53 protein-coding genes (2 of these 53 running past the window's edge) are annotated in these 57,671 nt (G+C 61.4%); 27 read left to right on the top strand and 26 right to left on the bottom strand.

The annotated features are described in order from the left end of the window. Positions 1-506, top strand: partial view of a glycosyltransferase gene (locus EL234_RS03480; protein WP_126416164.1) — the 3' portion only. It extends 706 nt beyond the left edge of the window; only the last 506 of its 1,212 coding nucleotides appear in the window; the start codon falls outside the window, past its left edge; it ends in the stop codon at positions 504-506. Here EL234_RS03480 and EL234_RS03475 read toward each other — a convergent pair. Further along, positions 503-1,300 (bottom strand): hypothetical protein, encoded by a 798-nt coding sequence (locus EL234_RS03475; RefSeq protein WP_126416163.1) that lies wholly within the window; start codon positions 1,298-1,300, stop codon positions 503-505. The genes EL234_RS03480 and EL234_RS03475 overlap by 4 nt on opposite strands. A gap of 9 nt (positions 1,301-1,309) precedes the next feature. Further along, positions 1,310-2,284 carry an ABC transporter ATP-binding protein gene (locus EL234_RS03470; RefSeq protein ID WP_126416162.1) on the bottom strand — a complete coding sequence of 325 codons (975 nt, stop codon included), beginning with the start codon at positions 2,282-2,284 and terminating at the stop codon, positions 1,310-1,312. Between the two features lie 257 nt (positions 2,285-2,541). Between EL234_RS03470 and EL234_RS03465 the strand changes: the two genes are divergently transcribed. Then, on the top strand, positions 2,542-3,498 hold the full coding sequence (locus EL234_RS03465) for a Bax inhibitor-1/YccA family protein (RefSeq protein WP_126416161.1): 957 nt from the start codon (positions 2,542-2,544) through the stop codon (positions 3,496-3,498). Positions 3,499-3,573: 75 nt separating this feature from the next. Here the strand turns inward: EL234_RS03465 and EL234_RS03460 are convergent, their stop codons facing one another. Then, positions 3,574-7,050 carry a proline dehydrogenase family protein gene (locus EL234_RS03460; protein WP_126416160.1) on the bottom strand — a complete coding sequence of 1,159 codons (3,477 nt, stop codon included), beginning with the start codon at positions 7,048-7,050 and terminating at the stop codon, positions 3,574-3,576. Between the two features lie 1,187 nt (positions 7,051-8,237). Here EL234_RS03460 and putP point away from each other — a divergent pair. Then, positions 8,238-9,836 (top strand): sodium/proline symporter PutP, encoded by a 1,599-nt coding sequence (gene putP, locus EL234_RS03455; RefSeq protein ID WP_126416159.1) that lies wholly within the window; start codon positions 8,238-8,240, stop codon positions 9,834-9,836. A 232-nt stretch (positions 9,837-10,068) separates the two neighbouring features. Here the strand turns inward: putP and EL234_RS03450 are convergent, their stop codons facing one another. The 3 genes from EL234_RS03450 to greA all read right to left on the bottom strand — a co-directional run bounded on the left by EL234_RS03450 (position 10,069) and on the right by greA (position 11,768). Beyond that, a complete protein-coding gene (locus tag EL234_RS03450; protein WP_126416158.1) occupies positions 10,069-10,512 on the bottom strand; it encodes an FKBP-type peptidyl-prolyl cis-trans isomerase in 444 nt (147 codons plus the stop codon). A gap of 138 nt (positions 10,513-10,650) precedes the next feature. After that, on the bottom strand, positions 10,651-11,295 hold the full coding sequence (gene msrA / locus EL234_RS03445; protein WP_126416157.1) for a peptide-methionine (S)-S-oxide reductase MsrA: 645 nt from the start codon (positions 11,293-11,295) through the stop codon (positions 10,651-10,653). Next, positions 11,292-11,768, bottom strand: coding sequence for a transcription elongation factor GreA (greA, locus tag EL234_RS03440; protein ID WP_126416156.1), 477 nt, complete (start codon positions 11,766-11,768; stop codon positions 11,292-11,294). The genes msrA and greA overlap by 4 nt, the downstream gene beginning before the upstream one ends. 196 nt (positions 11,769-11,964) lie before the next feature. Between greA and mca the strand changes: the two genes are divergently transcribed. Continuing rightward, positions 11,965-12,843, top strand: a complete 879-nt coding sequence (mca, locus tag EL234_RS03435) for a mycothiol conjugate amidase Mca (protein WP_126416155.1) — start codon at positions 11,965-11,967, stop codon at positions 12,841-12,843. Between the two features lie 16 nt (positions 12,844-12,859). Here mca and EL234_RS03430 read toward each other — a convergent pair whose 3' ends face one another. Both EL234_RS03430 and trhA read right to left on the bottom strand, forming a co-directional pair. Then, complete coding sequence (locus EL234_RS03430) at positions 12,860-13,768, bottom strand: PPK2 family polyphosphate kinase (protein ID WP_126416154.1); 909 nt, start codon at positions 13,766-13,768, stop codon at positions 12,860-12,862. Positions 13,769-13,780: 12 nt separating this feature from the next. Continuing rightward, a complete protein-coding gene (gene trhA / locus EL234_RS03425; protein ID WP_126416153.1) occupies positions 13,781-14,455 on the bottom strand; it encodes a PAQR family membrane homeostasis protein TrhA in 675 nt (224 codons plus the stop codon). Positions 14,456-14,580: 125 nt separating this feature from the next. On the opposite strand from trhA, the gene EL234_RS03420 reads away from it, so the two are divergent. Then, positions 14,581-15,360 carry an isoprenyl transferase gene (locus tag EL234_RS03420; protein WP_126416152.1) on the top strand — a complete coding sequence of 260 codons (780 nt, stop codon included), beginning with the start codon at positions 14,581-14,583 and terminating at the stop codon, positions 15,358-15,360. A 33-nt stretch (positions 15,361-15,393) separates the two neighbouring features. Here EL234_RS03420 and EL234_RS03415 read toward each other — a convergent pair whose 3' ends face one another. The 3 genes from EL234_RS03415 to xseA are packed head-to-tail and all read right to left on the bottom strand — an operon-like array spanning position 15,394 to position 17,883. Next, the gene (locus EL234_RS03415; RefSeq protein ID WP_126416151.1) at positions 15,394-16,350 is read right to left on the bottom strand and encodes a carbohydrate kinase family protein; all 957 of its coding nucleotides are present in this window, start codon (positions 16,348-16,350) and stop codon (positions 15,394-15,396) included. Continuing rightward, positions 16,347-16,607 (bottom strand): exodeoxyribonuclease VII small subunit, encoded by a 261-nt coding sequence (locus EL234_RS03410; protein ID WP_126416150.1) that lies wholly within the window; start codon positions 16,605-16,607, stop codon positions 16,347-16,349. The genes EL234_RS03415 and EL234_RS03410 overlap by 4 nt, the downstream gene beginning before the upstream one ends. Positions 16,608-16,632: 25 nt before the next feature. Next, positions 16,633-17,883 (bottom strand): exodeoxyribonuclease VII large subunit, encoded by a 1,251-nt coding sequence (gene xseA, locus EL234_RS03405; RefSeq protein ID WP_241969073.1) that lies wholly within the window; start codon positions 17,881-17,883, stop codon positions 16,633-16,635. Positions 17,884-17,992: 109 nt separating this feature from the next. On the opposite strand from xseA, the gene EL234_RS03400 reads away from it, so the two are divergent. Next, positions 17,993-19,135: a 4-hydroxy-3-methylbut-2-enyl diphosphate reductase gene (locus EL234_RS03400; RefSeq protein WP_126417233.1), complete on the top strand. Its 1,143-nt coding sequence runs from the start codon at positions 17,993-17,995 to the stop codon at positions 19,133-19,135. Positions 19,136-19,240: 105 nt separating this feature from the next. Here the strand turns inward: EL234_RS03400 and EL234_RS03395 are convergent, their stop codons facing one another. Both EL234_RS03395 and EL234_RS03390 read right to left on the bottom strand, forming a co-directional pair. Next, positions 19,241-20,470 carry a DNA recombination protein RmuC gene (locus EL234_RS03395; RefSeq protein WP_126416149.1) on the bottom strand — a complete coding sequence of 410 codons (1,230 nt, stop codon included), beginning with the start codon at positions 20,468-20,470 and terminating at the stop codon, positions 19,241-19,243. Between the two features lie 76 nt (positions 20,471-20,546). After that, positions 20,547-21,212 carry a YczE/YyaS/YitT family protein gene (locus EL234_RS03390; protein WP_126416148.1) on the bottom strand — a complete coding sequence of 222 codons (666 nt, stop codon included), beginning with the start codon at positions 21,210-21,212 and terminating at the stop codon, positions 20,547-20,549. A gap of 158 nt (positions 21,213-21,370) precedes the next feature. Here EL234_RS03390 and ychF point away from each other — a divergent pair, with 158 nt between their 5' ends. Together ychF and EL234_RS03380 are read left to right on the top strand one after the other, a co-directional pair. Continuing rightward, entirely contained in the window at positions 21,371-22,450 is a 1,080-nt protein-coding gene (gene ychF / locus EL234_RS03385; protein ID WP_126416147.1) for a redox-regulated ATPase YchF, read from the top strand. Positions 22,451-22,766: 316 nt separating this feature from the next. After that, positions 22,767-23,066: a HigA family addiction module antitoxin gene (locus EL234_RS03380; protein WP_126416146.1), complete on the top strand. Its 300-nt coding sequence runs from the start codon at positions 22,767-22,769 to the stop codon at positions 23,064-23,066. A gap of 309 nt (positions 23,067-23,375) precedes the next feature. On the opposite strand, the gene EL234_RS03375 is transcribed toward EL234_RS03380, so the two are convergent. Continuing rightward, positions 23,376-24,626: a Glu/Leu/Phe/Val family dehydrogenase gene (locus EL234_RS03375; RefSeq protein ID WP_241969072.1), complete on the bottom strand. Its 1,251-nt coding sequence runs from the start codon at positions 24,624-24,626 to the stop codon at positions 23,376-23,378. A gap of 80 nt (positions 24,627-24,706) precedes the next feature. Further along, a complete protein-coding gene (locus tag EL234_RS03370) occupies positions 24,707-25,288 on the bottom strand; it encodes a nitroreductase family protein (protein ID WP_126416144.1) in 582 nt (193 codons plus the stop codon). A 125-nt stretch (positions 25,289-25,413) separates the two neighbouring features. On the opposite strand from EL234_RS03370, the gene EL234_RS03365 reads away from it, so the two are divergent. Both EL234_RS03365 and EL234_RS03360 read left to right on the top strand, forming a co-directional pair. Beyond that, positions 25,414-25,866: a carboxymuconolactone decarboxylase family protein gene (locus EL234_RS03365; protein ID WP_126416143.1), complete on the top strand. Its 453-nt coding sequence runs from the start codon at positions 25,414-25,416 to the stop codon at positions 25,864-25,866. Beyond that, positions 25,797-26,360 (top strand): GNAT family N-acetyltransferase, encoded by a 564-nt coding sequence (locus EL234_RS03360; protein WP_164712327.1) that lies wholly within the window; start codon positions 25,797-25,799, stop codon positions 26,358-26,360. The genes EL234_RS03365 and EL234_RS03360 overlap by 70 nt, the downstream gene beginning before the upstream one ends. 45 nt (positions 26,361-26,405) lie before the next feature. Here the strand turns inward: EL234_RS03360 and EL234_RS03355 are convergent, their stop codons facing one another. The 4 genes from EL234_RS03355 to EL234_RS03340 form a co-directional block, all read right to left on the bottom strand. Continuing rightward, positions 26,406-28,160 carry an HNH endonuclease signature motif containing protein gene (locus EL234_RS03355; RefSeq protein WP_126416141.1) on the bottom strand — a complete coding sequence of 585 codons (1,755 nt, stop codon included), beginning with the start codon at positions 28,158-28,160 and terminating at the stop codon, positions 26,406-26,408. A gap of 269 nt (positions 28,161-28,429) precedes the next feature. Beyond that, positions 28,430-29,224, bottom strand: coding sequence for an ABC transporter ATP-binding protein (locus tag EL234_RS03350; protein ID WP_126416140.1), 795 nt, complete (start codon positions 29,222-29,224; stop codon positions 28,430-28,432). Further along, positions 29,202-30,281, bottom strand: a complete 1,080-nt coding sequence (locus tag EL234_RS03345) for an ABC transporter permease (RefSeq protein ID WP_126416139.1) — start codon at positions 30,279-30,281, stop codon at positions 29,202-29,204. Before EL234_RS03345 ends, EL234_RS03350 begins: the two co-directional genes overlap by 23 nt. Before the next feature lie 162 nt (positions 30,282-30,443). Further along, on the bottom strand, positions 30,444-31,427 hold the full coding sequence (locus EL234_RS03340; RefSeq protein WP_241969071.1) for an ABC transporter substrate-binding protein: 984 nt from the start codon (positions 31,425-31,427) through the stop codon (positions 30,444-30,446). Between the two features lie 310 nt (positions 31,428-31,737). On the opposite strand from EL234_RS03340, the gene EL234_RS03335 reads away from it, so the two are divergent. The 4 genes from EL234_RS03335 to EL234_RS03320 are packed head-to-tail and all read left to right on the top strand — an operon-like array spanning position 31,738 to position 35,329. Next, complete coding sequence (locus tag EL234_RS03335; protein WP_126416138.1) at positions 31,738-32,436, top strand: ZinT/AdcA family metal-binding protein; 699 nt, start codon at positions 31,738-31,740, stop codon at positions 32,434-32,436. 29 nt (positions 32,437-32,465) lie between these two features. Further along, positions 32,466-33,791: a metal ABC transporter solute-binding protein, Zn/Mn family gene (locus EL234_RS03330; protein WP_126416137.1), complete on the top strand. Its 1,326-nt coding sequence runs from the start codon at positions 32,466-32,468 to the stop codon at positions 33,789-33,791. Positions 33,792-33,804: 13 nt separating this feature from the next. Next, on the top strand, positions 33,805-34,485 hold the full coding sequence (locus EL234_RS03325) for a metal ABC transporter ATP-binding protein (RefSeq protein WP_164712325.1): 681 nt from the start codon (positions 33,805-33,807) through the stop codon (positions 34,483-34,485). Then, entirely contained in the window at positions 34,478-35,329 is an 852-nt protein-coding gene (locus EL234_RS03320) for a metal ABC transporter permease (protein WP_126416135.1), read from the top strand. Before EL234_RS03325 ends, EL234_RS03320 begins: the two co-directional genes overlap by 8 nt. A 38-nt stretch (positions 35,330-35,367) precedes the next feature. Here EL234_RS03320 and mscL read toward each other — a convergent pair whose 3' ends face one another. Further along, entirely contained in the window at positions 35,368-35,769 is a 402-nt protein-coding gene (mscL, locus tag EL234_RS03315) for a large conductance mechanosensitive channel protein MscL (protein WP_126416134.1), read from the bottom strand. 81 nt (positions 35,770-35,850) lie between these two features. Between mscL and def the strand changes: the two genes are divergently transcribed. Next, positions 35,851-36,411, top strand: coding sequence for a peptide deformylase (def, locus tag EL234_RS03310; RefSeq protein ID WP_126416133.1), 561 nt, complete (start codon positions 35,851-35,853; stop codon positions 36,409-36,411). A gap of 62 nt (positions 36,412-36,473) precedes the next feature. Here def and EL234_RS03305 read toward each other — a convergent pair whose 3' ends face one another. After that, positions 36,474-37,091, bottom strand: a complete 618-nt coding sequence (locus tag EL234_RS03305) for an FMN-dependent NADH-azoreductase (protein ID WP_126416132.1) — start codon at positions 37,089-37,091, stop codon at positions 36,474-36,476. A gap of 175 nt (positions 37,092-37,266) precedes the next feature. Between EL234_RS03305 and EL234_RS03300 the strand changes: the two genes are divergently transcribed. Together EL234_RS03300 and EL234_RS03295 are read left to right on the top strand one after the other, a co-directional pair. Beyond that, the gene (locus EL234_RS03300) at positions 37,267-37,800 is read left to right on the top strand and encodes an O-acetyl-ADP-ribose deacetylase (RefSeq protein WP_126416131.1); all 534 of its coding nucleotides are present in this window, start codon (positions 37,267-37,269) and stop codon (positions 37,798-37,800) included. Then, complete coding sequence (locus tag EL234_RS03295; RefSeq protein ID WP_126416130.1) at positions 37,800-38,681, top strand: formate transporter FocA; 882 nt, start codon at positions 37,800-37,802, stop codon at positions 38,679-38,681. The genes EL234_RS03300 and EL234_RS03295 overlap by 1 nt, the downstream gene beginning before the upstream one ends. Here EL234_RS03295 and EL234_RS03290 read toward each other — a convergent pair. After that, a complete protein-coding gene (locus EL234_RS03290) occupies positions 38,647-39,594 on the bottom strand; it encodes a YdcF family protein (protein ID WP_164712323.1) in 948 nt (315 codons plus the stop codon). The genes EL234_RS03295 and EL234_RS03290 overlap by 35 nt on opposite strands. A gap of 27 nt (positions 39,595-39,621) precedes the next feature. Next, on the bottom strand, positions 39,622-40,581 hold the full coding sequence (locus tag EL234_RS03285) for a patatin-like phospholipase family protein (protein ID WP_164712321.1): 960 nt from the start codon (positions 40,579-40,581) through the stop codon (positions 39,622-39,624). A 229-nt stretch (positions 40,582-40,810) separates the two neighbouring features. On the opposite strand from EL234_RS03285, the gene ftsH reads away from it, so the two are divergent. Next, complete coding sequence (gene ftsH / locus EL234_RS03280) at positions 40,811-42,751, top strand: ATP-dependent zinc metalloprotease FtsH (protein WP_126416127.1); 1,941 nt, start codon at positions 40,811-40,813, stop codon at positions 42,749-42,751. A 190-nt stretch (positions 42,752-42,941) separates the two neighbouring features. Next, positions 42,942-44,417, top strand: a complete 1,476-nt coding sequence (locus tag EL234_RS03275) for a hypothetical protein (RefSeq protein WP_197718456.1) — start codon at positions 42,942-42,944, stop codon at positions 44,415-44,417. Between the two features lie 29 nt (positions 44,418-44,446). Here EL234_RS03275 and EL234_RS03270 read toward each other — a convergent pair whose 3' ends face one another. Then, the gene (locus EL234_RS03270) at positions 44,447-46,657 is read right to left on the bottom strand and encodes an NADP-dependent isocitrate dehydrogenase (RefSeq protein WP_126416125.1); all 2,211 of its coding nucleotides are present in this window, start codon (positions 46,655-46,657) and stop codon (positions 44,447-44,449) included. 189 nt (positions 46,658-46,846) lie between these two features. On the opposite strand from EL234_RS03270, the gene EL234_RS03265 reads away from it, so the two are divergent. Genes EL234_RS03265 through EL234_RS03250 form a run of 4 tightly spaced genes read left to right on the top strand, consistent with a single transcriptional unit; the run spans position 46,847 to position 51,019 of the window. Continuing rightward, positions 46,847-47,356, top strand: a complete 510-nt coding sequence (locus tag EL234_RS03265) for a protein-tyrosine phosphatase family protein (protein ID WP_126416124.1) — start codon at positions 46,847-46,849, stop codon at positions 47,354-47,356. 23 nt (positions 47,357-47,379) lie between these two features. Then, on the top strand, positions 47,380-48,165 hold the full coding sequence (locus EL234_RS03260) for an alpha/beta hydrolase family protein (RefSeq protein WP_126416123.1): 786 nt from the start codon (positions 47,380-47,382) through the stop codon (positions 48,163-48,165). A gap of 9 nt (positions 48,166-48,174) precedes the next feature. Further along, the gene (locus tag EL234_RS03255) at positions 48,175-49,440 is read left to right on the top strand and encodes a M18 family aminopeptidase (RefSeq protein ID WP_126416122.1); all 1,266 of its coding nucleotides are present in this window, start codon (positions 48,175-48,177) and stop codon (positions 49,438-49,440) included. Then, positions 49,433-51,019, top strand: coding sequence for a class I adenylate-forming enzyme family protein (locus EL234_RS03250; protein ID WP_164712319.1), 1,587 nt, complete (start codon positions 49,433-49,435; stop codon positions 51,017-51,019). The genes EL234_RS03255 and EL234_RS03250 overlap by 8 nt, the downstream gene beginning before the upstream one ends. A gap of 35 nt (positions 51,020-51,054) precedes the next feature. Here EL234_RS03250 and lipA read toward each other — a convergent pair whose 3' ends face one another. After that, positions 51,055-52,113 (bottom strand): lipoyl synthase, encoded by a 1,059-nt coding sequence (lipA, locus tag EL234_RS03245; protein ID WP_322787219.1) that lies wholly within the window; start codon positions 52,111-52,113, stop codon positions 51,055-51,057. A 30-nt stretch (positions 52,114-52,143) separates the two neighbouring features. Next, the gene (gene lipB / locus EL234_RS03240; RefSeq protein ID WP_126416119.1) at positions 52,144-52,911 is read right to left on the bottom strand and encodes a lipoyl(octanoyl) transferase LipB; all 768 of its coding nucleotides are present in this window, start codon (positions 52,909-52,911) and stop codon (positions 52,144-52,146) included. A 208-nt stretch (positions 52,912-53,119) separates the two neighbouring features. Between lipB and EL234_RS03235 the strand changes: the two genes are divergently transcribed. The 4 genes from EL234_RS03235 to EL234_RS03220 form a co-directional block, all read left to right on the top strand. Beyond that, positions 53,120-54,127: an ABC transporter permease gene (locus tag EL234_RS03235; protein WP_126416118.1), complete on the top strand. Its 1,008-nt coding sequence runs from the start codon at positions 53,120-53,122 to the stop codon at positions 54,125-54,127. Then, positions 54,128-55,090 carry an ABC transporter permease gene (locus tag EL234_RS03230; protein WP_126416117.1) on the top strand — a complete coding sequence of 321 codons (963 nt, stop codon included), beginning with the start codon at positions 54,128-54,130 and terminating at the stop codon, positions 55,088-55,090. Then, the gene (locus EL234_RS03225; protein WP_126416116.1) at positions 55,087-57,273 is read left to right on the top strand and encodes an ABC transporter ATP-binding protein; all 2,187 of its coding nucleotides are present in this window, start codon (positions 55,087-55,089) and stop codon (positions 57,271-57,273) included. The genes EL234_RS03230 and EL234_RS03225 overlap by 4 nt, the downstream gene beginning before the upstream one ends. Positions 57,274-57,486: 213 nt before the next feature. Further along, on the top strand, positions 57,487-57,671 hold the 5' end (the start) of the coding sequence (locus EL234_RS03220) for an ABC transporter family substrate-binding protein (RefSeq protein ID WP_126416115.1). The gene runs 1,528 nt beyond the window's last position; only the first 185 of its 1,713 coding nucleotides appear in the window; the start codon lies at positions 57,487-57,489; its stop codon lies beyond the right edge, outside the window.

Here is a 57,671-nt window from a genome sequence, read left to right as displayed (position 1 = left end):
TCGCGCCCGACGCCGTCGTGCTCGCCGAAGTGCCAGACAACCTGCGCTCCTTGTGGAAGCAACGCGTGCGGTGGACGCGCGGCCTTATTCAGACCACGCGCCTGCACTGGCGTGAGTTCTTCCGCCCGTCGGCATCAATGTTCCACCTTTACCTGCCGATCAATTTGCTCTTGCAGCTCGTCCAGCCGATTCTGCAGCTTCTTGCACTGATCGGGCTGCCCATCTTAGTGGCCGTGGGAATCGCCGACTTTGGAGACTGGACGGCCACCTTGCCCAGCCTATGGGTGGTGGCCGGTGTGAGCGTCACCCTGGTTAACATCGTGATCGCACTGATCCTCGATCGTGCCTGGGATCGCTTCGCCTTCCTGTGGGTCATTCCGCTACTGTTGCCGTTCTCGATCTTCCTATCCTGCGTCGCCCTTGCGGGCCTGATCGCAGAGATCAGGGGCGTGGAGAGCAAGTGGAACAAGTTCGAACGTACGGGTGTCAGAACGGTGACCGCTTAGATGTCGCGCCTACGGTATGCGAGCCAGCCGAGAACCACGACGACGGTCGTGTAAGCTGCGAAGATCGCGACGGCAATCCACGGTTCGGTAAACAGCCGTAGCTCTTCAGGGATGTCGGTGTAGCGCATAATCCCCATCTGCAGCAGGCCCGAGGGCGTGATCTGCGGGTAGACCTCGCGGAAGAAATCCATAGGGATGACTCTGAACAGGTCGATGACGTAGAGCAAACCCACCATGAGTGAGATCGTGCCCGCGGTCGAACGCAGAATATATCCGAAGGCGGTTGCCATGATCGAAACCATGACGAGGCAGAGGAACATGGCGATGTAGGGGCGCCAGCCTTCGTCGAGCGCGTCGAACCGGGGTGGTGCCAACGTCTGGATGAGCGCGCTGAACACGATAAGTGTGAGTGTGAGCAATGCGCTGACCGTGGCCGAGGCGGACATCTTCGCAAAGAAGGCCCGGGTGCGGTTCGAGTCGGCGAGTGCGGTGGTGCGCATCGTGTTGTGCGAGTACTCGCTGGTGACGGCAAGGCTGCCGATAATGATGACGAAGAGCATGATGAGCGAGGTGCCACCCACGATCGAATCCGATGTGGTGTACGGGACGTTGCCGCGGGTAGCGGACAAGGTTTGGATGCTCAAATACATGACGAGCGCGAGTGCGCACGTGATCGTGATGGCGCGCGTGTTCAGCTTCTTCATTTCGCTCACGAACGAGCGGCCAAACGTGGGGCGGAACGTGCTGGCGCCGAAGCGGCCGGCGAAAGTTGCGAGTGCTTGTTCGGTGGTCATCGTTAACTCCTAGTTGTGCGGTCCGAAGTTGGTGGGGCCGTTGTGCGGTCCGAACTGGGCGGGGCCGCCGGCATTAAACTCGACGGCGCCGGAGGTCAGCTCCATAAAGACGTCCTCGAGCGAGGAATGAATCTCAGTCAGCTCGTGGACTTCCAGGCCCTTGGTGTAGAGGAGGTTGCCGATCTGTTCGCGTTGGGCGCCCGGCACTTCGAAAGCTCCGGTGGGGAAGGAGTTCGACGCCGGAAGGTTGGTCACCTGCCAGTTCGCCTCGGTCAGGGCGGCGTGGAGCGCTGCCATGTCCGGGCCTTGCACCCGGACCCGCACGCCGCGATCCGATTCGGTGAACCGGGTGATCGGGCCGGCGTCGATGAAACGGCCGCGGCCGATAATGATGAGATCATCGGCGGTCTGCGACATCTCGCTCATCAGGTGCGAGGAGACGAGAACCGTGCGCCCTTCGCGAGCTAGCTCGCGCATCATGTGACGTACCCAGCGTACGCCGTCGGGATCAAGGCCGTTGACGGGCTCGTCGAAAATCAAAACTTGGGGATCGCCGAGCAACGCCGTCGCGATGCCAAGGCGCTGGCCCATGCCGAGCGAAAAGCCGCCAATCTTCTTCTTCGCCACGGAGGCTAGGCCGGTCATGGCGATCACTTCGTCCACGCGGCCTTTCGGGAAACCGTGCGTGGCTGCAACGATCTGCAAGTGCTGGCGTGCCGTACGACCGGGGTGGAATGCCTTGCCGTCCAGCAGGGCGCCGACCATGGTCAGCGGAGAACGAAGCTTGCCGTACTCCACTCCGCGGATGAGAACCCGGCCGCTCGTGGGGCGGTCAAGGCCAACGATACAGCGCATCGTGGTGGATTTACCGGAGCCGTTCGGGCCAAGAAAGCCCGTCACGGCTCCCGGGCGCAAAGAAAACGAAAGATTGTCAACGGCGCGTGTTTTGCCATAATCCTTCGTCAGATTTTCGACGGTGATCATGGGAACCTCCCTGTGTAGTGCTTTAATTTCGATCGTAGAAGTCCGCGCAGGTGAGGGCGGTCATACTCGGGCGGGATTTTCTGTTGAAGCCACTCAGCCCCGTAGCCTGAGAACATCACAGTGCGGGCACCCACAAGGCGGAGGCTGGGACTTTTTTCCTAGCGCGGAAAACGTAGCGCGTACTCTTGCCTTAACTTACGGCTCCGTTAGGATGAGACACGAGTAAGTTGTGATCCTAAACAATCCAGGAGGCTCCTATGAGCAATCCGATTATCAGTAACAACCCGTATTTCAAGACGGGTCAGCAGCGCCCCAACCAGGCGCCGCAACAGTACACCGGCCAGCCTTACGGGGAACAACCATATGGCGGCCAGCCGTATGGCGGTCAACAGTATGGTGGCCAACCATACGGCGGTCAACCGTACGGCGGTGATCCGTACGCGGGTCAGCAACACGGCGGTCAGCAGTTCGGCGGCCAGCAGTTCGGTGGCCAACCATACGGCGCTCAGGCCTTCTCCGCGCCCGTAGAGCGCATGACGTACCAGGACGCTCTTAACAAGATTGCTATCTTGCTTGGGCTGACCGTCATCTCTGGTGTGGCCACGGCAGTGCTCTTGCCTCCGACCCTGTGGACCCCGGTGGCCGTGGGCGCCACGGTCGTCGCGTTCGTCGTTGGCCTTATCCTCGCGTTCCAGCGCATGGTCAAACCGGGCCTAGCCATCGCTTACGCCGTGATGGAAGGCGTGGCGCTCGGCGGGATTACCGCGGCTTTCGAGCTCATTTTCCCGGGTATCGCATTCCAGACGATCCTGGCCACCGCGATCATCGTGGGCGTGACCGTGGCCCTGCACTATTCGGGCGCGGTGCGCACGTCATCAAAGGGGCGCAAAATTGTTCTGGCCGTCATGCTCGGCTACCTGGTCTTCTCGCTCGTCAACATCCTCCTCATGGTTCTGGGTGTTTTCGACAACCAAGCCTGGGGCGCACGCGGATACGAGATCGCAGGTATCCCGCTCGGCGTGGTGCTCGGCGCAGTCATGATCCTCGTGGCTGCCTACGTGCTCATCGCCGATTTTGAAGACATCAACACGGCGATCGTCAACGGTGCTCCCAAGGAGTTCGCCTGGACCACCGGTATCGCTATCGTCATGACGATCCTGTGGATCTACGTTGAGGTGCTGCGTATCCTCGCAATTTTCGCGTCGAACGACTAACCTCTCTCATAGTAAAGCCGGGGTATCGACGATACCCCGGCTTTACTATGCGCGGGTGAGATCACCCGCATCCGATTAGATCACCCTGTCAAGCAGCGGCGTGTGGTCGCCGAACCTGTGGTTCGTGGCAGCCACGGCCTGCTCAAGGAAGAACGGACGCAGGTCCACCCGGCCGTTAAACGTAGCCGGATCGGAATAGATCGCCACGTCGACTGAGCCGCCCACAGCCCGCGCGACCTCAGCCGGATCATCACCAAAGTAGCGGATCTTCCGGACGGCGGTCGGATCGGCTTCCAGATCGGCCAACCAGGTGTCGCGGTCTACGGTGTCGACGACGGCGCCGACCCCGCGTAGCGCCTGGGCTACCGTGTCGCGTAGGTCATCGCCGACCGACACGGTCACCTTCGTCCCGCCAGCAGCAGCGCCGGCAATCATCGGGGCCGCCTGCCACCAGTCTTCCGGATCCTCGATGCGCACGAGCACGTCGGTGGGCCGGTAGCGGAACACGTTCTTCTCAACGCCCAGTCCGCTCACGTCAACCTCAGCCAGGTAGATGTCGTCCACGGCTTGCTGCACCGAACGCAGGGCGTGCCGGAAGTCGGCCACCGCCGCGGCGTCGTCGATCTTGCTGTGCAGCTCGTCGAGGGCGGTGAACCCTGGTAGGTGCAGGGCGCCGAGCTGGTCGGGCTGCGTGCGCGGGGCGGGTGCCACGTTAACCAGGCCGATCAGGTGGTTTGGCCCGCCGGCTTTCGACCCTGTACCCACCTGCGAACGCTTCCACCCGCCAAACGGCTGGCGGCGCACGATCGCCCCCGTGATCCCGCGGTTAATGTAAACATTGCCGGCTTCGACCCGTTCGAGCCAGTAAGCAATTTCTTCTGAATCCAGGGAGTGGATTCCGGCGGTCAACCCGAATTCGACGGCGTTCTGCACGGCGAGCGCCTCATCGAGCGTGTCCACCCGCATGATCGCCAGCACCGGGCCGAAGTATTCGGTCATGTGCGCGTCGGCGCCGGGCTTGACGCCGTCGCGAATGCCGGGCGACCACAGCCGGCCCGTGTCATCCAGCTGGCGCGGCTTAAGCAGCCACTTTTCGCCAGGTGCCAACTCTGTGAGCCCGCGCTTAAGCTTGCCAGCCGCCGGTTCGATAATCGGCCCCATTTCCGCGGTCGGATTGGTGGGATAGTCGACCACGAGCGAATTCGCCGCATCCACAATCTGATCCAGCAGCCGCTTCGACTCGCCCATCGGACCAACCAAGATCGCGAGCGACGCCGCCGAACACTTCTGCCCGGCGTGACCGAACGCAGAATTGACCACGTCTTTCGCGGCCAAATCAATGTCGGCCTGCGGGGTGACGACGATCGCGTTCTTACCCGAGGTTTCGGCCGAAATCTTCAGGTCGGGCTGCCAAGAGCGGAACAGCTTCGCCGTATCAATCGAGCCGGTGAGGATCACCTGGTCGGAGCCGGTGACGAGTTCGGTGCCCACCTCGTCCATGTCATCGGGATGCACGTCCACAAGAATGAGCGCCTCGCGCGGCACCCCGGCGTCCCACAGCGCTTCGGCGATAACGGCGCCACAGCGGCGTGCCTGCTCGGCCGGCTTAAACAAGACGACCGACCCGGTGGCCAGCGGCGCGAGCGCCGACCCGGCCGGGATCGCCAGCGGGAAGTTCCACGGCGGAATCGCGGCCGTCAGCTGCTCGGGAGTCACAGCGACGCCGTCGAGCTGATCGAGCTCCTCCGCCAGATCGGCATAGTAGTTCGCGAAATCGATCGCTTCGGAGACCTCGACGTCGGCTTCACCCACAACCTTCCCGCATTCGGACGCAGCCACCTCAATGAGTTGGGCGCGGCGCTCGCCAAGAATCTGCCCGGCACGCCGCAAAATATCGGCTCGCTCCGCCGCAGGCCGATCCGCCCACGCCGTACTGTTCTCGCGCGCCTTCGCAATGATCTCCTTCATCTCCTTGGCGCTACGCACACGAGCCGCATCGGCGGTCTCGGTGCCAAGATCAGAATCGGCCATCTTCGCAAAAATCTCTTTCGCCCACTCGACGTTCGCCGGCAGCGACGGATCCGAATCGGGTGTGTTCGCAAAGCTCTCGAGCTTAGGCACCGAATCGGTCGACCGGTTTTGCGTGCGGTTCGGACCGAAGTGAAGATCGGGGACGTCGTCGTTCGTATTATCGAGCTTCGCATCCGGGAACGCGCCCACAACACCCGTAGCAAAACGATTCCGCTCGCGAGCAAACACCGTGTCGTCGCCCGCAATATCGAAGACGCCGGACATGAAATTCTCCGGGGCGGCCGACTCTTCGAGGCGCCGCACCAAATACGAGATGGCGACGTCGTAATTGTTCGGGTCGACGACGGGCACGTAGTACAGGATCTGGCCGACGTCCTCGCGGATTGCCCGCGCCTGATTCGTGGCCATACCCTTGAGCATTTCGACGTCGAAACCCTCCGTGATCCCACGGGCCTTGGCAAGCTTGAGTCCGAAGGCGAGCGTGAACAGGTTCTGCCCGGCGATACCCAAGTGGACGTTCGCGATGTGTTCGGGGCGCAGAGCATATTCGAGGACGCGCATGTAGTTCGCGTCCGTCGCCGCCTTCGTGGGTTGCACGGCCAGCTTCCAGCCGTGCATCGCGGCGTCGACCCGCTCCATCGGCAGGTTCGCACCCTTGACCAGCCGCACCTTGATCGGGGCGCCGCCACCGGCCACACGCTTGGCTGCCCACTCCTGCAGGCGCTCCATGGCCGGGAGGGCGTCGGGCAGGTAGGCCTGCAACACGATACCGGCCGTCAGATCACGGAACTCGGGCCGATCCAGCAGCTTCGTGAACACGTCGATCGTCAGGTGCAGATCGTGGTATTCCTCCATGTCCAGGTTGACGAACTTGCCGCCGTCCTTCGCCGTGTTAAACAGCGGCAACAGGCCTTCAACAGCCTGGTCGACCGCCTGATCGTACCCCCACGGGTTATGCACACCAAGCACCGACGAGACCTTGATCGACACGTAGTCGACGAAATCGTATTCCAACAGTTCTTTCACGGCGGCAAGCCGGGCGCTGGCTTCCTTCTTGCCCAACACGGCCTCACCGAGCAGGTTCAGGTTGAGCCGCGAGCCATCGGACCGCAGCTTACGGACTGCCGGGCCGAGCTTCTTCGGCGTCGTGTCAAGAACAAGATTGCCCACGAGCATCCGAAACACGCGGAACGCAGCCTCGGTGATGAACGTGGGAGAGACCGGCGCAAGAGTGCCACCAATCTTCGCCGGAGCAGACAGCCACATGGGCAAGAATCCGGTGCCGCGCGTGGTGAGTTTACGCAAATTCTTCGCACGAGTAGCCGGGTCCTCGGGCCGTATCACGCCGTCGACGAACTGAACCGTGAAGTCGAGCCCGCCGTCGTCGGACAACACTTGCGATAAAAGCTTGCCGGAACGATCCTCCGGAAAGTCGGCCGAGCGTTTAGCCCACATGCGAGCCTGCCTGATCGCCTCGTTGGCGATCTGCGCGAAATCGACGTCGTTTTTCACAGCTGACATATATCTCCCTCAACTTAATCGGGTGGCCATTCCAGATCGCTAGCATGCCATCGTTGGCAGCGTGCCGCCCTTGGCACCGCTGGAATGTTTACAGTGTAGTGTATTTCGGGCCTGAGCAATAGGTTCGAAGGGCAAAAGCTTTGGACTGTGATGTCTCGCGACATAGTTCCTGTGTCGCGAGATATTTTTTGTTGTTTTTGGCGCGGGGGTGTCTCGGGACATCGTTCCGGTGTTGGTGGACAAATATGGGGTTAATGGCAGGCTGGTTCGGGTGTTTAATGCGGGGATACTTCACCGAGTCCGCGTAACACATGACCAGGCGTAATCTCATTGCTGAAAAGCAGGAAATTGGCCCTTTTCTCATGTGTTATGCGGAGTGTGCCGAGTATAAGCCCCGCTGCGGGCTCTCTTAGTGGCTTACCACGGGTGGCTTGTTGCGGCGTTTTTGCCAGGGGAGATAGAACGCATGAGCGGGTGCGGGTTGAGGCAAGTGTTGACCGGTCGTGTGGTGGGTTTCTGCTTTAGTAGCAATGAAAACGGATGCGACAGCCTTCGAGTCTGGATTGATTGCTGTGGTAGCAATAGCGCGTGAGAAGGAGCGCCTGCGGCATGACCCATACTCGGTGCACTCCGCGTAGCAGGTGAAAAAACGCTGATTTTCGTGCTTTTTGGCAATGAGATTACGCTAGGTCACCTGTTACGCGGACTCGGTGCGATATCCCCGCACCGAAGAGCCAAGCCCACCATAGGGTTAGAGGACAAACGGGAGCAGTACAACGCATTCCCGGGGTACCTGTTTCGTTCCTGGGGTAGACAAATCGCCGGATTAGGTACCCCAGGAAGTGAACGCGTACCCCCGGAACGATGTCGTGAAATCACACAGCAAAAGCTTTGGACGACGACAGCCTCGGACAGCCTCAGCTGAAACAGGCGGGATCGTAACCGGAAGCCCTCCGTCTGCCCACGGCCGCAGCCGTCGCGGCCTACCCACGAGGCCGAGGCCAGCCCGCCGTCGGGAGCCGCCGCCAGCCGAGGCCAGACCGCCGTCGCGAATTTCAAGTTTTTCTTTAAAAGTCTTGACGTCAAAAGGAAATGTTGTAGTGTTCTACATAACTGGTAAGTCGCTACGCACTGCGGGAACTGGTAATGGCGCCAGTCCGCGCGGCATCTAACGCAAAGGGGATATTATGAGCGATACCACGTGGCAGATCATTACGATGGTGATCTACTTCCTCGTCATGATCGGCATTGGTCTGTGGGCGTACAAGCGCACCACGGACGTCGACGACTACATGCTTGGCGGCCGGCAACTCAACCCGCTGGTGGCCGCACTTTCTGCCGGCGCGTCAGACATGTCCGGCTGGCTCCTCATGGGCCTGCCCGGCGCACTCTACGTATCCGGCCTCGTAGAATTTTGGATTGCGATCGGCCTGACCGCCGGCGCCTGGCTCAACTGGAAGTTCGTGGCGCCGCGCCTGCGCTCCTACACGGAAGTATCGAACAATTCGATCACGGTGCCGTCCTTCCTTGACTCACGTCTGCGCGATTCCACGCACGCGCTACGCATCGTGGCCGGCCTGATCATCCTGTTCTACTTCACCTTCTACGTCTCGTCTGGCATGGTCGCCGGCGGCACCTTCTTCGAGGGCGCGTTCGGCGTGGACTACCGTGCGGGCATGATCCTCATCGCTGCGATCACACTGTTCTATACGCTCGTGGGCGGCTTCCTCGCCGTGTCATACACCGACGTCGTGCAGGGGCTCATGATGATGGCCGCACTGGTCTTGGTGCCGGCCGTGGGCATCGCACATGTTGGCGGTTGGAACTCAATGATCGACAAGGCGCGCGCGGTCGATCCCGACCTGCTCTCACCGTTCGCAGGCCTCACCGCCGTCGGGCTCATCTCGGCACTCGCCTGGGGCTTGGGATACTTCGGCCAGCCGCACATCATCGTGCGCTTCATGGCGCTACGGAATCCGAAGGAAGCCGTCTCGGCCCGGCGTATCGGCATCGGCTGGATGCTGCTCGCCGTGTTCGGCGCGCTCGGCACCGCCTTTGTTGGCATCGCGATCTTCCGGTACGAAAACAACCCGCTCGCCAACCCGGAGCAGGTATTTATCGTGCTCGGCCAGCTGCTGTTCCACCCGTTCATTGCCGGATTCATGCTGGCTGCGATCCTCGCGGCAATCATGTCCACGGTCTCGTCCCAGCTGCTGGTCAGCTCGTCCGCACTTATCGAGGACGTCTACATGACGTTCACGAACCGCAAGCTCGACGCGAAGAAGGGCGTCATGCTCTCCCGCCTCGCCGTGGGTGGCATTGCCGTGTTGGCGGCCGGGCTCGCGTGGACGCCGAACGACACGATCCTCGGACTTGTCGCCTTCGCATGGGCCGGGTTCGGCGCGTCCTTCGGGCCGACGATCCTGCTATCGCTGTTCTGGCGCAAGCTCACCGGCTTCGGTGCGCTATCCGGCATGGCGATGGGCGCGGTGACCGTGGCCGTGTGGGGCAACATCGACGGCGGTATGTTCGACCTATACGAGATCGTGCCGGGCTTCATCGTCAACCTCGTCGTCACGATGGTCGTCTCGCTGGTGACCTACCGTCCGAACGCGATCATCGAGCGCGAGTTCGACATGGCGGCCGAACTGGCCAAGGATTGGTCCAAGCACGCCGAATACGAGGCGCAGATGATCGAGTTCCGCCGCAACAACCCGGACGGATACAAGCCGCGATCAGCGACTCTACGCACCGAGGACGGCGGCGAAATGGAGCTACCGAAGTAACGGGCCCAAAAGTCGCTTGTCGCGTAAAGGTTTCGGGTTGTGGTCAGTGGCCACAACCCGAAACCTTTTGTGGGTCTGTTAAGGCGTCTTGGATGTTGGCCGGATTCGTCACGCACGCCGGGGCGCCTGTGTGCCAGCGCCGTCCCGCCTGCCGTCGCGCCGTCGCTGCCTGGCTGGTCTCCCGGATCATTCTCAACCGGTGTGCTGACTGCTTCCCAGCCGGAGCGCCGGTTTAGTTGTCGTGTAGCGTGTTGAAGTTGAACGCCGAATCTTGGATGCCGGTGATGTCGACGACGAAGACGAGCGTGTCGTCGCCCTTAATACCTGCACGCGGGTTGCCGGCGGCCCCGTAGCCCTTGAACGGGGGTACCGAGATGAGGAGGCGGGTGCCGATCTGGCGGCCAACCAGCGCCTCATCCCACGCTTCGATCACCATGCCCACGCCGATCGGGAACACGGCCTTGCCCTCACGGTAGTAGGACGAGTCGAAAATGGCTCCGCCCCAGATCTGGCCGTGGTACTCGCATTCGATTTCGTCGCCGGCGCGCACCACGCGCCCGTCGCCTTCCTTGAGAACCTTAACGCGCAAACCCTTGGGGGGTTCCACATCCTCCGGGAAAATGATCTCGGGTATCTCGCCGAATTCGCCCTCGACGGTGGGAAGAATGACGTCCATAACCAGCCTTTCGAAAGTGTAGGTTCGTGCCTATCCTACCGGCGCCGCCGGCTCGCTGCCTAGCCTGCGGCCGGGCCAGCGCCTGCCAACCCGGCGCCCGCCGGCTCGCTGCCTAGCTCGTTGCGTCTAGCTCGCTGCCTAGCCTGCGGTCAGCCCAGCGCCCGGCATCGGGCAGGCCAGCCCGGAACGCGCATGACACCGGTACCCGTTCGGCACCTTGATCAAATACTGTTGGTGTTCCACTTCGGCCGGGAAATATCCGGTGGTGTCGGCCGCGTCCACAATCTCGGTGACGATCTCGCCAAGTCCGGCCTCGGTGAGCACGGCCTGGTACGCCTCCCGAGAGGAAAGTGCGAGATCGGCCTGCCCCGGCGTCGTCGGAAAAATAGCGGAACGATACTGGGGGCCGACGTCGTTCCCCTGCCGGTTGAGCGTGGTCGGATCGTGGCACTCCCAAAACGTTTTCAGGATGTGTGCCAGCGTGTTGCCGCCGGCGCGGTAGACCACGCGCACGGTCTCAGTGTGGCCGGTCAGGCCCGTGGTCACCTCGAAGTAGGTGGGGTTCGGGGTGGCTCCTCCCATGAAGCCCACCGAGGTCGTCACCACTCCCGGCAGGGCCCACATAATTTCCTCAACACCCCAATAGCAGCCGGCCGCCAGGAAGATTTCTTCCTCGCCGGGCCCGGCGGGCGCGAGCATGTCCGTGCCAAGCGCAAGATGGGCGTGCGGATTGACGAGCACGGGCGTGGAGCGCCCGGGTAGCCCACCAGCATGTGTGGTCATCGGGCAGGCTCAATCTTGATGATCTCAACCGCGAACTCTTTACCGTTCGGTGCCACGTAGGATGTGTTTTCGCCGACCTTCTTACCCATGACTGCCTCGCCAAGCGGGGCTGATTCGGGGTAGACGTCCACGTCCACCCAGTCGTTCGCTTCGCGCGAGCCGAGCATGAACACTTTCTCTTTGCCATTCACGGTTGCCGTAATGATTAGGCCGGGTGCGACGACGTCCGTGTTCTCGGGGGCGTCGCCCACTTCGGCGTGTTCGAGCAGATAGGTGAGCTCTTGGATGCGGCCTTCCATCTTCGACTGCTCCTCGCGGGCCGCATGGTAGCCGCCGTTTTCTTTCAGGTCGCCTTCGGAGCGGGCGGCCTCGATGCGTTCGGCAATCTCTTGACGCCCGGTGGTCTTCAAGGTGTTGAGCTCGTTGGTTAGCCGGTCGTACGATTCCTGAGAGAGCCACGTGGTGTTTGCCATGAGAATCCTCCTTGTGGGGTGTACGCCGGTGGCACACCCGTCGATAACATGCCACTCCGGCATGGTCTTTGCCAGAGGATAGCACCGAAATTCGCGGCGTTTCAATAAATCTCACGAATGTTAGCTGGCGGCGCATCATCGCAAAGTAGTTGAAAGTGTGCATATAATCGCCGGTGTACCCGTAACGAGGAGAAGCATGACCGACGAACGTAGACTCATGGCCATTCACGCCCACCCGGACGACGAAGCGTCCAAGGGCGCTGGGATGATGGCGAAATATGCCACGGCGGGTCGCGTGAAGGTTGTGACGGCGACGGGCGGAGAGCGCGGCTCTATTTTGAACCCGGCGCTGGCTGGCGACGCCGATATCCTCGCCAACATGGCGCAGGTGCGGCGCGCTGAGATGGCGGCCGCCGTCGCCGCGCTCGGAGTGGAACATTCGTGGCTCGGATTCGTGGACTCGGGCTTGCCCGAAGGCGATCCGTTGCCGCCCTTGCCTGCGGGCTGTTTCGCACTCGAGCCGTTCGACGACGTCGTGCGCGCGCTTGTTCGGGAAATCCGCGAGTTTCGTCCGCAAGTTGTGACGACGTACGACGAGAACGGTGGCTATCCACACCCTGACCATATTCGGGTGCATACGGCCTCCATCGCGGCGGTGACGGCGGCCCGTGACCCGCAGGCGTATCCGGAGGAGGGTGAGCCGTGGATGGTGTCGAAGGTGTACTACGACATCAGTTTCAACGCGGCGCGTATGCAAACCTTCCACGACACGCTTCTTGAACGGGTAGGGCATAGTCCGTTCGCGGATTGGCTGGAGCGGCGTAAGGGCATGCCGGTGACTCGAGCGTCGGCGCGTATTCATGTGGCCGATTTCTTCGCCCAGCGCGATGGTGCCCTGCGTGCTCATGCTACTCAGATCGATCCGAAGGGCTTCTTCTTTGCGATGCCGCGCGATATCGAAGCTGAGGTGTGGCCGTGGGAGGAGTTCCGTTTGGCAATGACGAACGTTGGAACGGCGCGCGGAGTTGAGCAGGACTTGTTCGAGCGAGTGCCCGGAGTTGAACCGTTAGTTTAAGGCCGACGCCGTTGGACTAGAGCTTGCGCTCAGCCGATAGGGCTTCCTGAGCTGCGGCGACGTCGTCGGGATGCATGGTCGCGAGCAGGCGTTCCCGTTCGGCGTCGAGATTCCACGTGGGTGTCGGCCATTCCTGGTTGAGGCCGGCGAGCGTGTGAATGAGCAGCTCGGTGACGGCCAGGCGCGCATACCACTTGCGGTCGGCCAGCACGACGTACCAGGGTGCGTGGTCGGTGGACGTGCGGTCGAACATCGCCTGATAGGCCTCCTGATAGGCGTCCCATTTGAGCCGGGTGTCAACGTCGCTGGGTGAATACTTCCACCATTTGTCACCTCGAGCGAGCCGTTCGGCGAGGCGTAACCCTTGTTCGCGATGCGAGTGCATGAGCGCCACCTTGATGAGGGCGTAGCCTTCGCGGGTGAGTGTTTCTTCGAAGTTGTTGATTTCCTCGTAGCGGGTTTCGAGTTCGGCAGCGCTGACTAGGCCGTCGACTCGGGCGACGAGCACGTCCTCGTAATGCGAACGGTCAAACACGCAGATCTTCCCGGGAGGTGGCAGTTTGCGGATTACGCGCCACAGGAAATGATGGGAGAGCTCTTCTTTCGTAGGAACCCCAAAGTTGGCTACATGGACGCCTTGTGGGTCAACCATGCCGAGCACGTGGCGGACGATCCCGCCCTTGCCCGAGGTGTCGAGCCCTTGCAAGATGAGCAGCACCCGGCGTTTGTCGCCGACCCGTCCGTTTGCGAACAGGCGCTCTTGGAGGTCATCGAGTTGTTCTTCGCGGGCGGCCATGTGAGCGACGCCGTCGGCTTTATCGCCCGGCCAGCCCGGGGTGGCGCGGTGGTCGAGCGTGGAAAGGTCGAAGCCTGCTCCTGCGCGTAGCGCAACTGTTGGGTGTGTGGTCCAGTTCGTCGTCGTCATCGCCTACCTCCGTTACCTGAAGATCGCCAGCCAGACGGACACCGAATGGCAGGCGTAGCCGATGACGGTGCCGACGTGGAAGAATTCGTGGAAGCCAAAATATTTCGGCCACGGATTGGGCCAGCGCATTGCATAGAACAGGGCGCCGATCGTGTAGGCGAGCCCGCCGGCGAGCAGCAGGAAGAAAATGGCTGGCCCGCCGGAGCGCCAAAAGTCGGGCAGGAACCAGACGGCCACCCAGCCCAACGCCACGTAGAGTAAGGTTTGGAACCAGCGCGGGGCGTCGATGTGGAACACATGGATGAACGTTCCCACGAGGGCGCCCGTCCACACGATCCCGAGCACGAGGGCGGCCCGCGCAGGTTCTAACAGCATGATCGACAGCGGCGTATACGTGCCGGCAATGAGCAGGAAAATATTCGCGTGGTCGATCCGGCGCAACACCGCATTCACTCGGGCCGACCAGTTGCCGCGATGGTAGATCCCCGAATTGCCAAACAGCAGCACGGCCGACAGCGCGAAGATGAGCGTGCCGATCCGGGCCGGCACGGTGGGCGCGAAAATGATGAGCAAAATCCCGTTCGCGAGCGCGAGCGGGGCCATGATCGTGTGAATCCAGCCGCGGGCTTTCGGCTTGGGAAGCGAAGCGAAATAGGCTTTGCGTTCGGCGCGTGTCGAAACGACCATTGATTCCCCTTCCGGTCACACGTTGGTTCCATCTTTATCGTAGTAGTCGTTCAGGTGGAGTTCCATGGCCGGTCATGGGGCTAGAATGGTGGCCTAGGCCGCACCTGGTGTAGAAAGGCGGGCAGATGCGCATCCCGGAGTTTCTCTATTCGCTGTATGAACGGCGCCTTATGCGCGAGATTGACGAGGCGCGGATCCCGCGGCACGTGGGCATCATCCTCGATGGCAACCGGCGCTGGGCGCGCGAGCTTGGCTCGTCGGCGGCAGCCGGGCATCGTAAGGGCGCCGATCACGTGCACGAAGTGTTGGGTTGGTGCGAGCAGGCGGGCATCGAAATCGTCACATTGTGGATGCTGTCTACCGACAACCTGAGCCGTAGCGCCGACGAGCTACGCGAACTCATCGGCATTATTGCGGACACCGTCGAAAACCTTGCGAGTACCGGGCGCTGGCAGATCAAGATCATCGGCGATTTGAGTTTGCTTCCCGACGACGCCGGGGAGCGGCTACGAGCAGCGGCGCAGCGAAGCGTCGGTGCACGCAGTAGCGGGGGCGGCGAGGCGATGACAGTGAATATCGCCGTCGGCTATGGTGGCCGCCACGAGATTACGGACGCCGTACGTAAATATTTGCGTGACAAGGCCGCCGACGGGGCGTCGCTCAACGAGGCGGCCGACGGCCTGAACGTGGCCGCGATTACCGCAAACATGTACACGAGCGGGCAACCCGATCCGGATCTCATCATTCGCACGTCGGGCGAACAGCGCATGAGCGGCTTCTTGCTATGGCAGACCGTTCACACCGAACTGTATTTTTGCGAAGCCTACTGGCCGGAGTTCCGCCGTACGGACTTGTTGCGCGCGTTGCGTGATTACAGTGCGCGCGAACGGAGGATGGGGCGTTAGTCGCGAAGCTGCGGCGCAGCCGTCGGCGGCGCGTTACAGCTGGGCGCTCGCGAGTAGTTCGTTGACTTCGTCGCGAGTGGGCGGGTTGGCGCCGCTGCGCGATACTGTGATTGCGGCCGCCGTCACCGCAAACTTGCCAACTGAGGTCAGCAGTGATGGCGAGATCGAGGCGAGCCCGGCGCGTTCGTCGCCAAGCACGGAGATGCGGGCGAGCGAGTCGATAAGCGCGGACATCATGGCATCACCGGCACCCACGGAGTCGACTACCTTGACTTGCAGGGCGGGCAGGGCTACCGATTCGGTCGGGGTGAAGAATTTGACGCCGCGGCTACCCATCGAAATTGCCACGAAGGTGGCTCCTGCCGCGAGAAACTCGTGGGCGGCGGCGTCGGGATCGACGGGGTGCCCGGTCAGTTCTTCGAGGTCTTCGGTGGAGGCTTTGACGATGTCGACGAACGGTAGAATCTGCGTCATGTCGTCAATGACAGACTGGGCTGAGCCGAGGATCGATAGCCGGACGTTCGGATCGTAGGAAATCGTGGCATGCTCGTGGAGGAGTTCAAGCCAGCGGCGCACCGTGTGCGAACCGGGGCGCAAGTGGGCGCCGATCGAACCGATGTGAACATGCGTGGGAAGTTCGCCGATGATGTCGACGAGCTGGTCCACGCTGGCCGGCGGTTCCACGTAGGCGGAGTTGACGTCGAAATGGTAGGCGGGTGAGCCGGCCTCGTTGATGGAGGCGATCGCGATTGAGGTGGCATCGGAATCGACGGTGCCGGGGTAGAGGCTCACTCCTGCTGATTCAATATATTCGCGTAGTTGGCTGCCGTCGGCGTCGTCGCCGAACCGGGTGAGCAGGTGGACGCGGCGGCCGAGGCGTGCAAGCCCGACGGCGACGTTCATAGGTGAGCCACCCGGGTGTCGGCTGGCTGTGCCGTCGGCGCGTTTGACGACGTCGATGAGGGATTCGCCGATGACGAGGCAACTCATTGGGAGGCCTCCTTATCGATGTGCGCCTGCGCGGCACGTAACCGTTCGCGTGCGCCGTCGAGCCAGGCTTCGCAGCGCCGGGCGAGCGCTTCGCCGAGCTCCCACATGGTGAGCGCTTCGTCGAGGGGAAGGTTTCCCTGTTCGAGCCGGGTCACGATTTCTACGAGGCGTGAGCGGGCGTCCTCGTACGACAGGCCTGCGACTTTCTTGTCGAGTTCCGCGGGCGTCGTCGCTGACTGCTGTGTGGTGTCTGCCATGTCGTTCCTCCGTGTCGGCTGTCGGCTACGGGCGTGCCGCGCTGTGGGCGGCGTTGATCGTCAGGTCGAGGTGGCCGTCGTGCAGGATCGCTTGGGCTCCTGTGTTCGCGACGGCGTCGGTAACGCTGCCAATCAGTCCTTCCTCTGTTCTTAACACAGCGTAGCCCCTTTTGAGGGTCTGAAGTGGGGATAAAGTCCGAAGACGCCCAAGATCGCTGGTCAGGGAGGTGGCGTGTGTATCGACGATCCGTTCAATGTGGTGGGTGAGCCAGGAGCGCAGGTTGGTAAGGTCTTCGGCGCGGTCGTCGACGAGTAGGTGTGGGGTTGCCATGACGGGGCGTTCGCGAAGTGCATCGAGTTCGACTTGGGCGCCGTGGAGCAGGTTGTCGACGGCGATCCGGCCGCGGCGCACCGTGGTGGCTAGCCCCTGTTTTTCTTCGCCGACGTCGGGAACGATCGCCTTGGCAGCATCGGTGGGGGTGGAAGCGCGGTAGTCGGCGACGAGGTCGAGCACCGGGGAGTCGGTTTCGTGGCCGATCGCGGAGACGACGGGCGTACGAGCAGCGGCTGCGGCCCGGACGAGCCGCTCGTCGGAAAACGGGAAGAGATCTTCAACGGAGCCGCCGCCGCGGGCGAGGACGATGACGTCGACGTCGTCAATAGTGTCGAGTTCTTCGAGGGCCGGGATCATTTGGTCGACCGCTCCCGCGCCTTGTACTTGTACTTCGCGAATCTCGAAACGGACGGCCGGCCAGCGGCGGGTGGCGTTGTTGACGACGTCGTGCATGGCTTTCGTGTTGCGTCCGCAGATGAGGCCGATTTTGCGGGGCAGGAAGGGGAGGGGTTGTTTGCGTTCGGGGGCGAAGAGGCCTTCGGCGGCGAGTTTGGTTTTGAGGGCTTCGATCCGGGCGAGGAGGTCGCCGACGCCGACGGCACGCACTTCGTCGGCCTGTAGGGTGAGCGAGCCGTTGCCGGTCCAAAAGTCGGGTTTGGCGGCGACGACGACGCGGGAGCCTTCCGTGATCGCCGCCGGCAGGGCGTGCGACCAGATTTTGACGGTGATGGACGCCTTTTCTTCGAGGTCGGCGAGCGTGAAGAACTGGACGCGCGCGTTGGGCCGCCGGACAAGTTGGATGACTTCGCCTTCGACCCAGAGCCGAGACATTTTGGCAACATATTCGGATATTTTGGCGGACAGCAGGCGAAGCGGCCACGGCTGGTCCGGGGTGGTCAAATGGGCCATCTGGGGAAGATCCGGCGGAATTGGTGTGCTCACATCGGATAGCCTACTAGTCGGCGGCCGCCGTGGGGATTAACCTCTCAGTGCGAGGGGCGGGAACTACGGGTACTCTGGAACTGTGACAAAAACAGGTGCTTCTACGATCATGCTTCCAACTCCGAGTGTTGGAGCGCCGGCGACCCTTGCGGGGGCGTCAGCGTTTCCGCAAGACATCCCGTCGGAACCGAACGCTGAGGGTAAGCGGATTTTGGTGGCGACGCCGCGCGGCTATTGTGCCGGTGTTGATCGGGCGGTGGATGCGGTTGAGAAGGCGCTCGAACTGTATGGTCCGCCCGTGTACGTTCGTAAAGAGATCGTGCATAACAAGTTTGTGGTAGAGACGCTGAGTAAGCGGGGCGCGATTTTCGTGGAGGAGACGCACGAGGTGCCCGAGGGGGCGCGCGTGGTGTTTTCGGCGCACGGGGTGTCGCCGGCCGTGCATGCGGAGGCGGCGGCGCGCGGTTTGGACACGATCGATGCGACCTGTCCGCTGGTGACGAAGGTGCATAAGCAGGCGGTTCGGTTTGCGGGTGGCGACTACGACATTTTGCTTATTGGCCACGAGGGGCACGAAGAGGTCGAGGGCACGCAGGGCGAGGCGCCCGACCATATTCAGATCGTGAATGGTCCGGAGGACGTCGATAGTGTGCAGGTGCGCGATCCGGATAAGGTGGCGTGGATTTCGCAGACCACGCTGTCGGTTGATGAGACGATGCAGATCGTGGAGATGCTCCGGGAGCGTTTCCCGAATTTGCAGGATCCGCCGTCGGACAATATTTGTTATGCCACGCAGAACCGCCAGGTGGCGGTGAAGAAGATGGCGCCGGAGTCGGACGTGGTGATTACGGTCGGTTCGGCGAATTCGTCGAATTCGGTGCGGCTTATGGAGGTGGCGCTCGAGGCGGGTGCGGGGGCGTCGTATCGGGTTGATAAGGCTGAGGAGTTGCGGCCCGAGTGGTTTGAGGGTGCGAAGACGATCGGGGTGACGTCGGGGGCGTCGGTGCCCGAAATTTTGGTGCGTGACGTAGTCGAGGCGCTCAAGACGCAAGGTTTTACTGAAGTGGTTCCTGTGGAGACGGTGCAGGAGGACGTCCAGTTCTCGCTGCCGAAGAATCTGCGTGCGGATCTGAAGGCCGTCGGCGTGGAGCCGGACAGGCCGCATCGAGCCCGGCCGGCAGCCGAGAAGGGCCGGGTCTCGAACGCGCGCGGGACGGGCAATATCGCGGGGCGTAAGTCGTCGGCCCGCTGACGCCGCGCCGCCCGTTGCCGGCCCGCTGACGCCGCGCCGCTGTCACGGCCAGCTGACGCCGTGCGGCCACCATCGCTCTGATGCGCGCCGTCGGTCGTTGGCTCGCTAGTTTCCTGACGGTTCGGCCGGGCTCTCGACGCCTGCGACTTCCGGTGCCCTAAACTCGCGTATCTGCCCGGAGTCGCCAGATATGTCCGTGGGTGATTCGAGGCCTTCGGCGGATAGTGATCCGAGCTGGCGCGCCTTTGTGAGGAGCCGGGTTTCGAGTGAACTCACCGCTTTGTTGTAGTGGTTGACGGAGGCGCCGAGGGAACGTCCGAGCCGGTCCATGTGCCCGACGAACACGGAGAGCCTGTCGACGAGTTCTCGCCCGAGCCGCACTACTTCGCGGGCCTCGGCCGAGGTGGCCGACGAGCTCCACACCGAAGCGATCGACCGCAGCAGGGCGAGCAGCGAGGACGGGGCGGCGAGCAGGATTCCGTTGGTCAGGGCGTGGTCGAGTAGCGTGGGATCGGCTTGGACGGCCTCAGCTAAAAGTGATTCCGCCGGGAGGAACATGACGGTTACTTGCGGCGAATCTGGGAAGTCGGCTGGATAGTTGCGTTTGATGAGCGCGTCTACGTGCCCGCGCATCGCACGCGCGTGCCGTGTTAACAAGTCGGCGCGCTGCTTTGCGTGGGCCGAATCCCCAGCGGGTAGTTCCATCGCCTCCAGGTACGAATCCATGGGCACTTTCGCGTCGACTGCAATATGCCCATCGCCAGGCAGGTGGATGATGACGTCGGGGCGTAGGGCCGTTTCCGCCCCGTTTGTAAAGCGCGCCGACCCTACCTGGGTATCGAAGTCGACGTGTTCGACCATGCCCGCCGCTTCGATGAGGCGGCGCAGCTGTACCTCACCCCAACGGCCGCGAGCGCTCGTGGAACGTAGGGCCGCGTTGAGTGACGTCGTGGTATCCGACAGTTCTTTCGTGACTTCCGCTTCTCGCTTCAACTGTGTGACGACCTCCGAATGCCGCGCGGCCGTGGCCGACTCGAGGCGGCGCATGTGAGCATCGACTTGGTCGAGTTGCTTCGTGATGGGGGTCAGGGCGCGGAGGACGTCGGCGTCATCGCGTGCGCGTTTAATAAGCCCTTCGTTTTCGGCGAGCAGCTGGTCGGAGCGGGCTTCGGCGGCAGCGGCCCGTACCTCGGCGCCGGCAAGCTTCGCGGCGGCGTCGTTCGCCCGAGCCTCGGCGTCGCGTGCCCGCCCACGTCCCACGTAGAACCCGGCTGCTGCGCCCACCGCCAGGCAAACCATGATGACGCACATCAAAGCAACAAGAGAAATCGTCATAATCGAAGCCTAAAACAGGCCTCCGACAAAATCGGCCGCCGTGCCAGCCCTGCCGGCTCTCGCCGTCACGCCAGCCTTACCGGCTTTCGGCGTCGCTCGGCGGCGCCCCTACGAACCACGCGTACGCGGCGTCGATGGGCCGTTGAATCCAGCCGACGATCACGCCCGTGAACACGGCGGCAATCACGGTTCCCTCACGCACACCTTCAACGCGCCCGAAAAGTAGGAGCGAGGCGACGATTGCGAATGCGACGAGTGAGACGTCGAAGATTACCTTCACCTTGGGGAACGGCCAGCCGCCCACTTTCGCGATCGCGCTCACGATCCCTTCGCCGGGTAGAAAATATTTCGAGGTCGCAACCTCGAATGCCACGCCAACGGCCACAATAAACACGCCGGCGAATAGGAAGAGCAGGCGAGCTTGGTATTGTTGCGGGACGTATGGGGCGAGCAGGTTCATCGTCAGGTCGAGGATGCCGGAGAAGAACATGGCGATCGGTATTTGAATCCAATACCACAGCGGAAAATCTTTGCGTAGCAGCACCCATTGGAGCACCACGAAGGCCACGTTGAAAATGAAATTCCACATTCCAAAGCTCAACGAGGTGAGCACCGAGAACACCCACATGGGCGAGCCAATCGCCGACGTCCCCAGTCCACTTTGCGTGATGAATGCCAGGCCGATTGCCAACATGGCAACGCCGACGCTGAAGAAAATGAAAGATTTGATTTCTCGCACCACAAAGTTAACAGTACAGGACTACGACGCCATTTCGCCCGGCAGAGCCTTGCCGTATCGCCCGGCTGAGCTCTGGCGGCGCCCAGCGGAGCCTCGCCGCGCACGCCGTCGGCGTGGGGTCCAGTTCGGAAAAGTGCGGACATTGCCCGTACAATGGGCGCGTGTCTTTAACCATTGGAATTGCTGGATTGCCTAACGTTGGCAAGTCGACTTTGTTTAACGCGCTCACCCGCGCGAACGTTTTGGCGGCGAACTATCCGTTTGCCACGATTGAGCCCAACGTGGGCGTGGTGCCGTTACCCGACCCGCGGCTGGAACGGCTGGCGGAGATTTTCGGCTCTGAAAAGATTTTGCCGGCCACCGTGTCTTTCGTTGATATTGCTGGCATTGTGCGTGGGGCCTCGGAGGGGGAGGGGCTGGGTAACCAGTTCTTGGCTAACATTCGCGAGGCGGACGCGATCTGCCAGGTGACGCGCGCGTTCGCGGATCCGGACGTGACCCACGTGGACGGCAAGGTCGATCCGAAGTCGGACATCGACACGATCACCACCGAACTCGTGCTCGCCGACATGCAGACCCTCGAAAAGCAGCTGCCGCGCCTCCAAAAGGAGCTGACGGGCAAGAAGATCAGCGCCGACGTCGTCGACACCGCTAAAGAGGCCCTCGACATCCTCGGTGAGGGCACAACCCTGTATGCGGCCGGGCGGCACCTCGATCAGCAGATTCTCAAGTCGTTCAATCTGATGACCACCAAGCCGTTCATCTACGTGTTCAACACCGACGAGGACGGCCTCGCCAACGAACAGATGCAGGCCGAGCTGCGCGAGCTTGTGGCGCCGGCTGAGGCGATCTTCTTGGATGCGAAGTTCGAGTCGGAGCTTGTCGAGTTGGACGACGACGAGGCCCGCGAGCTACTGGAATCTACCGGCCAAGAGGAGGCGGGGCTCGACAAGCTGGCCCGCGTCGGCTTCGACACGCTCGGCCTGCAAACCTACCTGACGGCCGGCCCGAAGGAAGCCCGCGCTTGGACGATCCACAAGGGGTGGACGGCACCCCAGGCGGCCGGCGTCATTCACACCGATTTCGAGCGCGGCTTCATCAAGGCGCAGGTGGTGTCGTTCGACGAGCTGGACGAATACGGTTCGATCGCCGAAGCCCGTGCGCACGGCCGCGTCCGTATGGAAGGCAAGGATTACGTCATGGCCGACGGCGACGTCGTCGAATTCATGTTCAACGTCTAGGGGACGAATTGCAGGCTAGGCTTCGTTTCATTAGAAAGACGCACCTCTAAGTTTCAGCAGAGACCCACTTGCAACGCGATGTTTATGACTCAATTCGAGTCGTCGAGGGGCCTCGTACTAACTGCGCTACAGGTTCGACGTTGTCAAGTTCGCGTTTAACGTTTAGCGTTATTGACGCGATGCGTTAAGTTTTGCGATACTGGTTGTGTGATCAGATCATTTGGCGACCGTGACACGGAGCTCGTGTGGTGACGTGAGCGTGCACCGAAGCTGGACCCGAAAACGTTAAAATCGAGGACTATCACTGAGGCGAGCGATGACTGAAAAACTTTATGCCCCCATTCATCCGGGTGAGATCTTGATGAAGGATTTTATTGAGGGATTCGAAATCACCCAGCACAAGCTTGCTGTGTCGATCGGCGTGCCGCCTCGCCGGATTAACGAGATCGTCCACGGCAAGCGCGGGATCACGGCGGATACTGCGCTTCGGCTCGGAAAGTACTTTGGGGTCGAGCCACAGTTCTGGCTTAATCTGCAGAGCCGGTACGACCTCGAGGTCGCCGAGGATCGCATCGCGGGAGAGGTGGCCGAAATCAAGCCACTTCAAGTTCCCTGACAGTGGGTGCGAGCCTCGGAAGACTGTGCGTTCAAGTATGAACACAACGGTGAAACGGCCGCAGAGTTCTTGTTGTGGTGGGGCGGACATCATATCGGGTACTTTACGCCTGAGAGATTTAAGTACGCGCGAACCGAGAATTCGCTGCCTTGGCTGTGACCGTGCCCGCCATATCAACGGTTCAGATTTGTGAATCTATCTGGCTTACTTTGCCCTATGTGGCCTTTTCGTGTTCAACGTTTAAAAAGAAGGCGGGGCCTGCCACACCAAGGTGCAACAAGCCCCGCCGACGCTAAGTTAGCGGTCCGATCACGGGAACAGGCCGCGCATATTGTGCGCGTCGAGGACCCGCTTCACGGCCATCGACACGGCGGCTTCGCGCAGGTTGATGTCGTGTTCTTTCGCGAAGGCGACGACGTCGTCCCACACGGCGAGCATGGCCGTTTCTTGCGACTCGCGGACCCGGTCGAGGTCCCAGAAGAAGTTGTCGCGCGACTGTACCCATTCGTAGTAGGAGACGAGCACGCCGCCCGAGTTTGCGAGGATGTCGGGCACGACGAGCACGCCGTTCGCGTTGAGGATCTCGTCACCGGCGGCCGTGGTCGGCCCGTTCGCACCCTCAACCACGATCTTTGCCTTGACCTTGGCCGCGTTGTCGCCGGTGATGACCGCTTCGACGGCGGCCGGGACGACGGCGTCGACATCGAGTAGCAACAGTTCGGCGGGATCCATCGCCTCGGCGCCGGCGAAACCGACGACCTTCCCGGTCTCATCAACGTGATCGGCAAGGGCTGCCGTGTCGATGCCGTCGGCGTTGTAGACCGCGCCGAAGACGTCGGAAACGGCGACGACCTTCATGCCGGCGTCGTCCATGAAGCGGGCCGCGCCACGCCCGACCTTACCGAAGCCCTGTACGGCAACCGTGGCGTCTTTTTCGGCGATGCCCAGCTGTTCGAGGGCGGCACGTGTGGTGATGTAGACGCCGAGTGAGGTTGCTTCCGCGCGGCCGAGCGAGCCGCCAAGCGAGACGGGTTTGCCGGTGACGACGCCGGGGCTCGTGTAGCCCACGGCCTGCGAGTACGTGTCCATGAACCAGGCCATCGTCTGTTCGTTGGTGCCAATATCGGGGGCCGGAATGTCGATTTCGGGGCCGATAACGGGCAGGAGTTCATGGACGTAGCGGCGGGTGATCCGCTCGATCTCGGCCTGCGAATAGTCGGCCGGGTCGAAGGCGATGCCGCCCTTCGCGCCGCCGTAGGGCAGGTTGAGCAGGGCCGCCTTCCAGGTCATGAGCATTGCAAGCGCGCGAACTTCTTCCATGTCCACGTTGGCCGCGTAGCGGATGCCGCCCTTGCCCGGCCCGCGGCTCCAGTTGTGCTGAATCCGGTAGCCCTGCAGCACTTCGACGGTGCCGTCGTCGCGCTGGACGGGTACCGCAACGGTCACCTCGCGGCGCGGGGTTGCTAAAAGGTCATAATCGTCGTCAGAAAATCCGAGGATTTCCTGTGCACGCTTGAGCTGCGCCTTCGCGTCGTCGTAAGGCGTGGGAGTTGTGCTCACGTGTACCTCCTTTGTGAAAATAGGTTCCGGATACACTTTAGCCCGCCGCGGCGCCGCGTGCGCCATTTCGAGACGGTCAGTTAGGCCAGAATCACCCGTTCGTTCGGATCGAGGGCAGGCTTGTCGGCTCCGGGAGTCTCGATGGAGCCGAAGGGCATTTGGGCGAGCATCTCGAAGTCGTCAGGCAGGCCGAGCAGTTCGCGGATGCCCGATTCGTAGCCGACGTTGAAGTGTTGCAGCGAGGTTCCAAGGCCGAGTTCGGTGAGTTGCAGCCAGACGGCGAGGGCTGTGATCGCATGGTTGTTCTCTTTGTAGATTTCGCTGCGAGCGGGGTTGAGGCCCATGTTCTCAACCGCGGTGCGGCTTTCGAAGAGGAGCACGGTACCGAGGCCCTGTTTGGCTTGCGTGAAGCGTGGGGCGAAGCGTTCGTACATGTCGGGGGAGAGGGCTCCTTTTTGGTCGGAGTGGATCGAATCCCACACCTTCGTGTTGTTGTCGCCGCTGACGACGACGAGGCGGGTGGTCTGGCTGTTCATCGCCGAAGGGAGGCGGGTGATGATGCCACGGAGCGCGTCGGCAACGGACTCGGCGGTATGTTCGGTGTTGGTGCCGATGTGGTAGACGGAGCGGCGGGCATGGATGAGGTCGGACAGGGTCGTCATATAAACTCCTACAAACAAAATCGTTGAATCTTTTATTATTGCAGTTACAGTATAGTGTCGTCGAAGATGTTTGTGGGCCGTGGCCGTCGAAGCCATCGGCGTAGAGGAGAAAAGGAATCGCTGTTATGAAGAGGCTGTATATCGACAAGGTGCATCCGGAGGTTTTTAAGGCGCTCGCGGCGGCGTCGCAGGCAGCATCGGATGCGGCCGAGGAGGCGGGGCTGGGGCTCGATCTGGTTGAGCTCGTCAAGGTGCGCGCCTCGCAGATTAACGGGTGTTTGATTTGTTTGTCGATTCATATGGATGTGGCGCGTGAGGCGGGGGTGCCGCAGCGCAAGCTCGATTTGCTCACGTCGTGGCAGGAGAAGAAGTCGCCGTTTACGGACGAGGAGCGGGCGGCGTTGGCGTTGGCCGAAGAGGTGACCCGCGTGGATGACACGTTGGCGATGGATCGTGCGCTCGAGATCGCTGGCGACGCGTTTACGCCCGAGCAGGTGTCAGCGATCGCGTGGAATACGATCATGATCGGTGCGATGAACCGGTTGTCGATCGTGTCGGGCCATCCGCCGCGCCGTTGATGTCGGCCGTGGAAGCCGTGGAAGCCGTGGAAGGAAGGCTCCGCCGGGCCACGCCTGCTGATCTGGAGATGGTGGTCGAGATGCGGGCGGTGATGTTCGCGGCGATGGGCGCAAAGGTTGATGAGTCGTGGCTGGAGCCGGCTCGGGCCTGGTTTGCCGCCAATTTCGATGATCCCGATCTGGGTATTTTCTTCATCGAGTGGAAGGGCCGTGTGGTGTCGTGTGGCGTGGGGCAGATTCGGCGTACGATCCCGTCGGCGGGCAATCCTTCGGGTGTCGATGTCTACGTCAATACGGTGGTGACCCGGGAGGAGGCGCGCGGCCGGGGTTTCGCCCGCGCCGTGACGCAGGCGGTGCTCGACTGGGGGCGCAGCCGGGGCGCGACCCGCGCCGAGTTGTTGGCGACGCCGGCCGGGCGGCCGATCTACGAGGGGCTCAGTTTCGCTGAGTTCGGCAACGTCGCGATGCGGGCGCCGTTGACGGACCGCTCTTAGCGCCGACGACGAACAGCATTCCCGAAGGCTAACCTCGTTTCCGGGCTAACGCCGTTCCCGCCCTCGTTCGGTGTACCAGTATCCGGCGTCGTCACGGAACGACACCCCGTTTTCGTGCCGATAAATCGTGATGTCATTCTGGTGTACGAACTGATGGTGATACCAGCAGAGCATGATGAGGTTGCCGATGTCGGTGGGGCCACCTTGATGCCATGGGATGGCATGGTGGATTTCGGAGGCTTGGTGAGTGTGGTCGCAGCCGGGGAACCGGCAGGTCCCATCGCGGGCGATCACTGCTCTTCGTTGGCCATTTGTGCATAATCGGGTTGCCTGACCGTGATCGAGAACAATTCCATCCGGTGTGAAAATCTGCCGCGATAATCGCGAACCACAAAGTAGGGTGAGGAGTTGACTTGGGACGAGGGGCGTGCCGTCGTCGAGAGTCGCCGGCTCGAGACCCGCAAACAAATCGGGATCAATCCCGGCACGAATCTCGGCAATGACGCAACCTAACGTTTCCGGATCGGGATGCGCGGAGCTGGTGACCTCGCCGCCGGTAAGTTCGCCGGCGCCGCCGTGACGGCCGGCAACCTCGCCACCGATAACCTCGCCACCGATAACCTCGCCACCGACGACCTGAACGCCACTGGCCCGACCGTCACTGGCCCGACCGTCACTGGCCCGACCGCTGCGATCGACAGCACCGTGACCACGGACAACACCGTACCCACCGGTAGCACCGCTTTCGCGGTCTTGCGCCGCGGTACCTTGAACGGAGGCTGACCGGCTGGCGATCTTTGCTCGGGCTTCGGCGGTGACCAGGGTGTCGAAGGGAATCTGTACCGTAATGTGGGCAGCACCGTTGCCAAGGGATGCGACATCCTTATCTTGGGCTACACGCTGGCAGATCTCGACCAGTGCGGCGGCCCGCCTCTCGAGCGGCCCGCGCGGATCGCCGGCGGTGGGCACTCCCATGGCGCTCGTCAAAACATTGTTGACAATCTGGCCGTTAAGCGAATCAAGCTGGCCCTTGATCTTCCAGCCACCCTCAGTCTCGACGAAGGCTAACGTTTGCTCCTCAAACTGCGCCTGGGCTTCACGCTCGGCACGTGAAGGAGCGTGCTTGGTTGCCCAGGCTCGCACACGCTTGGTGAACCGCCCGGCGTCCATCGAGCGTGCCGCGACAAGGAGCTGTGCGGCGCCATCCTCGGGATCGAGAAGCTTCTCCTTAAGCTGGGGATCCTGCGTTGCACGGGTGAGCACATCAATATGACCCGTAGAAATCTTGCCCTGCTGGAGATCGGCATTGAAGTCAGCAAGATGATCATGAAGAGCTTCGGCGCGCTTGACCGTAGTCCGTGAGTTTGCGAGGCTGGTGCGACTAATCTTGCGCTCAAACTCGGCGAGCGTGCGCGATCCGGTAGACCTAAAATCACCGGTATCCTTTACCCTGACCAATGTGGTGGAGTGCAGGGCGTCGGTCCGGGCGCGAACGGACGCGAGCAACTCGGAGAACTGAAGCAGCTCTGCGCCCGAGAGATCGCTGACCTTCTCTTGGCATAACTCATCAAGCAAATCGACGACAGCCTGCAGCTTCCTAAGCGAATCAGCCGCGCCCAAAGAATCGGACCGACGCCCGGACCCCGCGCCGTTTACGGCACTATCACCCGAACCCGCACCCTCTACGGCACGATCACCCGAGCCCGCGCCACCTACAGGACACTTCCCAGACACAGAACGAGGCGCCCCGCCATCCGGCTCTTCCGAAGCCGAAAACAAATCAAGTGCTGCGGCAGCCATAGCGCACCTCCTCCGTGCCAAACACCAGCGCTCCAACGCGGGTAGACGATACTTTTGCCGTCTCTCGAACGGCTTAGCACTATCCTACCAATTTTCGAACGCGCGTTCTGTATGTGTTCGATCACGTGGAGAACTTCCCGCTAAGCACGCTGTGGAAAAGTTTTCGACCACGGCCACCACGGCCACCACCGCCAGCCACCACCAGCCAGCACACCACCACCGGCACGAGCAACACCAGCACCAGCAGCCACCACCGCCAGCACTAGCCCTTACTGCAGCATCGTCCGATCGGACAGCCCGGCGCCACCGCTGAATGATGCGAATCGTTCGAGCAGGTCGGGTACGGTCATGGACTGTTTCTCGGCTCCGGACACGTCCATGATGATCCGTCCTTCGTGCATCATGATGAGGCGGTTGCCGAGGCTGAGTGCTTGTTCCATGTTGTGTGTGACCATGAGGGTCGTCAGATTATTTTGCGCGACGAGTTCCTCCGTCAGCCGTGTGACGAGCTCGCCTCGTTGCGGGTCGAGTGCGGCCGTGTGTTCGTCGAGCAGGAGCACTTGCGGGTGCGTGAACGTGGCCATGAGCAGCGACAGCGATTGCCGCTGCCCGCCCGACAGCAGCCCCACCCAATCGTCGAGCCGATCTTCCAGGCCCTGTTCGAGAATCGCCAGCTGCTCGCGGAAGAATTCGCGACGCTTCTTATTGACCGCCCTACGCAGGCCACGCTTCTTGCCGCGCTCGTAGGCAATCGCCAGGTTTTCCTCGATCGTCATGTGCGGCGCAGTCCCCGCCGACGGGTTCTGAAACACACGCCCCACATAGGCGGCCCGCTGAAAATCGGTCAGCTTCGACACGTCCTTGCCGCCGATCTGCACAGTGCCCGAGTCCGCTGGGTACGACCCCGAGATCAGGTTGAGCAGCGTCGACTTTCCCGCACCGTTCGAGCCGATGATCGTCACGAAATCGCGTTCGGGCAGGTCAAGATTGACGTCGACCACGGCCTTCCGCTCATTCACCGTGCCCGGAAAGAAAGTTTTGTTAATGTTCCGTAGCTTCAGCATGTTTATTCCTTGCCTTTTCGACGACGCCGTCCGCCCGGCTCGTACCATCCGCCCGGCTCGCACCATCAGTCTGGCCGCCGTCACGTCCGCCGCCCACCACGTTTTCGGAACCGCCTGCGACGCTTGCCGCGACGACGTCGTCGGGTAAAATCTCAGGGTTTTGCAACGCGTCCTCGTGCTTGGGGCGGAACGCGCGCGGAACCCGTTTGAGGACCGACCACTGCGGCAACACGAGGGCGAGCACGACGAGAACCGCGGAGATCAGCTTCGTGTCGTTCGGGTTGAGGCCGGCTTCGATGGCGAGGTAGATAACTACCCGGTAGAGGACCGCGCCGAGGACGACGGCGGTGGCGGCCCGTGGCACGGTGAGCCGGCCGATGATGGCCTGCCCAATAATCACAGATGCGAGCCCGGCCACGATGATGCCGATACCCATCGAGACGTCGGCAAAGCCTTGGTATTGCGCGATGAGCGAGCCGGACAGCGCCACCAAGCCGTTGGAGATCGATAGGCCGAGGATCTTTTGCACGTCAGTAGAGACGCCGAAGGATTGGATCATTTCGGGATTGTCGCCGGTAGCGCGCATGGCCAGGCCGAGGCTCGTGTGTAAGAACCAGACAATGATGGCAAGCACAATGACGACGACGGGCAGCAGGATGAGCGTTCCCGTCCACGAGCCGGTGCCGAGGTGGCCGGCGTCGCGCAATCCTGACAGCAGGGAGTCTTCGCGCAGCAGCGAAATGTTGGCTGCGCCCATGATGCGCAGGTTGATCGAGTACAGGCCGATCTGCGTGAGGATGCCGGCAAGAAGCCCGTCGATGTTAGCTTTCGTGTGCAAAATACCGGTGATCGCACCGGCGATCATGCCGGATACGAAGCCGGCGATCGTGGCGAGTATCGGATCCACCCCGTTGACGATCGTGATCGCGGAGACGGCCGCGCCGGTGGCGAAGCTGCCATCCACGGTGAGGTCAGCGAATTCAAGGATGCGAAACGTCAGATAGACGCCGAGCGCCATGATCGCGTAGAGCAAGCCAAGTTCGATGGCAGTTACCATAGTGTTCCTTCTATCTGTTTCAGCAGTGTTTTTCCGCGGTGCGCGGCCGAGTTTCGCGCAGGAGGGCCAGATCGCCCCGCCGAACCGCTCGCACGCGCCAGGCCTGATGACCAGCACGCGCGAGGTCACCGGCACGCACGAGCCGAATCACCCGGGCGCGCCTTATTTGAAGGTGTTTTCCGGTTTGGCGCGCTCGAGCACCGAATCTGGGAAGGTGACGCCCATGCGCTCGGCGGCGGACGTGTTGATGTACAGCACTGGTTCCTTTTGTGCTTCGACTGCCATCGTGGCCGGGTCGGCGCCCTCGGTAAGGATGCGCACGGCCATTTCGCCGGTCTGGTAGCCAAGTTCGTAGTAGGCGATGCCGTAGGTGGCAAGCGCACCGCTCTTGACGGAGTCGCCTTCGCCGACGAAGACGGGGATCTTCTTCGTTTCGCCCACTTGGAGGACGGAGTCGAGTGCGGAGATGACCGTGTTGTCGGTGGGGATGTAGATGGCGTCGACGTCGAGCGAGTCGGCTGCCTGCTGCACTTCGGAGGTGTTGATGACGGTGGCTTCCTTCACCGTGAGGCCGAGGGGGCCAGCGGCTTCGGCGACCCAGTCGGCTTGCACCTGGGAGTTTGCTTCGCCCGAGTGGTAGATGATGCCGACCGTTTTGGCGTCCGGCACGATTTCCTTGACCAGCTCAAGTTGTTCGCGTACCGGGTTGGCGTCCGTCGTGCCCGTAATGTTTGCTCCCGGGGCGTCGGCGTTTGCAACCAGCCCGGCGCCTACCGGATCCGTGACGGCGGTGAAGAGCACCGGCGTCGTGGTGATTGCTTGTGCGAGCCCTTGGGCCATGGGTGTGCCGACGCCGAGCACCAGGTCGTAGTCGCCACCGGCCATTGATCCGGCGATGGACGCGACGACGGTCTGGTCGTTGTTCGCGTTCTGCTCGTTATACGTGACGTCCAAGCCGGCGTCGGAGATCGCGGCCTTAAACCCGTCGACCGCCGCGTCAAGTGCGGCATGGGTGACGATCTGGGTGACGCCAATGTTGTACGAATCTGCGCCTGAGGCGCCGGAGTTATCTTTCGAATCTGAGCCGCACGCTGCCAGCGCAAGTGTGGCAGCCGCCGCCAGAGCAACGAGCTTCTTCTTCATCATGATCCTTCGTGCGAAAATCTGGGGCACGTGGCGCGTGGCCACTTTGCCGCGTGGTTATTGATGATACCAACCATCCACAGCGTGGAACGCCCGTTTCATTTTGTGGACGTCGGCGGTGTGCGCGGTTCGCCCTGTTTTGGTGAGGTAGGTAATTCTTTGGTTTTAACCTTGTTTAATTAGAAAAGGTTAGGCTAACCTAAATACATCGGCGGCTGACTCATCATAAGCCTGCCGGTGTACACGCATGGCGGACTATTCGTTCGCCGGACTGATGGTAACCAACCGGTTACTGATAAAAACGGAGGTATGAATGACTACTCGCCGACCACTACGCGCGGCCGCAGCAGCGTTTTTCGCGGCGGCTCTCGCGCTTGGCATGACCGCCTGCTCGAACGACGACGGCGGTAAGGAAGAGACGACGGCGCCGGAGACCAGCGCGCCGGCAACTGAAGAGACGACCGAGGCCACCGACGGCAACGGCGGTGACAAGGCCGAGGCCACGCTTGCTGATTGGGAAGGCACCTGGGTGTCGCTCGATGCGATTTCCAAGAAGGATTCCATGAAGCCGCACGCAGAAGAAGCTGCGAAGGAGCACGGCGAAACCTACGAAGAGATTATGGAAGAAGTCGGTGAAACGCTCGAAACCGATTTCGCTGGCTTCGTTGTTGACGCCGAGCGCATCAACTTCTTCGACGGACTTGACGACGCCGATGCAACCAAGGCTGCTGACGGTGGCGAATACAAGTTCACCGAGGTCAAGGTTGGTAAGCATGATGACCACGAGTTCTCCTGGTTCATCTTCGAAGGTGGCGAAGGCGCCAAGTACAAGTACGTTGCTCTGATGGAGCTGCACGGTGAGGAATCGCTGGCGCACTTCCACATGCGCTACGGCGATGATCTGGATGCCGTTGTCAACCCGGACAACGACCACTGGTTCCCGACTTTCGTGAACCCGAAGGAAGGCACCGACGAGCAGCTTGCTGAAGTGATCTTCCACCACGATCACTGATAAGCCAAACGGAGGCAGAAGTTACTGAGATGTCTCTTTCACGTAGAGCATTTCTCGGGATCGCCGCGGCGGCACTTGCCGCCGCGGCGGCTTCGTGTTCGCCCGGCGGGGTAGACACGGAGCATGGCCCATCTGATGGCCGCCCGGTCGTTTATGCATCGTTTTACCCTATTCGCAGCCTTGTCGAGGAAGTCGCCGGCGATGAGATCGAGGTTCGCTCTTTCATGCCGGACGGGCATGATCCCCACATGTGGGAGCCGTCGCCGCAGGCGATGAAGGGGTTGGCAGAGGCTGATCTGCTCGTTGTTAACGGCGCGAACATGGAAGCATGGTTGCCGCAGGTTGAGCAGAATTTCCCGGATTTGCCGATTCTTAAGCTCAGCGAATACGTGGATCTTATTACCTATAAGGGTGCTGCCGCGATCGGCGAGTTCCAGTATTTGGCTGCCTCGCCGCTGGTTCCGGGTGATAATTACCGGCTCGTGTTTGGCCACACGCATGAGAAGAATATGCGCGCCGTGTTCTTCACCGCGCCGGAGGGAACCTCTCAAGACGACTTGGTCAAGCTTGGCAGGAAGACCATGGAGAGCGAAGGCACTCCGGTTGCGCAAAAGGAAGATTTTGAACTCGTCGACGGCGAAGTGCTCGACATCGCGATGGGCCACGAATCGGGCACAGTGAGTTTTAAAGTGCCCGAGGGGGATGCGAATTGGTATTTCGCTGCCGACCGGGTGTCACAAGATATTTTGAGCTATCGGATCGTCGAAGAAGATGGCACGGAAATGCCGACCGTGCCGGTGATTGATGGTTCGTCGTCGGGAACTGACACGATCACGTTCGATCCGCATTCGTGGATGTCCGTCATCAACGCGAAGCGTTACTGTAACGCGATCGAGAGTACGCTGAGCGAACAGTTCCCCGAGCATGCGAAAACATTTTCCAAGAACCGCTTCGACACCGTCCGTGAAATTACGGCGTTGCAAGCCGAGTACAAAGAAAAGTTTAGTGAGGCCGAGCAGAAAGAGTTCGTGGTCAGTCATAACGCGTTTGGCTACCTTGCCCGCGATTTCGGTTTGCAACAGTTGAGTTTGCAGGGGTTGACGACGAACGAGGCGCCGAGTTTGTATTCGCTCGTCTATTCGATCAGGTACGTACGCGAGGCCGGTATTGACACGGTCTATCAAGAGTATGGCGTGCAAGATCCGGGGATTCAGATCGTCGTTGAAGAAGTCGACGGCCGTGTGCTGCCACTGGCATCGATGGAGCACACCAATCCGAGGGACGAGCTTTACGAGGGCGGCTACATCGCCTATATGGAAATGAATTTGGCTAACCTCGCCGAATCTATCAAGTAAGGACAGTATGACAATGTCATCCAGTGATGCTATTTACGCTCAGGACATCACTTTTTCGTATGGCCGTTTCGAAGTGCTGCGCGGGGTGAGCCTTCGGGTGAAGCCCGGTGAGACCGTGGTGCTGACCGGTGATAACGGTTGTGGCAAGTCAACGCTGGTCAAAGTGGTGATTGGCGAGCTGGCACGTTCAGGCGGTGAACTGAGTGTGCTGGGCCAGGAGGTTAGCACGCGGAGGGGCCTTGAGCATGTTGGTTACGTTCCGCAGACGAACGTCGTGTCCAAAATTTCGTTCCCGATCACTTCGGAAGAGCTCGCCGTCCAAGGCCTCGCACGTGATTTCGGGCCGATTAAGATTCCGCGCAAGCGTCACCTGGAAGCAACCCGCGAATTGTTTGCCACCATGGGGCTTGAAGAATATTTGGACGTGCCGTTCGGGGAGCTTTCTGGTGGCTTGCAGCAGCGCGTCATGATCACCCGGGCGCTGCTCGCTGATCCGAAGCTCGTGGTGCTCGATGAGCCTACCGCTGGCGTGGATCGCGAGAGCCGGGTTGGGTTCCTCGAGCTGTTACGCGATTTGGGCCGCACCCGCGGGATCGCGATTTTTGTTGTCACCCACGATGTCGCGCTGGTCGAACGTCACCTGGACGTGGCTGCCACGTACCGCATGGAAGAAGGGGTCTTGTTAGATGATTGATCTGCTTATCGAGCTGGAGTTCGTGCGCCGCACGTTCGCCGTCGGCGCGATGCTCGCGGTTGCGATCCCGTTGATTGGTGTGGTCATGGTGAACCGGCGGACGTCGATGATGTCGGACGCGCTGTCGCACACGTCGCTTGCGGGCGTTGCGCTGGGGCTCATCGCCGGCTTTAATCCGGTGACGGGCGCCATTATTACTGCGGTCTTGGGCGCCTACCTCATTGAGATCATTCGGCATAAGTGGCCGCAATACGGTGACATGGCAACCGCCGTCACCCTGTCAGCCGGCCTGGGAACGGCCGTGCTCCTATCCGATCTGGCACCATCCGGGCGCAGTTTTGAATCGTACCTGTTCGGTTCGATCACGGCGGTCACCATGTTTGATCAGAACGCGACGGCGGTCGTGTTCGTCCTGGTCGTCATCATGTCGATCATGTTCTACGGCAGCCAGCTGGATATCGCCGTCGACCCGACGCTTGCCCGTCTATCCGGAACCAACGTCTACCTGGTCAACTGGGCGTTCACCACTCTCGCCGCCGTGACGGTTGCGATGTCGGCCAAGGTCGTGGGCGCGCTGCTCGTCGTGTCCCTCATGGTCTTGCCGGTGGCGACTGCCCTGATCGTGTGCCGCAGCTACCGCAGCGCTATGATCGTTTCGGTCGCGCTCGGCGTGCTCTACATGATGACCGGCCTGACGATCTCGTACACGGTGGACGTACGCCCCGGTGGCACGATCGTCATGAGCGCCGTGGCCGGCCTGCTCATCGCGTTCATCGGGCGTAAGCTCTGGCCTGCCGACCGGAAAGTAGACAAGGCAGTCGCCGACGTGTTGACAGCGGCATAGTTACGACGACGCCGTAGCGCCGCCGACGTCGTCGTGATCTAGCCCTGGTTTTGCTTGAGCAGGTCGCGGATTTCCGTGAGCAAAAGTGCTTCGTCGGTCTTGACGGGCTGTTCTGGTTCGGCGTCGTCGTCGGCCTTCGACTTGCTGAGCTTGCCCATCGGTAACACGACGAAGAAATAGAGTGCTCCGGCGATGATAAGGAAGTTCACGCCCGTGGTGATGAGCGTGCCGGGCAGGATCGTTGCGCCGTTGAGATGGATGGTCCAGATGCGGTCGAAGTTGGGTTTGCCGAACACCGCGGCGATGAGCGGCATGAGCACCGACTCGTTGAGCGCCGTGACGATAGAGCTGAACGCGCCGGCGATGATGACGCCGACCGCCAGGTCGACGACATTGCCGCGTGCGATGAAATCCTTAAAACCGTTCAGTGCTTGTTTCATGATGGTCCTTTCGTTTATACCAAAGCGGCAAGTGTAGTACGAGTGTCGTGAATTGGGTGAAAGATGACATAGTCTAAGACCATGATCTATCCCATTCACGTTTATGGTTCCCCGGTGTTGCATAAGGTGTCTGAACCGGTCACAGTGTTCGACGACGACCTGAAGCAGCTGGTTGATGACATGTACGAAACCACGGTGGCGGCACCCGGCGTGGGGCTTGCCGCTCCGCAGATCGGGCTTGATAAGGCGATGTTTGTGTGGGTGTACGACGACCACGACGGGCCCGAACGCGGGGTGGCGATTAATCCGAGCCTGCTCATAGAGCCGGTCGAGATCGGGGAGCCCGATAAGTATGAGGAGTCGGAAGGATGCCTGTCGTTTCCTGGTTACCCTTTCCCGCTGCGCAGGTCACCCTACGCGCTGTTGCGCGCGCAAGATGAAAACGGTGAGTGGTACGAGCTCGAAGCACGCGGCTGGTTCGCGCGGATTTTGCAACACGAATACGACCACCTCAAGGGGCGGATTTTTGTTGACCGGCTACACGGCAAGCTTGCCAAGCGGGTTGCTCACGTGATGAAGGGCGAAAAGTGGGGCGGCCCCGGCGTGACGTGGACGCCCGGTGAGGACTCGCCCTACGAATAGTGCGTTGAGATAGCGCAAAGGGCGCCCTACTGACAGGGCGCCCTATTCGCGTCGTCGTTAGTTTAGATGCTGCGTGCGAGTTCGCGGATCTTGTCGAATACGCCGGCCATGATGTCGTCGGCGCGGTCCGGTTCGTGATCCATGCCTTCGGCCACGATCTGATCGACCTCGCAGCCGATGAAGCTGAATACGCCCTTGATGTAGCGGCAGGCGGGATCCTGCGCGTTGAAGTGACCGCCGGATGCCTGCAGGTGAATCACGCGCTTACCGCGGGCAAGCCCTTCGGCTTCGCCCTGTTCGTTGTAGCGGAACGTGGTGCCCGAGACGACGACGGTGTCAACCCACGCCTTCAAACGCGTGGGGATCGACAGGTTCCACAGCGGGTTGGCGATAACCACCACGTCGGCGTCGAGGAACTGTTGGGTGTACGTGTTGAAAAGTGTGATCTTGTTTTGCTGTGCGTTGGTCAGGTGCGCGAAGTGTTCGCCGGAGCCGAGGGCCGACCAGCCGGTCAACAGATCGAGATCGATTTCCGGGATCGCCACTTCGTACAGGCGCAGCTCTTGGACCTGAGCTTCGGGATGGGCTTCTTTGAATGCCGCTACAAACGCGTCAGTCATCTGCATTGAACGGGAAGCGTTAGCTTCGAGTGGATGTGCCCGGATGATTAACGTGCGCAACGTAATTCCTTTCGTGAGATAGGTGGTAAGGCTTGAGCCTCATGCAATCTTGACCATATCAATATAATCGCCCAAATTCCTGCACGTTTGTTCAGCTTTTTCGGGCAGCGTGAACGCTCGAGGTGCTCGCGTAGAGTGGGCTAAAGAGTGAGTTACAGCCAGGTGAGGGGGAACAGTGGAGATCAAGATTCAGCCGGGGGATATTACGCAGGTTGAGGCGGACGCGATCGTGAACGCTGCTAACTCGACGTTGCTCGGCGGCGGGGGAGTGGACGGCGCGATTCACCGCGTGGGCGGACCGGAGATCCTTGCCGCGACGAAGGAGCTGCGAGCAACGGTTTTGCCCGACGGTCTTCCGGCTGGGCAGGCGGTAGCGACGACGGCGGGCAAGCTTCCGGCACGCTGGGTGATTCACACCGTGGGGCCGGTGTATTCGACCAGCGAAGATCGTTCACATATTTTGGCCTCCGCCTATCGGGAATCGTTGAAGGTGGCCGCGGATCTGGGCGCTACCACGGTGGCGTTTCCTGCGATCTCGGCGGGCGTGTATGGTTGGCCAATGGACGACGCCGCACGCATTGCCGTCGAGACCGTCACTGAGACCCTCAGCGAATCGGAGATGAACATCACCGTCATCTTTGTTCCTTTTGGTGAGCGTGCCACTGCCGCTTTCGAGCGTGCTGTTGCGAACCTTGAAGAAAGGCAATAATGGATCTTACCCGCGCGCGCAGCCCCCAGGAGACTGCCGAGTATTTGGCCGAGCAGATGCTCGGTAAGGCAACGAACCGGTGGGGCAGGATGTTCGTGCTCGCGGTCGCCGCGGGCGTGATGATTGGTCTGGGTTTCGCCTTTTACATCACTACCCAGCAAGGCGCGGCTGGTGCCCCGTGGATCGGCGAAGCGAAGTTTTTGGGTGGCGTCGCCTTTTCCGTAGGGCTCATCCTCGTGGTGCTGACGGGAATGGACCTGTTCACGTCCACCACAATGACCCTCGTACCGCTGACTCGCAAGCAGATATCACCTGGCCGGTTCGCTGGCCACTGGGCCGTCGTCTACGGCGGCAACTTCCTGGGCGGCCTAGCGCTCGCGGCCTGCTTGGTAGGCGCGGGCACGTACATGCAAGGCGGGGGTGCGTGGGGCGTGGCCGCGATCCAGACGGCGATGGCGAAGGTTTCGCACACGTGGCCGCAAGCATTCCTGCTGGGGATGTTCTGCAACGTCATGGTCTGTTTGGCTGTGGTGCTCGCATATGCGGGGCGCACTGTTACCGACAAGATTTTAGGTATCGTCGGGCCGATTGCCCTGTTCGTGGCCACTGGTTTTGAGCATTCGGTGGCGAACATGTTCCTCATCCCCGCGGCGCGCCTCATCACCGAGGTCGCAGGCCCGCAGTTCTGGGAGTCTGTGCCAGCGCTCGCGGCCGATCTCACGAAAGCCGACGCGCAATCTACACTCACTGCTCCCGCGTTCTTCTTCGATAACCTGCTCCCCGTCACGCTGGGTAACATCGTGGGCGGTGGCATCTTTGTGGGGTTGTTCATGTGGTTCGTGCACGTCAAGATGGCTGACGACGCCGTAGCGCGGCAATAGTTTCGAGGCAGTAGGCGCCGTATTCGCGCACGATTAACGCAACCGAGGCCGATCCTGCCCGCCCGCCCACACAGATACCGGGCAGGCCTGCACGATGCATGAGGATTCCTGCTCGATAGGCGTGAAAATCGTTAGTCACGCCCACGTACGGCGCGGCGACCCCCGCGTTACGCAAGAGCGCCTGTGTGTAGAGGAAGTTTTCGGCTGTCGTGGTTGAGCGGTCTTCGATGAGAATTCGCTGCGGTGGCACCCCATCCGCCACAGCGGCGTCGGCCATGATGTGAGCCTCTGCCAGGCCTCCACTGGGCGAGCCGCCGGTGAACACTAACGCGATGTCTGCGCCGTGATTCCAGTATTCGCGTACGAGCCGCACGCCGTGGTCGATCCGGCGCCGAAGGAGGCGGCTGGGTTTGCCGTTGATTGTGCGGGCTCCGAGCACGATGACTGCCCCGGGGGTTGGCGCTAAATCCGCGTGCTGGCCGGCAATGTGCAGGTAGCGAATCGAATAGGTGACGTAACCATAGAACAGGACACCGTTAATGCCGGCCGCGGCGATCACCGCTCGTAAGGGTGTGGCGATCAGCGCGTTCACGGACGGGTTGAGAATACTCAGGCCGCAAGAGATGGAGACGATCGCCCCGCCGAGCAGGCCGGAGAACAGTTTTTGAGTGGGTTTCCTGTGCACGTACGGGGTGAGTGCGGCCACGAGGAGCCACGCGCCGAAAGCAATATGTGCGAGTGCGCCTGCCGCGGTGACGGCGTCGCCAAATGGAACGTGGAAGACGCTGTGGAGCGTGGCGATGGCGAGCGCGGAAAGCGTGCCAGCAGCCAGCCACGGGAGGATGGCAGCGCGGGGTTCACGCCGTGCCCACACTTCGCAGGCAAGCGCACACGCGATCACGATGAGCCACACGAGGCCAGTATAGGGCTGTGGCAGCGGCTAGATTCCCGTCTCGTCGAAGACCTTGATCGCCGCTGTGCGCCCCATGTCGATGAGTTCGGCGGCCCGGTGGTAGTCGAGATCGCCGACGGCGTCCTTGGGGATGCGGACCGTGGCGGGCACGGGGTTGGGTGCGGCGCGGTAGCGGTTGATCGCATCTTGCATGACGCGCAAAGATAGTGCCATTACTTCCATCGTGCGTAGGCTTTCGGGCAGTGGTTCACTACCCGAGGTGTTATCTGAGGCGCTGGCGGCGTCGCCGAATCGGGCGCCCCAGCTTTCTTCTAGCCGGTGGAAAAACTCGGTTTCCAGCAGTGAGCGTTTGGCGCGTTCCCAGCTCTTCGTCATCCAGGAGTCTTCGCCTTCTGCGCCGAGTTTGAGGTCGTCACGGGAGAGCACTTCGCGGGGATGAGTGGCTGCTGGGCCGCGCAGGTCGACGGCGACCGTGGCGTCAGCTGCAACGGATAGTGTCGGTTCGACCGGCAGCGGGTTGAGCAGACCGCCGTCGACCAACAAGCGATTTCCTATCCGTACCGGCGTGAACGCGGTAGGAATCGAGATCGAGGCGCGCACGGCCCGGAATAACGGGCCACGTTGGAACCAGACTTCCCGCCCGGAGATGATGTCGACGGCGACGGCGGTGAACGGGACCCGCAAATCTTCGATATCGGGTGAGCCGGTCACCTTTTCGATCTCGGCGAGCACCCGCTTACCTTTGATGAGCCCGGGCTCGCCGATGGTGAAGTCGAGCAGGGAGCGGACGTCGGATTTGCTCAGGCCGAGCACCCATTCTTTGAGCTCGGCGAGCTTACCGGCTCCGTACACTCCGCCGACGAGCGAACCAATCGAAGCACCCGAGATCGCCACTACTTCGTGGCCGCGGGCTTCAAGTTCGTCGAGGACTCCGATGTGTGCCCAGCCGCGAGCACCTCCGGAACCGAGCACGAGTGCGATCTTCACGGGAGCCTCCCTCATAGACGTTTGTTCGGTGCCAATTATTCCACCTATGCCCGCCTCTATGCCCGCCTTGCCTGCCGATGCGCCTTATGCCGTCGGCTAACAATGTTCACCAACGGTAAAAGGCGTTGAGAAAGCGGCTGAAAACGGTGGAAATTCCGACATACTGAACGTAACAGCGGCGTGGCGCGACGCCGCATTTTTAGTGACTAAAACAGACAGGCGGACACGAATGGAAGATAAGAAGGAAGAGGCGCCAAAGCCGTGGCGCGTAGAAGGGTTAAGCGCCGGAGACGGGCGAAAGATCGCCTCCGGATCGGCGGGCACGAGCGGAGGGCGCCCGTGGTGGCAGGTCCTGCTGGTCATGATGGCGGTGTGGGGCGCATTTTTCGCACTGTTTTCTATACAAGATATCTCGACCCAGCCCGTCTCGCTGTCGTACACCGATTTTAAAGAGCAGGTAGAAAATTCGAACGTTGCTGAAGTGTATTCGCGCGGTGATTCTATTGAGGGAAAACTGAAGGAACCGGTGGCACACCCCGATAACAGCAAAGTGAAGTTCCAGTCGTTCACCACCGAGCGTCCCACGTTCGCCGACGACGACCTGCTGGCCGAGCTCGAAAGCTCGGGCGCTGACGTGCGCGCCACTCCGCTCGTGCAGCAGAGAGGCTTCCTCGGTAACTTCCTGCTCGCTTTCGGTCCGCTCATCATTTTCATGCTGTTCTGGTGGTGGATGTCTCGCCGCGCGCTGAAGAACGCCGGCGGGATGGGAATGTTTGGTGCGGGTAAGAAGAAGTTTGCCGCGGCCGAGCCCACACGGGTGACGTTCGACGACGTCGCCGGCATCGACGAAGTGGAAAACGAAGTGGCCGAAGTGGTCGACTTCCTTAAAAACCCGGACAAGTACGCCAAGCTGGGTGCGAAGCCGCCGCGCGGCGTGCTCCTCACCGGTGAGCCGGGCACGGGTAAGACTCTGCTCGCTCGGGCAACAGCCGGCGAGGCTGAGGTGCCGTTCTTCTCGGCAAGCGCCTCGGAGTTCATCGAAATGGTGGTGGGCGTGGGTGCCCAGCGAGTGCGGCAACTGTTCGAGGAAGCCCGTAAGGTTGCGCCCTCGATCATCTTTATTGACGAGATCGATACGATCGGCCGCGCTCGCGGGGGAGCGAACTCGATCGGAGGTCACGACGAACGCGAACAGACTCTCAACCAGATCCTGACCGAAATGGACGGCTTTGACGGTTCGGAAGGCGTGGTCGTCATGGCTGCGACGAACCGGGCGGACGTGCTCGATCCGGCGCTTACGCGCCCCGGTCGTTTTGACCGCACGATCCAGGTGCACGCGCCGGACGCGGATGGGCGCGAACAGATTCTCAAGGTGCACGTGCGTAACGTTCCGCTTGCCGACGACGTCGACCTGCACGCCGTAGCAGCCGTGACGCCCGGTATGACGGGTGCGGCGCTTGCGAACCTCGTCAACGAGGCGGCGATCGGTGCGGCCAAGAGGGAAGCCGACGCAGTGAGCCAACGCGATCTTATGGAGGCACTCGAAAAGGTGCAGATGGGCCCGGCACGCGACGTGCTCATCGACCCGGACGAGCTACGTAAAACGGCCTACCACGAGGCCGGGCACGCACTGCTCGGAATGCTGCGCGAAGGCGCCGATCCGGTACGTAAGATTTCGATCATTCCACGTGGCCGGGCGCTTGGCGTTACGGTTTCCACGCCGGAGAAGGATCGCTACGGCTTCGACGAGCACTACCTGCGCGGGCGTATCATCGGCGCGCTTGGCGGCTGGGCTGCCGAAAAGACGGTGTATGGCGTGACGACGTCGGGCGTCGACAACGATCTGGAGCAAGTCACCAAGATTGCGCGCACGATGGTTGGCCGTTGGGGCATGTCCGAGAAAGTCGGCGCCATGTCCGTGTTGCAGCAGGACGTGGACCCGCGCCAGCTGGGTATTTCCGAGCAGACGCTCAAGGATGTGGACGACGAAGCCCGGCGGATCATCGCCGAATGCCAGGCCGAGGCGCTGCAGACGCTGGAAGATAACCGGGACAAGCTGGATGCGATCGTTGACGCGCTCATGGAGCACGAAACCCTCGACGAGGCACAAGCCTACGCGGCGGCCGGTCTGCCAGCTCCGAGCGCTAAGGCGGCCAGCGTACAGGGTTAACCACACAAGAATCGTGTGAGCGGGCTTAGCCTCCTCCTTGTTAGGGTAGGAACCTGACAAGGAGGAGGCCAACATTTCTGTTTCGAAGCGCACGATAGCGGCGGCACTGGTTGCGGTTGCCGTCGGCATTGTTCTCGGCCTGGCGCTCACCACAACTGAACCAGAAGATAGCGGTGAGAGCGACGTGCCGGTGGCTGCGGCGAGCCTGGATTCGCCCGTCGTCGTAGCGGATTCGTCTGCCTCGAGCGCCGCGCTCGGGACCTCCCAGCTGTTTTCTTCTGCGCCCGTGGTGATTGTGGCCGATAGTGATTCGTGGGAAGCGGCCTCGTACGGAGCCGTTCTTGGCGTGCCCGTGCTGCTTACGGGTGGCGCCGCAGAGCTACCGGCCGAGGTTGCCGACGAACTGAAGCGCCTGGGTACCCGAACGGTTCTTGCCAACGGCGTGCCAGCCCAGCTTTTCGAAAAAGACCTGGATGTGCACGAGCTCGCCGCGGCCGCGCCGGCGCTTGCCAGCGATCTCGGCTTACAGCTTGAGTACAGCGCCGAACCGGCCGACACGGACGCGGCCATAGAAGGCCTTGGCAGCAAAATTTACGGGTCTCCCGCGCAGGCTCCGCTTGACAGCGAGGAGTTCACGTTCAGTTACCTTCCGGCGCAGCGGCTTTCGGCTGCGGTCGTCGTCACCGACGCCGCCCACCGCGCCGCCCTTGGCACGGCCGTGGCCGCCGGGGCGAGCGTGCAACTTTCTCCTGCTGATCCGCGCAGCTCGAGCGCCGTCATCGAAGCGGTGGCTGGTGCCGACGGCGTCGTCGGGCTCTTTGCCGAAGACAACCCGGATCTGAGCTGGCAACTAGCCACAGCACACACCGGCATCCAGCTGCCCGGTGGCGGGCAGCGCGTGTTTGACGGGAAGCGGTATGTGGCACTCTACGGTTCCCCGCACACCACCACGTTGGGTGTGCTCGGCGAGCAAGGCGTGGCGGAAACGGTGGCGCGGGCGGAGCAGCACGCTCAGCCCTATCGCGAATTCACGGACGATCAGGTGATCCCCGCACTCGAAATCATCGTCACCGTGGCCGCGGGCGGCCCGGGCGATGACGGCAACTACTCGAATGAGTGGGCACCAGAAAGTTTCATCCCGCTCATCGAAGCCGCGCAAGAAGCAGGTCAGTACGTGGTGATCGACCTGCAACCAGGCCGAGCAGACTTTGTCAGCCAGGCCAAAGCATACGAGCAACTGCTCGCGTATCCGCACGTGGGCTTGGCCTTGGACCCGGAATGGCGGCTTGGCCCAAACGACATGCCGCTCACGCGGATCGGGCACGTGGAGATTGCCGAAGTCAACGAAGTAGTGAACTACCTGGCCGACTTCACGCGCGAACACAACCTGCCGCAAAAGATGCTCATCTTGCACCAGTTTCAAGTGCAAATGCTGCGCGACATCGACCAGCTCGACCAAAGCAGGTCTGAGCTCGCGATCCTTATTCACGTGGACGGCCAGGGCAGTCAAGCAGCGAAACAGGACACGTGGCGCACGCTCGTCAACAACGCGCCGAACGTGACCCGCTGGGGGTGGAAGAACTTCTACGACGAAGACGTGCCCATGCTCGACCCGGCCGGAACCTACCAAGTAGAGCCGCTGCCGGACTTCGTCTCGTATCAGTAGCCCGGCAGCGGCCGCAGCGTGAACATGCGTTAATGCAGCGCGTCGATAATCTTGTTGAGTGTTGCCGACGGGCGCATGGCCGCCTCGACCTGCTCGGGATCTGGACGATAGTAGCCAGTGATCCCCGAGTGAGATCCTTGCACGGCCAGCAGCTCCTGCTGGATCGTCTCAGCGCCATCTGCAAGCTCAGTGGCCACCGGGGCGAAGCGAGCTGCAAGTTCGGGGTTGTCGGGTTGCTTTGCCAGTTCGTCCGCCCAGTAGGTGGCAAGCCACGCGTGCGAGGACCGGTTATCCGGCTGGCCGGTGCGCCGCTGCGGGGAACGCCCTTCGTTCAGTAGCGTTTCGGTGGCCCGGTCGAGGCAGTCAGCGACGACGCCGGCGCGCGGGTTATCCGCAAAACGTGCCAGGTGGCGTAGCGATTCGGCGAGCGCGAGGAACTCGCCGAGTGAGTCCCAGCGCAGGTGGTTTTCTTTCACGAGCTGTTCGACGTGCCTGGGCGCCGAACCGCCGGCACCAGTTTCGAAGAGCCCGCCGCCGGCCATGAGTGGTACCACGGAGAGCATCTTGGCGGACGTGCCGAGCTCCATGATCGGGAACAGGTCGGTCAGGTAGTCGCGTAGCACGTTGCCCGTCACCGAGATCGTGTCCTGGCCAGCTCGCACCCGCTGGAGCGTTTCACGCATGGCGTCCACCGGAGCCAGAATCTTGATGTCGAGCCCGGAGGTGTCCTCATCTGCCAGATAGGTCTCGACCTTGGCGCGGATTTGCTGGTCGTGTTCGCGCGTGGGGTCGAGCCAGAAGATGGCCGGCATGCCGGAGATACGGCTGCGGCGGACGGCCAGGCTCACCCAATCGCGGATTGGGGCGTCCTTGGTCTGGCAGGACCGGAAAATGTCGCCCGCGCTTACGGGCACTGACAGCAACACTTGGCCGCGCAGGCGCACCTCCACCGTGCCATCGGCCTCGATCTCGAACGTCTTATCGTGCGAACCGTATTCTTCGGCTTTCTGTGCCATGAGCCCAACGTTGGGCACGGTTCCCATGGTGGTCGGGTCGAACGCGCCGCGTGCCTGGCAGTCCTCGATCACGGCTTGGTAGATCCCAGCGTAGGAAGAATCAGGGATTACTGCTACCGTGTCGTCAGCCTCGCCGTCCGGACCCCACAGTTGGCCTCCGTTGCGGATCATCGCCGGCATCGACGCGTCAACGATCACGTCGGAGGGCACGTGCAAGTTCGTGATTCCGCGGTCGGAGTTCACCATGGATAGGCGCGGTCCGTCCGCCATCTCGCGCGCGAAGGATTCACGGATCTGCGCGCCGCCCTCGAGGGCGTCAAGCCCGGCGAAGATCGAGCCGAGGCCGTCGTTTGCGCTGAGTCCGGCGTCGTCGAGCACCTGCCCGTACTGCGCGAACGTTTCAGGGAAGAATGCGCGCACGGCGTGGCCGAAGATGATCGGGTCGGAGACCTTCATCATCGTGGCTTTCAGGTGGAGGGAGAACAGCACGTCGTCGCGTTTGGCTGCCGCCACCTGCTCGGTGAGGAAGTCGCCGAGCACCGCCACATCTAATTTGGTCGCGTCGAGCACTTCGCCCACGCTCACGGGAAGTTCGGCGCGCAGCACGGTCTCGGTACCATCGGGTGCGACGTGCACGATCTGTGCCGTGCCCGATTCGGGAACGACGGTGGAAACCTCGTTCGCGCGGAAATCCTTACCGCCCATCGTGGCCACGCGGGTCTTCGAATCCGCCGCCCACGGCTTCATCGAATGCGGATTGTTCTTCGCAAAGTTCTTGACCGCCTGTGGAGCACGGCGATCCGAATTGCCCTCACGCAACACGGGGTTGACCGCCGAACCTTTGACGGAATCGTAGCGCCGCCGCCAGTCACGCTCAGCCTCCGTAGCGGGCTCTTCCGGGTAATCGGGAAGGTCATAGCCGAGCTCTTGCAGTTCCGCAATTGCCGCTTTGAGCTGGGGGATCGACGCCGAAATGTTGGGCAGCTTAATAATGTTCGCCTCGGGCTTGGTGGCCAGTTCGCCTAGTTCAGCCAGTGCGTCACTGCACCGCTGCTCGGCGGGAAGTAGATCGGAAAAAGCTGCGATGATACGCCCTGCAAGGGAGATGTCGCGTAGCTCAACGTCAATGCCTGCCTGCTTAGTAAAGCCTTCGATGATGGGCAGGAGGGAGGCGGTTGCCAGCATGGGCGCTTCGTCAGTGTGGGTGTAGATGATCTTTGCCAATGTATGCTCCTCAGTCACGCTCGAGCGTTCCAGACGTTATTGTCTCGACTTCAAGATTATCTGAAAATGCGAGCGCATGTGAGGTAGTTCGCACAAGAGTTGATCTTGCTGGGTGGCGGATGTGAGATTACCCCGGAAAGCCAAAAATCCGTGAGATTTTCTGGCTAGTTTTACCTCAAGGTTGGTACGGTGAAAGCTGCAATGGAGCGCCGATGGTTGGAGGTGCAGATGGAACAGGTGCGCAAGGAGCAGCGGTGGAAGGCCGCACCCGGCGTCGTCGAGTTCCCCTCTGGTCGGCGTATCCGTGGGCGGTCATGGCGTCAACAAGCCGAAGAACCAGCCGACTTGTGCATCATGTTAACCACCGGAGTGGGTTCGCGCCTGGGCGGTAATTTTGTGACCTCGAGTGCGAACGAGACCATTGCTATTGACTGGCCAGACTACCGGTTGCCACGCCGCACTTCCCAAGCTCACGACGTGCTCAAGACCGCCTGGGAACGTTCCGCTAGCGAACGGGTAGAAATCGTGTGCCGCGGCGGCGTTGGGCGAACGGGCACGGCCCTTGCCATCATCGCTGTGTTGGAAGGTATGGATCCCCAAGAAGCGATTGACTTCATTAAACAGAACTATGCGCACGACGCCGTGGAGACCCCGGCGCAACGCGCTTTCGTGCGAGATATGGGCGCGGAACGAAACTAGTGGCGAACGCCAGTATTATGCCGATGCACAAGCCAACTGATAACAGCCATATGCAGGTGACCGCGCAGGGCGAAGCCCAAGCAGCGGACAGACTCGCCCGCCAGCTCGTATTCCCCAGCTCGGTGGAACGTTATGGCGACGACGACCGCCAAGTCATCGAATGGTACGGTGACGCCGATGCGGCCCGCACGATTTGCTTCCTGCACGGCGGGAAATTCTCCGGCAACGGTTTGCTTGCTGCCACCCGCCCAGCAGCCAGTGCGCTTGCCCAAACCGGATACCGGGTGGCGTTACCTCAAATGCGTTTTGAACCGGGCCGCCCGGAATTGGCAGCGAACGACGCCCAACGGCTCGCCATGCACCCACAGCTGGCTAGTGCGGTGTGGGTTGGGCACGACGCCGGAGCTCTCTTCGCCCTGAACGTCGTGTTGGCCTCGGAGCTAGAACCTGCTTCTGCCGTGCTGCTCGCACCCATTATTGATCTGGCTCGTGAAGTGCGGGAAGACCCGGCTGGCGAACACGGGCATGCCGCCGTATGGATTGGTGGCACGCTCGAGGAGCGCGCGGATCGCTACGCGCTGTATGATCCCCTGTTCAACTACTACCAGTTGGGGGAGGCGAAGTTCCGCGGGCGGGAACTGAGCGTGAACATCATTCACGGCACGGCGGACCAGAGTGTGCCGGTGGCACGTTCGCGAGATTTGCGATCCGAGCCGTTCAACCTGGCGGTGGTCGAAGGTGCGAACCATATTGATGTGATTCAGCCCGGCCATGATGCGTGGGTGTACCTGCTTGGCGCGCTCGCCTAAACTATAGCCATGACCACAGACTTCACCGAGGCGTATGCCCGGTTCATCAGCGATTCTCCATCTTCTTTTCACGCTGCCCAGCAGATCGTGCAGGCGTTGGGTGACGCCGGTTTTTCCCACCAAGACGAAGCCGCTCCGTGGGCAGGCCACGATCGCGGCTACGTGGTGCGCGGCGGGGCGGTGATTGCCTGGCAGCTGGGGTACGCGGGTAGCGATGGTGGTTTCCGGATTGTCGGTTCGCATACGGATTCGCCGTCGTTCAAAGTTAAGCCGACGCCGGGCAGCTCGGCCTTCGGGTTCGGCCAAGTTAACGTGGAGGTCTACGGCGGCCCGCTGCTCAACTCGTGGCTCAACCGAGATCTGGGTATCGCCGGCATTATTACCGATATCCACGGTGAGGCTCATCTGGTCAAGACGCCGGCGATCATGGTCATCCCGCAGACCGCTCCGCATCTGGATAGGTCGGTCAACGACAGGCTGGAGCTGTCCCGGCAGGCCGACTACCACCCGATCTGGGCTTTAGGTGCGGCCGATCTTGCCGGCTACCTTGCCGACAGCGCAGGGATCGCCCCTGAGGAGATCGCTGGCCATGACCTGTTTGCCTACGACGTGCAGGCGCCCGCCGTGTTTGGCGGTGCGGACGGGGATGCGTTCTTCGCTGCGGGCAGGCAGGATAACCTCTCGTCCGTGTTTGCTTCGCTGAAGGCGTTTTTGACGACGACGGCGGGCCTGCCGGGCGAAGATATCGCCGTGTTCGCGGCCTTCGACCACGAAGAAGTGGGATCGTCGACATACGCCGGTGCAGCCGGGCCGTTCTTAGAAAACACGCTGCGCAGAATCGCGGAAAGCCTGGGTGCGGCAAGCTATGACGCTTTCGCCCAGATGCTGGCTCGCTCGTCGTGCATCTCTGCCGACGCCGGGCATTCAATCAATCCGAACATGCCGGCCAAGCACGATCCGAACCATCAGGTGGCCCTCGGCGCTGGCCCACTCCTCAAAGTCAACGCGAACCAGCGTTACGCAACCGAAGCGAAAGGTAGCGCGCTGTGGCGGCGGGCGGCGGCGTGCCACGGCGTCGCCACGCAGACCTTCGTGTCAAACAATGACGTCCCTTGCGGGTCAACGATCGGCCCGCTAACAGCCACGCGCCTTGGGATGACGACCGTCGACGTCGGGATTCCGCTGCTGTCAATGCATTCGGTGCGGGAAATCTCATGCCCAGCCGATGTACTAGCGCTGGCTAAGGTCTGTGAAGGATACTGGGTTGGTGCATAGTAAACCGACATTCAATTCCGCGCATAGCCTGGACCGGGCGGCGAAAGCGCATCCGGATCGCACGTCGCTGGTCTATGGTTCGCAAACGATGACGGTGCTGGAGGCCGCGGAGCGTACCCGCCAGCTGGCACAGTTGCTGGGTGCCACGGGAGTGAGCGCCGGCGACCGCGTCATGCTCATCGCTCGCAACTCGCCCTACCACATGCTCTTTCACGTGGCCTGCGCACGCATCGGAGCGGTTTTCGTGCCGGTATCGCACCGGCTCACCCGCGCCGACCACCTCGCGCTCGTCGACTTCTGCGCCCCGCGCGTGCTGGTTGCAGACGTGGAAGTTGCCGAGGATGGGGTGTTCGAATCGCTCGGCACAATCACACATTTCGTAATCGACGACGACGATCACGCCCCATCCGTCTCGGCAGCCATTTCCCAGGGGTACTTCGGGCTCAGCGCGGCAGCGCAAGCGCACAACGGGAAATTCATCACCACCGAAAAATCCGGGAGCACCGCGCTTAATTCGCGCTCCTATCCGGAAGGCCCTGCCGCCTTGCTGTTCACCTCGGCGAGCGCTGGCAAACCGAAGGGCGTGGAACTGACCCACGAACAGTTGTGGTGGGGTGCGCGCAATTTCCGGGAAGGCTTCGAATACTCCAATCACGACACGGTACTCACAGTCGCCCCGCTCACCCACATTGGCGGTTTCAACGGCACAACCCTGGATCTGTTTTCGCACGGCGGCACAGTGGTGATCGTGCGCGAGTTTAATCCGACCCGCGTGCTGGCCGCCCTTGCGGAGCACAAGGTGGCGATCATGTTTGGCGTGCCCACCATGTATGCGGCGCTGCTCAACGACCCGGAATTTTCCAGCTATGATCTTTCCAATTTCCGCCTGCCGCTCATTGGCGGTGCGCCGGTTCCGCCACCGTTGCTGAGCCGAATGCGCGAGGCCGGTTTGGAACCATTGAATGTGTGGGGGATGACGGAAACGGCCGCCTCGGGTGCCTACCTGCCGGCCGAGCACCTGGACGAGCGTGCCGGTTCCATCGGACGTCCGTTCGCACACGTGGAGGCACGAATAGTGAACGAGGCGGGGGAGGACGCCACCGCAGGAGAGTTGCTTGTGCGCGGCCCGAACGTGGCGAACTCTTACTGGCACGATCCGGACTCGAGCGCTGCAGCTTTCCGCGGCGGATGGCTACACACCGGCGATCTTGTACGCCAAGACGAGGGCGGCTTCCTGTGGATCACCGGGCGCAAACACAACGTCATCAACTCCGGGGGAGAAAACATCCAAGCCGAGGAAGTCCAAGCCGTGCTCGCTCAGTTCCCGGGCGTCTCAGATTGCGCGGTTATTGGCACGCCGCACGAGGTGTGGGGTGAAGCGGTGTCGGCAGCGATCGTCATGCAGGCCGGTTTCGCAGCCCCGAGCCTTGCGGAGATTCAGGCTTTTGCCAGCCAGGTGCTAGCGCGGTTCAAGCTGCCGCGCCGCGTCGTCGTCGTTGATGGGCTGCCAACGAACGCCAACGGCAAAGCCGACCGGGTAGCGCTTGCCGAACTGTTCGCAGCGGCGGAGCAAGAGTAGCGCGGGCAGCCGCCCGCGGTGGCGGACAGGTGATGTTAGCTGTGGCAGCCACCCATACGGTTAACTACCGACTGGGCTTCTTGAGCCGCAAACGGTGACTTCTCTGCCGCGCCCGCGATGTTGCGCAGGTGGTCGGGGATCGGCCAGCCCTTGTGCTTCATCGCCCGCGCCCACAGCGAACCCGACCGGTACGAGGAACGCACGAGCGGCCCGGCCATGATCCCGGCGAAGCCCATCTCGTAGCCGATCTTGGACAGCTCGACGAACTCGTTGGGCTTGACCCACCGATCAATCGGGTGGTGCAGGGGCGAGGGCCGCAGGTATTGGGTGATCGTCAAGATGTCACAGCCGGCATCCACGAGGTCTTGCATCGCCTGCAAGACCTCGTCTTTCGTTTCGCCCATGCCCAAAATCAGGTTCGACTTGGTGATGAGATTATTTTCTGAAGCGAACGTGATGAGATCGAGGGAGCGTTCGTAGCGGAAGGCCGGGCGGATCTTCTTAAAAATCCGGGGCACCGTTTCGAGGTTGTGTGCGAGCACTTCCGGGCGGGCGTCAAAAACCTGCTGGAGGGCGGGCGCCCCGCCTCGCATGTCGTCAATCAAGAGCTCAACACCCGTGTTTGGGCACGTTTCGTGGATGAGGCGGCACGTTTCGGCATACAGCCAGGAGGCGCCGTCGTCGAGGTCGTCGCGTGTGACGCCCGTGATCGTGGCGTAGTTGAGTTCCATCTCTTTCACGGATTGTGCCACTCGGCGTGGCTCGTCGCGATCGTAGTCGGTGGGCTTGCCCGTTTTGATAAAGCAGAAATCGCATCGGCGGGTACAGATGTCGCCGCCGATGAGGAAGGAGGCCTCGCGGTCTTCCCAACACTCGTAAATGTTCGGACAGTTCGCTTCTTTACACACCGTGTGCAGGGATGCGCCGTTGACCCGTTCGCGCATGTCCGAATACTCTTTACCAACCGTGGCTTTGGTTTTAATCCACTCGGGCTTGGTTTCAATCGGGGTCTGCGCGTTGCGCGCCTCGACGCGTAGCAACTTACGTTCGCCCGGGGTTACTCGCCCGCCTACAAGTGTGTCGGTCACGTTTATTCCTCCTTGAACAAGGTCTATCTTAACGCTCTATCCACTCACATGGACGGGTGATACGCTCGCCGCGTCCCACCGCGAGCCGGTTACGGCCGGTAATTCCACCGGTTCCACCTGTTGTACCCGGGTGATGATGTCCCCGGCGTCCGCGTGCGTGATCGCCTCGTCGTTTCGTAGCAGGAACGGTTCGTAGGCTGCGGCAAGTTCGCTCACGACGGCGGGCACGACGTCGTCGAGCCGCACCGCAATACCTTCCGCATCCAGCGAGGTCACCCCGGCGTCCGTGATCCCGCACGGCACGATCCTGTTGAAGCGCTCGATATCGGTTGACACGTTGAGGGCGAGCCCATGCATCGTGGCATCCTCAGCGAATTTGATCCCGATCGCACACAGTTTGCGATCCTCGCCATCGCCGCACACCCACACCCCGGAGCGACCCTCCACTTGTTCGGTATGCAAACTGAACCCAGCCATCGCCGCCATGATCGCGCGTTCAGTTGCCCGCACGAAACCCACCACGTCTTTGGGCGGTCGCACCTTAACCACCGGGTAGACCACCAGCTGGCCAGGCCCGTGATACGTGACGGAACCGCCGCGATCCATCCGGATCACCGGTATCGACGAATCAGGAATATCTTCCGCGGCCGTACGCCGCCCTGCCGTATACACGTGGTCTGCCTCCCACACGAGTAGGGTGTCGGGCATACGCAGATGGGCCACGTCGTCGTGGACGATTCGCTGGATCGAATCCATAGCCATGTAATCCAGCGGACCATAGTTGAGAAAATTGACTACCTGCACTCTGCCAGCCTAGTTTGGTTGCTGGATTGTCACAAAGTGTGACGTCGTGTCGTCTCGTTTCGCACCAGCGGGGGTTCTTGCACTACTATGCAAGAGACGTACACACCGAAAGCGGTAGGAGTAGTGGTTGGGCAAGGTGCCTAACCGGTATTAGTGTGGTGGTCTCACGGCCGGCGAGGCGGAGGGCACCGAAAAGAGAAGGCCTCGCATGACTAAGTATTTGATCCGGCGATTGCTGAATTACTTAATTCTGCTGTTCGTCGCCGTCACCATCGCCTATTTCCTGGCGGGAACGCAGCTTGATCCGCGTTCGATGCTCATCGAAAATGAGCTCACCCAGTCAGCAAATCGCACGTACGCCGACGTCGTGCAATCCGTGGACGCGCGCCTCAACGGCTGGAATATCAACCCGCAAGTACCGATCGTGGAACGGTATGTGGAATGGTTGCGCATGATCTCGGAATGGGACTGGGGCTATTCTCCGCTTGGTGCATCGGTCAACGAACAGGTCTCGAACCGGGTGTGGCTCTCGCTCCAGCTCGTCTTCCTCGGTTTCTTCATCGGAATTATCGGCGGCGTCGCGATCGGTGCGTGGGCGGCAGTGCGCCAGTACTCGATCCCAGACCGGATCATCACGATCGTCGCAATGATCATCATTTCCACGCCGTCGATGGTGATCGGCATCGGCCTGCAGATGGGTGCGGTGTGGTTCAACAACACGTTCGATTCAAGCTTCTTCCAATTCATCGGCCCACAGTCAACAACCCCTCCAGATGAATTCTGGCCGAATCTTCTCGACAGGTTGCAACACTTGTTGTTGCCGACCATCTCGATCTCCGCGGGCGGCCTGGCCACCTATTCGCGCTACCAGCGCAACCTCATGCTTGACACGCTGGGATCGGACTACGTGCGCACCGCCCGCGCCAAAGGCCTGCGGTACTCCACCGCCGTGCGCCGCCACGCGCTACGCACCTCGCTCATCCCGATTGCCACCTACTTTGCTTTCGGTATCACCGGCCTCGTGCTCGGCGCCGCCGTGACTGAACAAATCTTCGGCTGGGAAGGCATGGGCATCTACGGTATTCGCACGATCCAAGCGCAAGACATCAACGGAACGGCAGCAGTCGTGGCCTTCTCTGGCGTGGCCACACTAACCGGCGCTTTCCTCTCAGACGTGCTGATCGCCGTCGCCGATCCGCGAGTGAGGGTGAGCTAAATGACCAAGAACATTTCCCCGATGGCCGACGCCGCGGAACTCGCCGCAGTGAAAGACAAGCTCGCGAAGCAAACCGAAGAGCGTATGGCCCAAACCAAGCGTTACACGCGCAGGCAGATCATCGCGCGCCGGTTCTGGCGTAACAAGACCGCCGTCATCGGCGTCGTCGGCCTGATTATTGTGCTCGCGCTCGCGATTTTCGGCCCGATGCTTGCCGAGTGGGACTATTTAGACCGCGACCGCGGCCACTACTTGCAGCCGCCCGACGCCGAGCACCTCTTTGGTACGGACAAGCGCGGGCGTGACATCTTTGCGATGACGCTCGAAGGCTTGCGCAAGTCGCTCATCATCGGCTTCTCGGTGGCTCTCATCCAAACCGGGTGGGCAGCCCTGTTCGGTTCCGCCGCTGCCTACTTCGGCGGTTGGGTAGACAAGGTCGCCACCTGGATCATCGACCTCATGCTCGTTATCCCGTCCTTCCTCATGATCGCAATCATCTCGAACCGGTTCGGATCGGAAGGCGCCGGCGTCGTCATCTTCATCTTCCTACTGGCGGCCTTCGGCTGGATGCTCACCGCACGCGTGGTGCGAGCAATGACGATGTCCGTGAAATCACTCGATTACGTGACGGCCGCGAAATACATGTCCGTGCCCTCTGGCACGATCATCATGCGGCACATTTTGCCGAACATTTCCTCGCTACTCATCGTGGATTTCACACTCAACGTGGCTTCTGCGGTGCTGTCGGAAACCTCGCTGTCCTACTTCGGGTTCGGCGTGAAGGATCCGCAGGTTTCGCTCGGCTCGTTGATCGGTGCAGGCCAGTCATCTGCCCTTACACATTCGTGGCTGTTCCTTCCACCCGCGCTGGCGCTCGTGTTGATGCTCCTATCAGTGAACTTCATCGGAGACGGCTTGCGTGACGCCATCGATCCCTCGTCGAAGTCAGGAGGACAGGTATGAGCCCGCTTATTAAGAAGAAGGACACATCCACGAAGGCGGCCAAGGTGGTCGACCCGCAGGAGCTACCCGAAGCCAAGCCGGGCGTTCCCGTCGTCGAAGTTAATGATTTGAACGTGCGCTTCCCGTCCGAAGACGGCGTGGTACACGCGGTGCGTGGCGTGAACCTCACTGTCGAATCCGGCGAAGTGCTTGGCATCGTGGGCGAATCTGGCTCAGGCAAGTCGGTGACCTCGATGTCGATCATGGGGTTGCTGGACCCGTCTGCGAACGTGACCGGGTCTGTGAAACTGCACGGTGTGGAAGTGCTCGGCACGTCCGATGCGTACATGTCCAAAATTCGCGGCAAGACGGTGGGCATGGTCTTCCAGGACCCGCTGTCCGCGCTCACGCCCGTGTACACGATCGGCTCCCAGATTGTTGAGGCCTTGCAGGCACACAACAAGAACATGTCGCAAGCCGACGCCGAGGCGCGAGCCGTTGAGCTGCTCGACATCGTGGGTATTCCTAACCCGGAAATCCGCGTGAAGTCCTTCCCACACGAGTTTTCCGGTGGTATGCGCCAGCGTGCGATGATCGCCATGGCGATTGCCAATGATCCGGATTTGATTATTGCGGACGAGCCGACCACGGCCCTCGACGTGACGATCCAGGCCCAGATTCTTGACGTGCTGCGTAAAGCACAAAAGGAGACGGGCGCCGCGGTCATCATGATTACCCACGACCTCGGCGTCGTGGCAGGTATTGCCGACAAGGTGGCCGTCATGTACGCCGGCCGGATCGTTGAGCGCGGCGCGGTTGACGAAATTTTCTACCATTCGGCGATGCCGTACACGATCGGCCATTCGGCGATGCCGTACACGATCGGCCTGCTCGGCTCGCTACCGCGGCTCGATGCTCGTAAGGAGAACCAGCTCGCCGTCGTCGAAGGTAATCCGCCCTCGATGCTCTACGAACAAACCGGCTGCCCGTTTGCGGCTCGCTGCCCGGTGGCCGAACTCGAATGTTTGAAGGGCGAACCGGAGCTTATGGACGTCAAGTCTGATACGCCGAACATTCCGCATCAGGTGGCTTGCCGGCGCGCCCACGAAATCCGCGACGAATCACGCTCGTACAGCGACATCTATCCGCTGCCCGATCCGATCATCGCCCCGCTCGATGGTACCCCGCGTGCCGAACGTGAAGAGGTGCTGCGGGTAGAGAATATGAAGCGGCACTTCCCGCTCATGAAAGGTGCGGTTTTCCGGCGTCGAGTGGGAACCGTGCACGCCGTCGACGGCATCTCCTTCGACATCCGCGCGGGCGAAACGCTCGGCCTTGTGGGCGAATCAGGTTCTGGAAAAACGACGACGCTCATGCAGGTCCTCGACCTTGTGGAGCCCATCGACGGCAAGATCGTGGTACTCGGGGAGAACACGGCAAAGATGACGCGCGCGGATCGCAAACGCGTACGCACTGACCTGCAAGTGGTTTTCCAGGATCCGATGGCCTCGCTCGACCCGCGTATGCCGGTCTACGACATCATCGCCGAACCGCTCAAGTATTCCGGATGGGACAAGAAGGACATCGAGCCGCGAGTCAAAGAGCTCATGACGATGGTGGGCTTGGAGCCCGCGCACGTCAACCGCTATCCGCGCAACTTCTCTGGTGGCCAGCGCCAGCGCATCGGCATCGCCCGGGCGCTTGCAGTGCAGCCGAAGCTGTTGATCTTGGACGAGCCGGTCTCGGCACTTGACGTGTCGATCCAGGCCGGCGTCATCAACCTGCTTGACGAGCTGCGCGCCAAACTCAACCTGTCCTACCTGTTCGTGGCTCACGACCTGTCGGTTATCCGTCATATTGCCGATCGAGTGGCCGTCATGTACCTGGGCAAACTGGTGGAGATCGGCGACGTCGACGCCGTTTTCGAATCGCCGCGCCACCCGTACACGCAAGCCCTGCTGTCTGCGATTCCGATTCCGGATCCGGCCAAGGAACGCGGCCGTAAGCGAATCTTGCTCAAGGGCGATTTGCCCTCGCCGGCGAATCCGCCCGCGGGGTGCCGTTTCGTCACGAGGTGTCCGGTGTATGAGACGCTTGGGGCAGCTGATAAGAAGAAGTGCGAATCGGCTCATCCGGAGTATTCGCTCGTCGGCGCCGATCACAACGTGGCGTGCTACTTCCCTCAGCAGATTGACGTTTTCTAGGTGGAGCTGACGTTCTCTAAGTGGAGCACGCTCGCTGGCATAGCGGGCCGTGGCAACCGTGAAGCGGCGGTATATCCGGACAATTTGAGTCTGCTCTGTAACGGAACGGTAACGAGGGCGCCTTAAGTTTCCACATCGAGGAAATATCGTTTAACCTAATGTTCATGTAACTTTTGCACGTCCGCAAAAGTCTGGTCCTGAAGGAGGACATTTATGCAATTGAAGAAAGCAAGCATTGCACTACTTGCTGCGGCAGCTCTTGCACTGAGCGCCTGCTCCACCGGCGGCTCTAACAAGGGCGACGGCGGCGACGGCGGCTCGGACCTTCCCGCGTCGGATTACAACAAGGTTGATCCGGCAGAGCTCCAGGATGGCGGCAAGCTCTCGCTGACCATCGG

The organism is Trueperella bialowiezensis (assembly GCF_900637955.1).
In the GTDB taxonomy this organism is placed as follows: Bacteria; Actinomycetota; Actinomycetes; order Actinomycetales; family Actinomycetaceae; genus Trueperella; species Trueperella bialowiezensis.
The sequence above is the reverse complement of the archived record's forward strand: the minus strand, read 5'-3'. Positions and strand labels throughout refer to the sequence as shown.

Coding starts and splice junctions, on each gene's coding strand:
- EL234_RS03355 (WP_126416141.1), bottom strand. CDS start 28,160: ATGGCTGCCGCAGCACTTGATTTGTTTTCGGCTTCGGAAGAGCCGGAT.
- def (WP_126416133.1), top strand. CDS start 35,851: ATGATCTATCCCATTCACGTTTATGGTTCCCCGGTGTTGCATAAGGTG.
- EL234_RS03380 (WP_126416146.1), top strand. CDS start 22,767: ATGACTGAAAAACTTTATGCCCCCATTCATCCGGGTGAGATCTTGATG.
- EL234_RS03395 (WP_126416149.1), bottom strand. CDS start 20,470: ATGACGATTTCTCTTGTTGCTTTGATGTGCGTCATCATGGTTTGCCTG.
- EL234_RS03325 (WP_164712325.1), top strand. CDS start 33,805: ATGTCATCCAGTGATGCTATTTACGCTCAGGACATCACTTTTTCGTAT.
- trhA (WP_126416153.1), bottom strand. CDS start 14,455: ATGGTCGTTTCGACACGCGCCGAACGCAAAGCCTATTTCGCTTCGCTT.
- EL234_RS03295 (WP_126416130.1), top strand. CDS start 37,800: ATGGATCTTACCCGCGCGCGCAGCCCCCAGGAGACTGCCGAGTATTTG.
- EL234_RS03470 (WP_126416162.1), bottom strand. CDS start 2,284: ATGATCACCGTCGAAAATCTGACGAAGGATTATGGCAAAACACGCGCC.
- EL234_RS03465 (WP_126416161.1), top strand. CDS start 2,542: ATGAGCAATCCGATTATCAGTAACAACCCGTATTTCAAGACGGGTCAG.
- mca (WP_126416155.1), top strand. CDS start 11,965: ATGACCGACGAACGTAGACTCATGGCCATTCACGCCCACCCGGACGAC.
- EL234_RS03340 (WP_241969071.1), bottom strand. CDS start 31,427: ATGATGAAGAAGAAGCTCGTTGCTCTGGCGGCGGCTGCCACACTTGCG.
- EL234_RS03415 (WP_126416151.1), bottom strand. CDS start 16,350: ATGAGTTGCCTCGTCATCGGCGAATCCCTCATCGACGTCGTCAAACGC.
- EL234_RS03430 (WP_126416154.1), bottom strand. CDS start 13,768: ATGACGACGACGAACTGGACCACACACCCAACAGTTGCGCTACGCGCA.
- mscL (WP_126416134.1), bottom strand. CDS start 35,769: ATGAAACAAGCACTGAACGGTTTTAAGGATTTCATCGCACGCGGCAAT.
- EL234_RS03450 (WP_126416158.1), bottom strand. CDS start 10,512: ATGGACGTCATTCTTCCCACCGTCGAGGGCGAATTCGGCGAGATACCC.
- putP (WP_126416159.1), top strand. CDS start 8,238: ATGAGCGATACCACGTGGCAGATCATTACGATGGTGATCTACTTCCTC.
- EL234_RS03370 (WP_126416144.1), bottom strand. CDS start 25,288: ATGACGACCCTGTCCGACCTCATCCATGCCCGCCGCTCCGTCTACCAC.
- greA (WP_126416156.1), bottom strand. CDS start 11,768: ATGGCAAACACCACGTGGCTCTCTCAGGAATCGTACGACCGGCTAACC.
- EL234_RS03230 (WP_126416117.1), top strand. CDS start 54,128: ATGACCAAGAACATTTCCCCGATGGCCGACGCCGCGGAACTCGCCGCA.
- EL234_RS03345 (WP_126416139.1), bottom strand. CDS start 30,281: ATGGTAACTGCCATCGAACTTGGCTTGCTCTACGCGATCATGGCGCTC.
- msrA (WP_126416157.1), bottom strand. CDS start 11,295: ATGACCACACATGCTGGTGGGCTACCCGGGCGCTCCACGCCCGTGCTC.
- ftsH (WP_126416127.1), top strand. CDS start 40,811: ATGGAAGATAAGAAGGAAGAGGCGCCAAAGCCGTGGCGCGTAGAAGGG.
- EL234_RS03350 (WP_126416140.1), bottom strand. CDS start 29,224: ATGCTGAAGCTACGGAACATTAACAAAACTTTCTTTCCGGGCACGGTG.
- EL234_RS03235 (WP_126416118.1), top strand. CDS start 53,120: ATGACTAAGTATTTGATCCGGCGATTGCTGAATTACTTAATTCTGCTG.
- EL234_RS03260 (WP_126416123.1), top strand. CDS start 47,380: ATGCACAAGCCAACTGATAACAGCCATATGCAGGTGACCGCGCAGGGC.
- EL234_RS03225 (WP_126416116.1), top strand. CDS start 55,087: ATGAGCCCGCTTATTAAGAAGAAGGACACATCCACGAAGGCGGCCAAG.
- EL234_RS03330 (WP_126416137.1), top strand. CDS start 32,466: ATGTCTCTTTCACGTAGAGCATTTCTCGGGATCGCCGCGGCGGCACTT.
- EL234_RS03420 (WP_126416152.1), top strand. CDS start 14,581: ATGCGCATCCCGGAGTTTCTCTATTCGCTGTATGAACGGCGCCTTATG.
- EL234_RS03400 (WP_126417233.1), top strand. CDS start 17,993: ATGCTTCCAACTCCGAGTGTTGGAGCGCCGGCGACCCTTGCGGGGGCG.
- EL234_RS03335 (WP_126416138.1), top strand. CDS start 31,738: ATGACTACTCGCCGACCACTACGCGCGGCCGCAGCAGCGTTTTTCGCG.
- EL234_RS03410 (WP_126416150.1), bottom strand. CDS start 16,607: ATGGCAGACACCACACAGCAGTCAGCGACGACGCCCGCGGAACTCGAC.
- EL234_RS03460 (WP_126416160.1), bottom strand. CDS start 7,050: ATGTCAGCTGTGAAAAACGACGTCGATTTCGCGCAGATCGCCAACGAG.
- EL234_RS03365 (WP_126416143.1), top strand. CDS start 25,414: ATGAAGAGGCTGTATATCGACAAGGTGCATCCGGAGGTTTTTAAGGCG.
- EL234_RS03255 (WP_126416122.1), top strand. CDS start 48,175: ATGACCACAGACTTCACCGAGGCGTATGCCCGGTTCATCAGCGATTCT.
- EL234_RS03320 (WP_126416135.1), top strand. CDS start 34,478: ATGATTGATCTGCTTATCGAGCTGGAGTTCGTGCGCCGCACGTTCGCC.
- EL234_RS03475 (WP_126416163.1), bottom strand. CDS start 1,300: ATGACCACCGAACAAGCACTCGCAACTTTCGCCGGCCGCTTCGGCGCC.